At 40.5% G+C, this 55,523-nt stretch carries 68 protein-coding genes, 1 rRNA gene, 1 pseudogene and 3 other annotated features; of the genes and pseudogenes, 69 read left to right on the top strand and 1 reads right to left on the bottom strand.

Annotated features, from left to right (window positions below; translation table 11 throughout):
• Nucleotides 1-107, top strand: a 5S ribosomal RNA gene (rrf, locus tag H0Z31_13345); the annotation flags it as partial.
• A 78-nt stretch (nt 108-185) separates the two neighbouring features.
• Here rrf and H0Z31_13340 read toward each other — a convergent pair.
• Nucleotides 186-731, bottom strand: a pseudogene (locus H0Z31_13340) (group II intron reverse transcriptase/maturase).
• A 258-nt stretch (nt 732-989) separates the two neighbouring features.
• Nucleotides 990-1,237 (top strand) — a binding site (T-box leader).
• Nucleotides 1,238-1,506: 269 nt separating this feature from the next.
• On the opposite strand from H0Z31_13340, the gene H0Z31_13335 reads away from it, so the two are divergent.
• The 68 genes from H0Z31_13335 (at nt 1,507) to truA (ending at nt 55,437) form a co-directional block, all read left to right on the top strand.
• Nucleotides 1,507-2,577, top strand: coding sequence for a branched-chain amino acid aminotransferase (locus H0Z31_13335; GenBank protein ID MBO8178426.1), 1,071 nt, complete (start codon nt 1,507-1,509; stop codon nt 2,575-2,577).
• Nucleotides 2,578-2,749: 172 nt separating this feature from the next.
• A complete protein-coding gene (locus tag H0Z31_13330) occupies nt 2,750-3,613 on the top strand; it encodes a LysM peptidoglycan-binding domain-containing protein (protein MBO8178425.1) in 864 nt (287 codons plus the stop codon).
• A gap of 199 nt (nt 3,614-3,812) precedes the next feature.
• Complete coding sequence (locus H0Z31_13325; GenBank protein ID MBO8178424.1) at nt 3,813-4,277, top strand: CtsR family transcriptional regulator; 465 nt, start codon at nt 3,813-3,815, stop codon at nt 4,275-4,277.
• A gap of 17 nt (nt 4,278-4,294) precedes the next feature.
• Entirely contained in the window at nt 4,295-4,828 is a 534-nt protein-coding gene (locus H0Z31_13320) for a UvrB/UvrC motif-containing protein (GenBank protein ID MBO8178423.1), read from the top strand.
• A gap of 2 nt (nt 4,829-4,830) precedes the next feature.
• Nucleotides 4,831-5,901, top strand: a complete 1,071-nt coding sequence (locus H0Z31_13315) for a protein arginine kinase (protein ID MBO8178422.1) — start codon at nt 4,831-4,833, stop codon at nt 5,899-5,901.
• A 23-nt stretch (nt 5,902-5,924) separates the two neighbouring features.
• Nucleotides 5,925-8,366: an ATP-dependent Clp protease ATP-binding subunit gene (locus H0Z31_13310; protein ID MBO8178421.1), complete on the top strand. Its 2,442-nt coding sequence runs from the start codon at nt 5,925-5,927 to the stop codon at nt 8,364-8,366.
• A gap of 85 nt (nt 8,367-8,451) precedes the next feature.
• Nucleotides 8,452-9,825: a DNA repair protein RadA gene (radA, locus tag H0Z31_13305; protein ID MBO8178420.1), complete on the top strand. Its 1,374-nt coding sequence runs from the start codon at nt 8,452-8,454 to the stop codon at nt 9,823-9,825.
• Between the two features lie 3 nt (nt 9,826-9,828).
• Complete coding sequence (gene disA, locus H0Z31_13300) at nt 9,829-10,896, top strand: DNA integrity scanning protein DisA (protein ID MBO8178419.1); 1,068 nt, start codon at nt 9,829-9,831, stop codon at nt 10,894-10,896.
• A 218-nt stretch (nt 10,897-11,114) separates the two neighbouring features.
• On the top strand, nt 11,115-12,200 hold the full coding sequence (locus H0Z31_13295; protein ID MBO8178418.1) for a PIN/TRAM domain-containing protein: 1,086 nt from the start codon (nt 11,115-11,117) through the stop codon (nt 12,198-12,200).
• Nucleotides 12,201-12,227: 27 nt separating this feature from the next.
• Nucleotides 12,228-12,914 carry a 2-C-methyl-D-erythritol 4-phosphate cytidylyltransferase gene (locus H0Z31_13290; GenBank protein MBO8178417.1) on the top strand — a complete coding sequence of 229 codons (687 nt, stop codon included), beginning with the start codon at nt 12,228-12,230 and terminating at the stop codon, nt 12,912-12,914.
• 57 nt (nt 12,915-12,971) lie between these two features.
• A complete protein-coding gene (locus H0Z31_13285) occupies nt 12,972-13,457 on the top strand; it encodes a 2-C-methyl-D-erythritol 2,4-cyclodiphosphate synthase (protein ID MBO8178416.1) in 486 nt (161 codons plus the stop codon).
• 96 nt (nt 13,458-13,553) lie between these two features.
• Nucleotides 13,554-15,011, top strand: coding sequence for a glutamate--tRNA ligase (locus H0Z31_13280; protein MBO8178415.1), 1,458 nt, complete (start codon nt 13,554-13,556; stop codon nt 15,009-15,011).
• Nucleotides 15,012-15,055: 44 nt separating this feature from the next.
• Nucleotides 15,056-15,280: a binding site (T-box leader), on the top strand.
• A gap of 55 nt (nt 15,281-15,335) precedes the next feature.
• The gene (gene cysE / locus H0Z31_13275) at nt 15,336-16,010 is read left to right on the top strand and encodes a serine O-acetyltransferase (protein ID MBO8178414.1); all 675 of its coding nucleotides are present in this window, start codon (nt 15,336-15,338) and stop codon (nt 16,008-16,010) included.
• On the top strand, nt 15,991-17,388 hold the full coding sequence (cysS, locus tag H0Z31_13270) for a cysteine--tRNA ligase (GenBank protein ID MBO8178413.1): 1,398 nt from the start codon (nt 15,991-15,993) through the stop codon (nt 17,386-17,388). The genes cysE and cysS overlap by 20 nt, the downstream gene beginning before the upstream one ends.
• A 4-nt stretch (nt 17,389-17,392) precedes the next feature.
• Nucleotides 17,393-17,815, top strand: a complete 423-nt coding sequence (locus tag H0Z31_13265) for a Mini-ribonuclease 3 (protein ID MBO8178412.1) — start codon at nt 17,393-17,395, stop codon at nt 17,813-17,815.
• Nucleotides 17,812-18,555: a 23S rRNA (guanosine(2251)-2'-O)-methyltransferase RlmB gene (rlmB, locus tag H0Z31_13260; protein ID MBO8178411.1), complete on the top strand. Its 744-nt coding sequence runs from the start codon at nt 17,812-17,814 to the stop codon at nt 18,553-18,555. Before H0Z31_13265 ends, rlmB begins: the two co-directional genes overlap by 4 nt.
• 2 nt (nt 18,556-18,557) lie before the next feature.
• On the top strand, nt 18,558-19,067 hold the full coding sequence (locus tag H0Z31_13255; protein MBO8178410.1) for an NYN domain-containing protein: 510 nt from the start codon (nt 18,558-18,560) through the stop codon (nt 19,065-19,067).
• A 66-nt stretch (nt 19,068-19,133) separates the two neighbouring features.
• Nucleotides 19,134-19,787: an RNA polymerase sporulation sigma factor SigH gene (gene sigH / locus H0Z31_13250; GenBank protein MBO8178409.1), complete on the top strand. Its 654-nt coding sequence runs from the start codon at nt 19,134-19,136 to the stop codon at nt 19,785-19,787.
• Nucleotides 19,788-19,865: 78 nt separating this feature from the next.
• A complete protein-coding gene (gene rpmG, locus H0Z31_13245; protein MBO8178408.1) occupies nt 19,866-20,015 on the top strand; it encodes a 50S ribosomal protein L33 in 150 nt (49 codons plus the stop codon).
• A gap of 45 nt (nt 20,016-20,060) precedes the next feature.
• Nucleotides 20,061-20,243 (top strand): preprotein translocase subunit SecE, encoded by a 183-nt coding sequence (gene secE, locus H0Z31_13240; GenBank protein ID MBO8178407.1) that lies wholly within the window; start codon nt 20,061-20,063, stop codon nt 20,241-20,243.
• A gap of 134 nt (nt 20,244-20,377) precedes the next feature.
• Nucleotides 20,378-20,911: a transcription termination/antitermination protein NusG gene (gene nusG, locus H0Z31_13235; GenBank protein ID MBO8178406.1), complete on the top strand. Its 534-nt coding sequence runs from the start codon at nt 20,378-20,380 to the stop codon at nt 20,909-20,911.
• Nucleotides 20,912-21,080: 169 nt separating this feature from the next.
• Nucleotides 21,081-21,506 (top strand): 50S ribosomal protein L11, encoded by a 426-nt coding sequence (gene rplK / locus H0Z31_13230; protein MBO8178405.1) that lies wholly within the window; start codon nt 21,081-21,083, stop codon nt 21,504-21,506.
• A gap of 134 nt (nt 21,507-21,640) precedes the next feature.
• Nucleotides 21,641-22,342 carry a 50S ribosomal protein L1 gene (gene rplA, locus H0Z31_13225; GenBank protein MBO8178404.1) on the top strand — a complete coding sequence of 234 codons (702 nt, stop codon included), beginning with the start codon at nt 21,641-21,643 and terminating at the stop codon, nt 22,340-22,342.
• A gap of 45 nt (nt 22,343-22,387) precedes the next feature.
• Nucleotides 22,388-22,539: a sequence feature (ribosomal protein L10 leader region), on the top strand.
• 39 nt (nt 22,540-22,578) lie between these two features.
• Nucleotides 22,579-23,079, top strand: coding sequence for a 50S ribosomal protein L10 (locus tag H0Z31_13220; protein ID MBO8178403.1), 501 nt, complete (start codon nt 22,579-22,581; stop codon nt 23,077-23,079).
• Nucleotides 23,080-23,143: 64 nt separating this feature from the next.
• A complete protein-coding gene (rplL, locus tag H0Z31_13215; protein ID MBO8178402.1) occupies nt 23,144-23,509 on the top strand; it encodes a 50S ribosomal protein L7/L12 in 366 nt (121 codons plus the stop codon).
• A gap of 142 nt (nt 23,510-23,651) precedes the next feature.
• Complete coding sequence (locus H0Z31_13210; protein ID MBO8178401.1) at nt 23,652-24,254, top strand: class I SAM-dependent methyltransferase; 603 nt, start codon at nt 23,652-23,654, stop codon at nt 24,252-24,254.
• Nucleotides 24,255-24,498: 244 nt separating this feature from the next.
• Nucleotides 24,499-28,056: a DNA-directed RNA polymerase subunit beta gene (rpoB, locus tag H0Z31_13205; GenBank protein ID MBO8178400.1), complete on the top strand. Its 3,558-nt coding sequence runs from the start codon at nt 24,499-24,501 to the stop codon at nt 28,054-28,056.
• 54 nt (nt 28,057-28,110) lie between these two features.
• On the top strand, nt 28,111-31,710 hold the full coding sequence (gene rpoC, locus H0Z31_13200; protein ID MBO8178399.1) for a DNA-directed RNA polymerase subunit beta': 3,600 nt from the start codon (nt 28,111-28,113) through the stop codon (nt 31,708-31,710).
• Nucleotides 31,711-31,843: 133 nt separating this feature from the next.
• The gene (locus tag H0Z31_13195; protein MBO8178398.1) at nt 31,844-32,092 is read left to right on the top strand and encodes a 50S ribosomal protein L7ae-like protein; all 249 of its coding nucleotides are present in this window, start codon (nt 31,844-31,846) and stop codon (nt 32,090-32,092) included.
• A 103-nt stretch (nt 32,093-32,195) separates the two neighbouring features.
• Nucleotides 32,196-32,615: a 30S ribosomal protein S12 gene (gene rpsL / locus H0Z31_13190; GenBank protein MBO8178397.1), complete on the top strand. Its 420-nt coding sequence runs from the start codon at nt 32,196-32,198 to the stop codon at nt 32,613-32,615.
• 39 nt (nt 32,616-32,654) lie between these two features.
• Nucleotides 32,655-33,125 (top strand): 30S ribosomal protein S7, encoded by a 471-nt coding sequence (gene rpsG, locus H0Z31_13185; protein MBO8178396.1) that lies wholly within the window; start codon nt 32,655-32,657, stop codon nt 33,123-33,125.
• 52 nt (nt 33,126-33,177) lie between these two features.
• A complete protein-coding gene (gene fusA / locus H0Z31_13180) occupies nt 33,178-35,256 on the top strand; it encodes an elongation factor G (GenBank protein MBO8178395.1) in 2,079 nt (692 codons plus the stop codon).
• Between the two features lie 124 nt (nt 35,257-35,380).
• Nucleotides 35,381-36,571, top strand: a complete 1,191-nt coding sequence (gene tuf, locus H0Z31_13175) for an elongation factor Tu (protein ID MBO8178394.1) — start codon at nt 35,381-35,383, stop codon at nt 36,569-36,571.
• A gap of 395 nt (nt 36,572-36,966) precedes the next feature.
• On the top strand, nt 36,967-37,275 hold the full coding sequence (rpsJ, locus tag H0Z31_13170; GenBank protein ID MBO8178393.1) for a 30S ribosomal protein S10: 309 nt from the start codon (nt 36,967-36,969) through the stop codon (nt 37,273-37,275).
• A 34-nt stretch (nt 37,276-37,309) separates the two neighbouring features.
• The gene (rplC, locus tag H0Z31_13165; GenBank protein ID MBO8178392.1) at nt 37,310-37,939 is read left to right on the top strand and encodes a 50S ribosomal protein L3; all 630 of its coding nucleotides are present in this window, start codon (nt 37,310-37,312) and stop codon (nt 37,937-37,939) included.
• 29 nt (nt 37,940-37,968) lie between these two features.
• Complete coding sequence (rplD, locus tag H0Z31_13160; GenBank protein ID MBO8178391.1) at nt 37,969-38,592, top strand: 50S ribosomal protein L4; 624 nt, start codon at nt 37,969-37,971, stop codon at nt 38,590-38,592.
• Entirely contained in the window at nt 38,589-38,876 is a 288-nt protein-coding gene (rplW, locus tag H0Z31_13155) for a 50S ribosomal protein L23 (GenBank protein ID MBO8178390.1), read from the top strand. The genes rplD and rplW overlap by 4 nt, the downstream gene beginning before the upstream one ends.
• 30 nt (nt 38,877-38,906) lie before the next feature.
• Entirely contained in the window at nt 38,907-39,737 is an 831-nt protein-coding gene (gene rplB / locus H0Z31_13150) for a 50S ribosomal protein L2 (GenBank protein MBO8178389.1), read from the top strand.
• A gap of 60 nt (nt 39,738-39,797) precedes the next feature.
• Complete coding sequence (gene rpsS / locus H0Z31_13145; GenBank protein MBO8178388.1) at nt 39,798-40,076, top strand: 30S ribosomal protein S19; 279 nt, start codon at nt 39,798-39,800, stop codon at nt 40,074-40,076.
• Nucleotides 40,077-40,094: 18 nt separating this feature from the next.
• Nucleotides 40,095-40,436: a 50S ribosomal protein L22 gene (gene rplV, locus H0Z31_13140; GenBank protein ID MBO8178387.1), complete on the top strand. Its 342-nt coding sequence runs from the start codon at nt 40,095-40,097 to the stop codon at nt 40,434-40,436.
• A gap of 3 nt (nt 40,437-40,439) precedes the next feature.
• Nucleotides 40,440-41,096 (top strand): 30S ribosomal protein S3, encoded by a 657-nt coding sequence (gene rpsC / locus H0Z31_13135; protein ID MBO8178386.1) that lies wholly within the window; start codon nt 40,440-40,442, stop codon nt 41,094-41,096.
• 2 nt (nt 41,097-41,098) lie between these two features.
• Nucleotides 41,099-41,533, top strand: coding sequence for a 50S ribosomal protein L16 (gene rplP, locus H0Z31_13130; GenBank protein MBO8178385.1), 435 nt, complete (start codon nt 41,099-41,101; stop codon nt 41,531-41,533).
• Entirely contained in the window at nt 41,523-41,726 is a 204-nt protein-coding gene (gene rpmC, locus H0Z31_13125) for a 50S ribosomal protein L29 (protein ID MBO8178384.1), read from the top strand. Before rplP ends, rpmC begins: the two co-directional genes overlap by 11 nt.
• Nucleotides 41,727-41,745: 19 nt before the next feature.
• The gene (gene rpsQ, locus H0Z31_13120; GenBank protein MBO8178383.1) at nt 41,746-42,009 is read left to right on the top strand and encodes a 30S ribosomal protein S17; all 264 of its coding nucleotides are present in this window, start codon (nt 41,746-41,748) and stop codon (nt 42,007-42,009) included.
• A 40-nt stretch (nt 42,010-42,049) separates the two neighbouring features.
• Complete coding sequence (rplN, locus tag H0Z31_13115) at nt 42,050-42,418, top strand: 50S ribosomal protein L14 (GenBank protein MBO8178382.1); 369 nt, start codon at nt 42,050-42,052, stop codon at nt 42,416-42,418.
• A 41-nt stretch (nt 42,419-42,459) separates the two neighbouring features.
• Nucleotides 42,460-42,771 carry a 50S ribosomal protein L24 gene (gene rplX / locus H0Z31_13110; protein ID MBO8178381.1) on the top strand — a complete coding sequence of 104 codons (312 nt, stop codon included), beginning with the start codon at nt 42,460-42,462 and terminating at the stop codon, nt 42,769-42,771.
• 26 nt (nt 42,772-42,797) lie between these two features.
• Entirely contained in the window at nt 42,798-43,337 is a 540-nt protein-coding gene (gene rplE, locus H0Z31_13105) for a 50S ribosomal protein L5 (GenBank protein ID MBO8178380.1), read from the top strand.
• 22 nt (nt 43,338-43,359) lie between these two features.
• A complete protein-coding gene (locus H0Z31_13100) occupies nt 43,360-43,545 on the top strand; it encodes a type Z 30S ribosomal protein S14 (GenBank protein ID MBO8178379.1) in 186 nt (61 codons plus the stop codon).
• A gap of 31 nt (nt 43,546-43,576) precedes the next feature.
• Complete coding sequence (rpsH, locus tag H0Z31_13095) at nt 43,577-43,975, top strand: 30S ribosomal protein S8 (protein ID MBO8178378.1); 399 nt, start codon at nt 43,577-43,579, stop codon at nt 43,973-43,975.
• 29 nt (nt 43,976-44,004) lie between these two features.
• Nucleotides 44,005-44,541 (top strand): 50S ribosomal protein L6, encoded by a 537-nt coding sequence (gene rplF, locus H0Z31_13090; GenBank protein MBO8178377.1) that lies wholly within the window; start codon nt 44,005-44,007, stop codon nt 44,539-44,541.
• Nucleotides 44,542-44,573: 32 nt separating this feature from the next.
• A complete protein-coding gene (gene rplR, locus H0Z31_13085; protein ID MBO8178376.1) occupies nt 44,574-44,936 on the top strand; it encodes a 50S ribosomal protein L18 in 363 nt (120 codons plus the stop codon).
• A 23-nt stretch (nt 44,937-44,959) separates the two neighbouring features.
• Nucleotides 44,960-45,460 carry a 30S ribosomal protein S5 gene (gene rpsE, locus H0Z31_13080; protein MBO8178375.1) on the top strand — a complete coding sequence of 167 codons (501 nt, stop codon included), beginning with the start codon at nt 44,960-44,962 and terminating at the stop codon, nt 45,458-45,460.
• A 12-nt stretch (nt 45,461-45,472) separates the two neighbouring features.
• Complete coding sequence (rpmD, locus tag H0Z31_13075; protein ID MBO8178374.1) at nt 45,473-45,655, top strand: 50S ribosomal protein L30; 183 nt, start codon at nt 45,473-45,475, stop codon at nt 45,653-45,655.
• 30 nt (nt 45,656-45,685) lie between these two features.
• Nucleotides 45,686-46,126: a 50S ribosomal protein L15 gene (gene rplO, locus H0Z31_13070; GenBank protein MBO8178373.1), complete on the top strand. Its 441-nt coding sequence runs from the start codon at nt 45,686-45,688 to the stop codon at nt 46,124-46,126.
• Nucleotides 46,126-47,418 (top strand): preprotein translocase subunit SecY, encoded by a 1,293-nt coding sequence (secY, locus tag H0Z31_13065; protein ID MBO8178372.1) that lies wholly within the window; start codon nt 46,126-46,128, stop codon nt 47,416-47,418. Before rplO ends, secY begins: the two co-directional genes overlap by 1 nt.
• Nucleotides 47,419-47,479: 61 nt before the next feature.
• Complete coding sequence (locus H0Z31_13060; GenBank protein MBO8178371.1) at nt 47,480-48,130, top strand: adenylate kinase; 651 nt, start codon at nt 47,480-47,482, stop codon at nt 48,128-48,130.
• Nucleotides 48,130-48,876: a type I methionyl aminopeptidase gene (gene map / locus H0Z31_13055; protein ID MBO8178370.1), complete on the top strand. Its 747-nt coding sequence runs from the start codon at nt 48,130-48,132 to the stop codon at nt 48,874-48,876. The genes H0Z31_13060 and map overlap by 1 nt, the downstream gene beginning before the upstream one ends.
• Nucleotides 48,877-48,891: 15 nt before the next feature.
• Nucleotides 48,892-49,245 (top strand): RNA-binding protein, encoded by a 354-nt coding sequence (locus H0Z31_13050; protein MBO8178369.1) that lies wholly within the window; start codon nt 48,892-48,894, stop codon nt 49,243-49,245.
• Nucleotides 49,202-49,420, top strand: coding sequence for a translation initiation factor IF-1 (gene infA / locus H0Z31_13045; protein ID MBO8178368.1), 219 nt, complete (start codon nt 49,202-49,204; stop codon nt 49,418-49,420). Before H0Z31_13050 ends, infA begins: the two co-directional genes overlap by 44 nt.
• Nucleotides 49,421-49,457: 37 nt before the next feature.
• On the top strand, nt 49,458-49,571 hold the full coding sequence (rpmJ, locus tag H0Z31_13040; GenBank protein ID MBO8178367.1) for a 50S ribosomal protein L36: 114 nt from the start codon (nt 49,458-49,460) through the stop codon (nt 49,569-49,571).
• 24 nt (nt 49,572-49,595) lie between these two features.
• Nucleotides 49,596-49,961 carry a 30S ribosomal protein S13 gene (rpsM, locus tag H0Z31_13035; protein ID MBO8178366.1) on the top strand — a complete coding sequence of 122 codons (366 nt, stop codon included), beginning with the start codon at nt 49,596-49,598 and terminating at the stop codon, nt 49,959-49,961.
• 24 nt (nt 49,962-49,985) lie between these two features.
• Nucleotides 49,986-50,375 (top strand): 30S ribosomal protein S11, encoded by a 390-nt coding sequence (gene rpsK, locus H0Z31_13030; GenBank protein ID MBO8178365.1) that lies wholly within the window; start codon nt 49,986-49,988, stop codon nt 50,373-50,375.
• Nucleotides 50,376-50,558: 183 nt separating this feature from the next.
• Complete coding sequence (locus tag H0Z31_13025; protein ID MBO8178364.1) at nt 50,559-51,503, top strand: DNA-directed RNA polymerase subunit alpha; 945 nt, start codon at nt 50,559-50,561, stop codon at nt 51,501-51,503.
• A 63-nt stretch (nt 51,504-51,566) separates the two neighbouring features.
• Nucleotides 51,567-51,929 carry a 50S ribosomal protein L17 gene (rplQ, locus tag H0Z31_13020; protein ID MBO8178363.1) on the top strand — a complete coding sequence of 121 codons (363 nt, stop codon included), beginning with the start codon at nt 51,567-51,569 and terminating at the stop codon, nt 51,927-51,929.
• A 278-nt stretch (nt 51,930-52,207) separates the two neighbouring features.
• Nucleotides 52,208-53,044 (top strand): energy-coupling factor ABC transporter ATP-binding protein, encoded by an 837-nt coding sequence (locus H0Z31_13015; GenBank protein ID MBO8178362.1) that lies wholly within the window; start codon nt 52,208-52,210, stop codon nt 53,042-53,044.
• Nucleotides 53,020-53,886, top strand: coding sequence for an energy-coupling factor ABC transporter ATP-binding protein (locus tag H0Z31_13010; GenBank protein MBO8178361.1), 867 nt, complete (start codon nt 53,020-53,022; stop codon nt 53,884-53,886). Before H0Z31_13015 ends, H0Z31_13010 begins: the two co-directional genes overlap by 25 nt.
• Complete coding sequence (locus tag H0Z31_13005) at nt 53,883-54,680, top strand: energy-coupling factor transporter transmembrane protein EcfT (protein MBO8178360.1); 798 nt, start codon at nt 53,883-53,885, stop codon at nt 54,678-54,680. Before H0Z31_13010 ends, H0Z31_13005 begins: the two co-directional genes overlap by 4 nt.
• 13 nt (nt 54,681-54,693) lie before the next feature.
• Complete coding sequence (truA, locus tag H0Z31_13000; GenBank protein ID MBO8178359.1) at nt 54,694-55,437, top strand: tRNA pseudouridine(38-40) synthase TruA; 744 nt, start codon at nt 54,694-54,696, stop codon at nt 55,435-55,437.
• The last annotated feature ends 86 nt before the right edge of the window (nt 55,438-55,523 follow it).

Below are 55,523 nucleotides of genomic sequence, written 5' to 3'. Positions count from 1 at the left end.
CGATGGCGAGGAGGTCACACCCGTTCCCATACCGAACACGGAAGTTAAGCTCCTCAGCGCCGATGGTAGTTGGGGGTTTCCCCTGCGAGAGTAGGACGCTGCCAGGCAATCGAGTAGGTGAGGGTGACTAGCCCTCGTCCTCTCACACCACCGTACGTACCGTTCGGTATACGGCGGTTCAAATAAGTCTGACATAGAAATTCATATCTTCGATATAGACTTTTCAGCCCTTGGCTTTCCCAATAGGAATTGCCAAGGGTTTTGTGTAGTATTGGACTATTGGCTATTCTCCAGTATTTCTTTCTTGTGTTCCCCCATTCGTATGCCTTATGAGATGGAACTCCTAGACGAATGAGATTCTTCACTCTTGTTTTCGGTAGTTTCCATTCTTTCCATAAGCACATCCGGAGTCTTCGCCTTATCCAGCTATCTAATTCTTTGAAAGAACTAGGGGTATCTGCTAATGCAAAGTATCCACACCATCCTATCATATAACGGTTTAGTTTCACGATTCGTTTCTCCATAAGGATGCGTTTAGACCGGGAGGTGATGTTACGTATCTGGTGTTTAAAACGTTTCATACTCTTTTTGGCCAACAGAATTTGTGGAATTCTGTAATTCGTAAAGCTAAATCCTAGAAATTTTCTTCTCCACGGACGGTCTACTGCTGATTTGTCACGGTTTACTTTTAGTTTAAGTCTCTTCTCAATGAACTCCGTTATCGACTTCATGACTCGTTCGCCTGCTTTCCTTGACTTCACATAGATATTACAGTCGTAAATCGGTTAAAAGGAAGTATTCGTCAGACGAATAAAAAAACTGATTGAACGGCACAAACACTACCAAACCGAACAAAAAATCAACAATTCTCACCCAATTTTCAATAGCACCATAACTTATAAAAAATATTTTTAAAAATCAAAAATATATATTGACTAAACTAGTAAAAGTGGTTACAATCTTCTCAAAATCATCTAATAAATTACATATGATCAGTGATGAAAAGGAGAGTAGCCGAGAGCTCTAACGAGAAAAGAGAGCCATCCCGTAGGCTGAAAGGATGGACGTTATCTCTCGAGCGAAGTCACCTTGGAGCTTTGCTTTAGAAATGACATTGGTCAAAGTATAAAGCAACGGTTCTTCCGTTATCAAGAGAAGTCAGTCATTGACTTCATGAGTCTGCTTTCCGCGAGGATGGCAGAGAAGTTGAGTGGTACCGCGAAGTCTCGCCTCAGCAATTGATGTGCCAAGTATGTGCATCAATCGAGGCGAGTTTTTTGTTTTTGTCCGACACTTAACGGCCAGTAAGATCCCCACCTCTAAAACCTGAGTGAACAAAGAAGATAGGTGGGTGATTATCTACCCGTAAAGGCCCTATTGGTTCAACTAACCATCAGTTGGGATGAAACACGCCCTACTGATGGAAGTTTACTCTATAGGAAAGAGAGTAAATGGAATAGCTCTTTCACCTAAAAAAATCCTAATGAGAATGGAGAGATCAGCATGATGAATCAAGTAATCGAGTTTGTGCAAGCAGAAGTGAAGAAGGAGAAGCCAGAAGCATCTACATTAGGGTTTGGTCAATACTTTACAGACCATATGTTTCGAATGGACTATGATCCAGAGCATGGTTGGCATTCCCCGCGAATTGTCCCATACGAACCGTTAACGCTAGAACCTTCAGCTTTAGTTTTTCATTACGGCCAAGCAATTTTTGAAGGGCTAAAAGCTTATCGGTTAGAAAATGGAAACATTTTATTATTTCGTCCTGAGAAAAATATTCGTCGTCTGAATCAATCGTGTCGACGGATGTGTATCCCGTCGATTGACGAAGAATTGGTCTTAGAAGGTTTGCAGCAATTAATTCAAATTGAAAAGGATTGGGTTCCATCCGAAAAAGGGACATCCTTATACATCAGACCATTAATTTTTGCAACGGAACCTTATTTAGGTGTTCGGCCGTCCAAAACGTATACGTTGTTAATTATTTTATCGCCTGTGGGAGCTTACTATGGAGACCAACTGTCTCCGATAAAAATTTATGTAGAAAGTGAATTTGTTCGTGCCGTTGAAGGGGGAGTCGGTCATGTAAAAACGTCTGGTAACTATGCAGCCAGTCTTCTTGCCCAGCAAAAAGCCGCCCAACTCGGATACAATCAAGTTCTTTGGTTAGATGCGAAAGAGAAGACATACATTGAAGAAGTCGGCAGTATGAATATCTTTTTTAAAATCAATGGAGAAGTTTGGACACCAAAATTAAACGGAAGCATTTTACCAGGTGTAACGAGGGACTCCGTAATTGAATTGTTACACGATTGGGGCGTTCCTGTCAGAGAAGAGCGTATTTCTATGAAACAAATTCGCCAAGCATATCTCAATGGTGAATTGGAGGAAGTATTCGGAACAGGAACGGCGGCGGTTATTTCACCAGTTGGGGAGTTAAATTGGAATAACGAGCGTATGTTGATTAACGATTGTCAAACAGGTGACCTTTCCGAACGAATTTACAAGACCATCACGAATATCCAGTACGGAAAAGAACAGGATCGGTTCGGCTGGACGATGGTTATTGAATAATGAATTATGTTTTAGGATAAAAGTCTATATAAGATCAGCCTTTCGTCTATACAAGGCTCTTTTTTATAGGAAATAGTATTTATTTTTCTCCCTATTACACCTTAAAACTTATGTTCCCCACGAATGTTCTATTTGGTTAGGAATATTGTAGAATTGCGGGGGAACTATGGATATGAAAGAAAAAATTACAAAATCAAGAAAAGAGCGTATCGCCGAAGAGCGTAAAAAGAAGTACAAACAACGAAAACGGGCGATAGTTGGATATGCTCTTGCAACAAGTATTTCTGTTAGCAGCATGTTAGTTAATAACTCATCAGCCGCTGCTCAAACGGATGTATATCGTGTCCAAAAAGGGGATACACTTTATCGACTGTCGAAAAAATTTGATACGACCGTCAAACAATTAAAGGAAATAAACAACTTAACCTCCTATATGATTTATGTCGGTCAACATCTTTATGTACCAAAAGAATCGATCGTCAAATCATTAGCCAAAAACGGTCACGTTTACCAAGTCCAAAAAGGGGACACTCTTTGGAGAATTTTTAAACAGACAGGGATACCGGTAGAAATATTACAAAAGGCGAACGGATTAAAAAATGACCGGATATATCCTGGACAATTACTAGAACTTCCTCTTGAATATCATGATGAAGAAGTTCTGAAAAAAGAAGAACAACTACGGATTCAAGCATGGAATTACGAAGAAGGAACGTATACCGTGGTAGCGGGAGATACGCTATGGGGAATTGCCAAGCGATTTGGTGTAACTGTTGAGCAATTGAAAAAAGATAACAACTTATACCATGACCTTGTCTTAATTGGTCAAAAATTGACCATTAAAAAGAAGGATATCAACGTCATTTCCGCTCGTTGTATCGGTGCAGTTGATTCGTTTACGGTGGAGTTTATGATTGGCGATGAAGCGGTGTCTCTAAAAGTGCCATACGGACAAGCAGAAACGTATCAGTCTCTTTCTGGACAAGAGCTAATTATTAAATTTACGAATGGTGCACTTATTGAATATCATATATAAAATAGAATCCCTTTGGTGTTATCGAAAGAATGATGTACACCAAGGGGATTTTTTTTAGATGTAAAAAATGCGCCCTGAATCCTATGTTTTCATTCGTATATCATTGGAAATAATACTAATGCAAATGATTTGCCATAGGTAGAAACAATCATTATAATTATAGTCAAAGATAGTCAAAGTCAAGGGAAGGAGGGGTTTGGTGAGGAATATTTCTGACATCATTGAAAAATACTTAAAACGCGTTTTAGAAAAAAGCAAAGAAGAAATTGTTGAAATTAAAAGAAGTGAAATTGCAGATAAGTTTCAATGTGTCCCGTCACAAATTAACTATGTCATTAATACGCGTTTTACCATTGAAAAAGGGTATATCGTTGAAAGTAAACGTGGCGGTGGTGGTTATATCCGAATCATTAAAGTGAAAACTCACGACCAAGCCCATCTCATTGACGAATTGCTGTCACTCGTCAAGAATCGAATATCGCAGTCAAGTGCGCTTAATGTGATTGATCGATTGTTGGAAGAAGGGGTTATATCCGAAAGGGAAGCGAAAATTATGTCGAGCATCATGGATCGAACGGTATTATATATTGATTTGCCGCATCGAGATGAGTTACGTGCTCGCATGCTGAAGGCGATGTTAACGACTTTAAAATATAAAACTTAAGTGGAGAGGTGACTTATATGTTATGTCAAGAATGCCATGAAAGACCAGCAACCCTCCATTTTACAAAAATAATTAACGGAGAAAAAACAGAATTTCATCTGTGCGAAACATGTGCCCAAGAAAAAGGGGAAATGTTTATGTTCTCGCCACAAAATTTCTCCTTTAACAATTTGCTTGCTGGGCTTTTTAATGTAGATTCTGTTTTTCAACAAGCTAAGCACGATCCATTTCAACATGAACATGTCATGCAGTGTCCAAGATGTAACATGACAGTTCAGCAATTTTTGAAAATAGGAAAATTTGGTTGTGCTTCGTGCTACGATGCATTTCGCCATCATTTAAATCCATTGTTAAAGCGGGTGCATAGCGGCAATGTTGTCCACCATGGAAAAGTGCCAAAGCGTTCTGGTGGAAACATTCAAATAAAGAAAAAGATTGAGCAACTAAAAGGACAAATGAATGAACTAATTGCAAAGGAAGAATTTGAAAAAGCAGCAATCGTTCGCGATGAAATTCGCTCTCTCGAAAAACAATTAGAGGGAGGAGAATAAAGATGTCTCTAGAAAACTTTATTAACCAAGCCGTAAGTTCATGGATGAGAAAAGAAGGACCCGAATCAGAAATCGTGTTATCGTCGAGAGTTCGTTTAGCCAGAAACTTAAAAGATGTTTCGTTCCCAACTGTTTTTAACAAAGATGAAGCTGAAAAAGTTGTCAATCAAGTGGCGAACATTTTACTCTCTTACGATAAACGTATGATTAAAAATTTTGAACTTTTAAAAATGGAAGAGCTTCAACCGTTACAAAAGCGGGTATTAGTGGAAAAGCATCTCATTAGTCCTAACTTAGCCGAAGAGTCTCCGTATGGGGCGGTTATTTTATCAGAAGATGAAGATATTAGCGTCATGATTAATGAAGAGGATCATATTCGCATACAATGTATTTTACCTGGATTACAGCTTGGTCAAGCATTAAAAAATGCAAATATTATTGACGATTGGCTAGAGGAACAAGTTGATTACTCATATGATGAAGAAAAAGGGTACTTAACGAGCTGTCCAACGAATGTAGGTACAGGCTTACGCGCATCAGTGATGGTCCATTTACCAGGACTAGTAATAACAAGACAAATCAATAAAATTATTCCAGCTCTTAATCAACTAGGATTAGTTGTCCGTGGTATTTATGGCGAAGGAACAGAAGCGTTAGGAAATATTTTTCAAATCTCCAACCAGATTACATTAGGAAAATCTGAAGAAGATATGGTTGAGGACCTAACAGGTATTGTGAAGCAAATTATTGAGCAAGAAAAGGCAGCTAGAGAATCTCTTGTCAAAACTTCGGGGATTCAGTTAGAAGACCGTGTCTTTCGTTCTTATGGAGTTTTAGCTCATAGTCGAATTATCGAATCGAAAGAAGCAGCGAAATGTCTGTCTGATGTACGATTAGGCATTGACTTGGGAATGATAAAAAATGTTTCTAAACATATTTTAAATGAGCTAATGGTGTTAACTCAGCCGAACTTTTTACAACAGTACGCAGGTGGTCCGCTTCGACCAGAAGAACGAGATATACGTAGAGCGGCATTAATACGGGAAAGACTACAATTAGAAATCAATAAATAAATGAGATAGGAGGTCGTTGTCTAATGATGTTTGGTCGATTTACTGAAAGAGCTCAAAAAGTATTAGCATTAGCTCAAGAAGAAGCCATTCGTTTAGGTCATAGCAATATTGGGACTGAACATATTTTGCTCGGGTTAGTTCGTGAAGGAGAAGGTATTGCCGCAAAAGCGTTGTTCGGCTTAGGTCTTAGTCCAGAAAAAATACAAAAAGAAGTCGAAAATTTAATCGGGACAGGACAAAGTTCAGCCCAAACGACTCACTATACCCCTCGAGCAAAGAAAGTTATTGAGTTATCCATGGATGAAGCACGTAAATTAGGTCATTCCTATGTTGGAACGGAGCACATTCTACTCGGATTAATTCGTGAAGGAGAAGGAGTAGCAGCTCGAGTTCTAAGTAACTTAGGGGTAAGTCTGAATAAAGCTCGTCAACAAGTGTTACAATTACTCGGAAGCAATGAGGCAAGCGGTCATCACGGAAATACGACTTCTCATGTGAATACCCCGACACTAGATAGCCTTGCTCGTGACTTAACTGCCATTGCTCGCGAAGGTGGGTTAGACCCGGTTATTGGGCGTAGTAAAGAGATTCAACGTGTCATTGAAGTGCTCAGTCGCCGTACGAAAAACAATCCGGTGTTAATTGGTGAACCTGGTGTCGGTAAAACAGCCATTGCTGAAGGACTCGCCCAACAAATTGTCAATAATGAAGTACCAGAAACGTTACGTGATAAACGGGTTATGGTTCTTGATATGGGTACAGTTGTTGCTGGTACAAAATATCGTGGGGAATTCGAAGATCGCTTAAAGAAAGTGATGGACGAAATTCGTCAAGCGGGAAATATCATTTTATTCATTGATGAGTTGCATACGTTAATTGGAGCTGGTGGTGCGGAAGGAGCCATTGATGCATCTAATATTTTAAAACCAGCCCTAGCACGTGGCGAATTACAATGTATCGGAGCAACAACATTAGATGAATATCGCAAATATATCGAAAAAGACGCTGCTCTTGAACGCCGTTTCCAACCGATTCAAGTGGATGAACCAACTATTGAAGAGTCTATCCAAATTTTAAAAGGCTTACGTGATCGTTATGAAGCACATCATCGCGTATCCATTACCGATGAAGCGATTGAAGCAGCGGTTAAATTGTCCGATCGTTACATTACCGATCGTTTCTTGCCAGACAAAGCGATCGACTTAATTGATGAAGCGGGTTCCAAAGTTCGTTTACGTTCCTTTACAACACCACCAAACTTAAAAGAGCTCGAAGCGAAGTTAGAGGAAATTCGGAAAGAAAAAGACGCAGCCGTTCAAAGTCAAGAATTTGAAAAGGCGGCTTCACTACGAGATGCCGAACAAAAATTACGCGAAGAATTAGAAGAAACGAAAAAATCTTGGAAAGAAAAACAAGGACAAGAAAATAACGAAGTAACCGTTGAAGATATTGCGAACGTTGTCTCTAGCTGGACAGGAGTGCCAGTATCGAAATTAGCTCAAACAGAAACAGAAAAATTATTGAATTTAGAGGAAATTTTACATTCGCGTGTTATTGGTCAAGAGGAGGCTGTAAAAGCAGTAGCGAAAGCTGTTCGCCGGGCACGCGCGGGATTAAAAGATCCAAAGCGACCAATCGGTTCCTTTATCTTCTTGGGGCCAACAGGGGTTGGTAAAACAGAATTAGCTCGTGCATTAGCGGAAGCAATGTTTGGTGATGAAGATGCGATGATTCGGATTGACATGTCCGAGTACATGGAGAAACATTCAACTTCTCGCTTGGTTGGTTCACCTCCTGGTTACGTCGGATATGAAGAAGGCGGTCAGCTAACCGAAAAAGTGCGTAGAAAGCCATATTCTGTTGTCTTACTTGATGAAATCGAGAAAGCTCATCCAGATGTGTTCAATATTTTACTTCAAGTACTAGAAGATGGTCGCCTAACGGATTCAAAAGGTAGAACGGTTGACTTCCGAAATACGATTGTCATTATGACATCCAACGTTGGTGCAGATGCGCTAAAACGAAATAAATATGTTGGCTTCAATATTCAAGATAACAATCAAAAATATAATGATATGAAAGGAAAAGTGATGGAAGAGCTGAAAAAAGCGTTCCGTCCTGAGTTCTTGAACCGGATTGACGAAATTATCGTCTTCCATTCACTTGAGAAAGAACATTTAAAACAAATCGTCACACTGATGGCCAATCAATTAACAAAACGATTAAAAGAGCAAAACATTGAATTAGAAATCACGGATGCGGCGAAAGAAAAATTAGCGGAAGAAGGGTTTGATTTAGAATACGGTGCTCGCCCGCTCCGTCGTGCCATTCAAAAACATGTGGAAGACCGTCTTTCTGAAGAGTTGTTAAAAGGAACGGTGCTTACCGGTCAACATGTGGTAATCGATGTTGAAAATGGGGAATTTGTCGTGAGAACAGCGGAAACAACTGGTTCCGTGTCGTAATGGCATGTAGGGGGTTCACGTCAACAAACGGAACGTGTCCCCCTTTTCTTTTTATTGGTAACAATTTCATAGAGAGGAGAAAACCATGGCAAAGAAAAAAACAAAATTTATGTGTCAATCATGCGGTTATGAATCCCCAAAGTGGATGGGACGTTGCCCTGGATGTGGGGCATGGAACCAAATGGTAGAGGAAGTTGAAATTGTTGGACGGAAAAAAGGCGCTTTTTTACATACTCCTTCTACTTCGACTGCCAAAGCCGTTTCCATTAAAACAATCGAAACAGTAGAAGAACCGCGCATCCAAACCGATTTAAAGGAGCTCAATCGAGTATTAGGGGGCGGTGTTGTTCCAGGTTCCCTTGTTCTAATTGGGGGCGATCCCGGTATTGGAAAATCGACATTGTTGTTACAAGTTTCATCCCAATTGGCAAGTAAACAACAGAAAGTGCTTTACATTTCTGGAGAAGAATCAGTCAAACAAACAAAATTAAGAGCGAATCGATTAAATATTCATGCTGATGAACTTTATGTGTTTTCGGAAACGAATTTAGAAACAATCCTTCATACAATAGAAGAAATGGTACCATCTTTTGTAATTATCGATTCAATTCAAACAATCTATCATCCGGATGTCACCTCTGCACCAGGGAGTGTGTCCCAAGTAAGAGAATGTACAGCCGAGCTTATGCGAATTGCTAAAACGAAAGGAATTGCTATTTTTATTGTTGGACATGTTACTAAAGAGGGATCCATTGCCGGACCGAAGCTTTTAGAACATATGGTTGATACCGTGTTGTATTTTGAAGGAGAACGGCACCATTCGTATCGAATACTTCGGGCTGTTAAAAACAGGTTTGGTTCAACGAATGAGATGGGGATTTTTGAAATGAAAGAGTTTGGTCTTGACGAAGTGGAGAACCCATCGGAAATCTTTTTAGAAGAACGATCCCATGGAGCTGCTGGTTCGACCGTAGTCGCTTCAATGGAAGGAACGCGTCCAGTATTAGTAGAAATACAAGCTTTAATTGCACCAACGAGTTTTCATAACCCGAAGCGAATGGCAACAGGGATTGATCATAACCGAGTGTCCTTAATTATGGCGGTACTTGAGAAGCGGGTTGGAATGCTTCTTCAACAGCAAGATGCGTATTTAAAAGTAGCAGGTGGGTTAAAGTTAGATGAACCAGCCATCGACTTAGCGATTGCCGTAAGCATTGTCTCCAGCTTCCGTGATCAACCGACACGAGCCAAAGATTGTATTATTGGGGAAGTAGGTTTGACTGGTGAGATTCGCCGAGTTTCTCGAATCGAACAACGGGTTCAAGAAGCAGCTAAACTGGGGTTTGATCGTATTATCGTCCCGCAAAATAATTTAGGTGGGTGGACGATACCAAAAGGGGTGCAAGTGATCGGTGTATCCACGATCGTAGAAGCGTTGGAATACACGTTAGGAGGCTAAATTATGGATGAAAAAAGGCTTGGGGATATGTCGGATGTGCTACAGCTAGTCGCACCTGGTACGCCATTACGCGAAGGAATTGACAATGTGTTACGTGCGAATACAGGGGGACTGATTGTACTAGGATATAACGAAAAAGTAACATCCGTCGTTGATGGTGGCTTTCACATTAATTGTCCGTTTTCCCCCAATTTCTTATACGAGTTAGCAAAAATGGATGGCGCCATTATATTAAATGAGACGGGAGATAAAATATTAATTGCTAACGCTCAATTAGTTCCAGATCCGTCAATCCCTTCGACGGAGACGGGGATGAGACATCGCACAGCCGATCGGGTCGCAAAACAAACAAATGCTCTAGTTATTGCAATATCTCAACGACGTAACGTGATAACTTTATATCAAGGAAACTTTCGTTATGCGTTAAGAGAAATAGGTGTCATTTTAACAAAAGCAAACCAAGCCATTCAAACTTTAGAAAAATACAAAGTAGTCCTTGATCAAAGCATTTCTAATTTATCGGTATTAGAATTTGAAGAGTTAGTAACTTATAGCGATTTGTTGCAAGTGTTACACCGCTTTGAGATGGTGTTACGCATTAAAAACGAACTCAATTGCTATTTAAATGAACTAGGAACCGAAGGGCGATTAATACGATTACAGATGAACGAATTGTTAGTTGATTTAGAAGAAGAAGCCATGCATGTGATACGAGATTACGCTTTTGACCGAAATGTACAATCATACAAACTACTAACCCGTTTTCAAGAACTGGCCAAGTCGGAAATGATAGATGATCATGTGTTATTAAAACTACTTGGATATCAAGGCTACGTACCGTTAGACCAATCGATTGCTCCTAGAGGGTATCGGTTGTTAAACAAAATCCCTCGGCTACCAACAATTATTATTGAAAACTTAGTCACCAAATTAAAAAGCTTACCGAACATTTTGCAAGCAACCGTAGAAGAATTAGATGATGTCGAAGGGATTGGAGAAGTTCGAGCACGAAAAATAAAAGAAGGGTTAAAGCTAATTAAAGATCAAACGTTTGCGGACCGTCAACTATGAGATGTGTTGTCAATATAGATGGTTTATGTTAAAATATAAAATTTAAAAATTTGACTTCAGTTCATGGTGGTGGTACTCTAAAATACTACGACTTGAATATAACATTCAAACCTTATATCACAAAAATATTTCTTTTTTATTACATTCATAAAATATTATTGGATTTGAGGTTTCAAATGACAAAAAATGTTTATAATGAATTACAAGGAGGTGAGGGTATGTTAAAACGAATTGTGCAAGCCTGTTTCCTCATTTTAGGTGGGACTCTTGGTATTTTTCTTATTCCAGATTTGTTATTGTTTACACCGTTATACAATGTTTTATTAATTAATAACACATATGTAACGGCCATTTTAGGTGCTATCATTTTTTATCTTCTAACTTTTTGGGCGGTTGATTACGTTGTTGATTTTGTCAAATGGTTTGAAGATTCGTTAGTAAAGGCTCCTGTTACCGATTTATTATTTGGTACGCTCGGTCTTGTATCTGGATTAATTGTTGCCTTTTTATTAGGACTCCCGTTCACTGGAATGCAAATCCCAATTGTGAATACGGTTGTCCCGATTTTATTAACGTTATTACTCGGATATGTTGGATTCCAAGTAGGGTTTAAAAAGCGAGATGAATTAATCAATTTATTCTCCCTCCCTACTCGTAATAAGAAAAAGGAATCTGAAGAGATGGACACTTCTACGAAAAAATATAAAATTTTAGATACAAGTGTGATTATTGATGGTCGTATCGCTGATATTTGCCAGACAGGGTTTCTTGAAGGTGTCATTGTCATCCCTCAATTCGTGCTAGAAGAACTGCAACATATCGCCGATTCCTCAGATGTGTTAAAACGGAACAGAGGTCGTCGAGGGCTGGATATTTTAAATCGCATTCAAAAAGAGCTTTCGATTGAAGTTCAAATATACGAAGGAGACTTTGAAGACCTTCAAGAAGTTGATAGTAAGCTGGTGAAACTCGCGAAGATCATGAATGGTGTTGTCGTGACGAACGATTTTAATTTAAATAAAGTATGTGAGCTACAAAACGTATCCGTATTAAATATTAACGATCTTTCCAATGCGGTCAAACCTGTCGTCCTTCCTGGCGAAGAACTAACGGTGCAAGTGATTAAAGATGGAAAAGAGCACAATCAAGGTGTTGCATATTTAGATGATGGAACAATGATTGTTGTCGAGGAAGGAAAAAATTATATAGGGAAGCATATTGAAGTACTAGTAACAAGTGTGCTTCAAACGTCGGCAGGTCGCATGATATTTGCTAAACCGAAATTGTTAGAAAAAGCATTATAACATCTTGTTGAGAATAGGAGTTTGCTTATGACGTATCGAGTGGTGATTCCAGCGGCAGGTCAAGGCAAACGAATGGGAGCAGGAAAGAACAAATTATTTTTAGAACTGGAAGGGTTGCCAATTATTGTGCATACCTTACGCGTGTTTGAGCAAGATGTATATTGTGAAGGCATCATTTTAGCGATTCATCCAAACGACGAAGTGTATTTCCGTCAGTTATTACAACGGTACAATATTCGTAAAGTAATTCGATTCGTATACGGTGGAAAAGAGCGCCAACATAGTGTGTATGAAGCGTTAAAAGTCGTTGGCGAAGATGGAATTATTCTTGTACACGATGGTGCTCGTCCGTTTATTCAACATAAAACTATTGCTGCACTAGTTCAAGAAGCGGAAGATAAAGGTGCTGCCATCGTGGCCGTTCCTGTCAAAGATACAATCAAAAAAGGAATGGATGGCCAAGTCGTTGAAACGATCGAACGATCTAGCTTGTGGTCGGTGCAAACTCCACAAGCTTTTCGTATGTCTATCTTAATAGAGGCACACCGACGAGCGGAAGAAGAACAATACGTAGGTACAGACGATGCCAGTTTAGTGGAGCGTTTACATTATCCTGTTGCCATTGTTGAAGGAGATTACGATAATATAAAACTGACGACTCCAGAAGATTTGTACTTTGCTAAAGCGATTTTAGAGAAAAGAAAGGAAAAGTAACCTCCTTTCCCCATTCGTTACCTGACGTTTGAACAAAAAGAAAAAGGAGCAAAAAACATGTTTCGGATAGGACAAGGATTTGACGTACATCAACTAGTGGAAGGACGTCCCCTCATTATTGGTGGGATTACGATTCCTTATGAAAAAGGATTATTAGGACATTCTGATGCTGATGTGTTATTACATGCAGTAGCCGACGCTTGTTTAGGTGCAATCGGTGAAGGGGACATTGGTAAGCATTTTCCGGATACGGACGAAAAATACAAAGATGCGGATTCCAGTGTTTTACTTCAACATGTTTGGAATTTAGTTGAGTCCAAAGGGTTTTCATTGGTGAACGTTGATTGTACAATCATCGCTCAAAAACCGAAAATGGCACCTTACATTGAACAAATGCGAGCGCACATCGCCCGTTTATTAAACGGTACGATAGATCAAGTCAATGTGAAAGCAACAACGACTGAAAAGCTTGGGTTTACAGGTCGTGGTGAAGGAATTGCAGCACAAGTAAGTATTTTATTGCAGCAAGTAGGGGAAAAGTAGGAGAGACTTTATTCCATTCGTTGATAGTGATACAATGGTTCAGAAGATGAGCGAACGTAAACTAGTGGTGAGAAATTTGTGAGGAGGCAATCGACTATGGCAAATGAAATTCGTGTCCGTTATGCGCCAAGCCCAACAGGACATTTACATATCGGTAATGCGCGTACGGCGTTATTTAACTATTTGTTTGCGCGTAATCAAGGTGGAAAATTCATTATCCGGATTGAAGATACGGATAAGAAGCGTAACATTGAAGGCGGCGAGCAAAGCCAGTTAAAATACTTAAAATGGCTTGGTATTGATTGGGATGAAAGTATTGATGTAGGTGGCGAATACGGTCCTTATCGTCAATCGGAACGGAATCATATATATAAAGAATATTACGAAGACTTACTTGCAAGAGGACTTGCGTACAAATGTTATTGTACGGAAGAGGAGCTTGAAGCAGAACGGGAAGCGCAACTAGCTCGTGGAGAAATGCCACGTTATTCAGGAAAGTGCCGCCATTTAACACCAGAACAACAAGCGGAGTTAGAAAAAGAAGGTCGTCAACCAAGCATTCGTTTCCGTGTACCAGAAGGAAAAGTATATTCGTTTGATGATATGGTAAAAGGAACCGTTTCGTTTGAATCAGATGGTATCGGCGATTTTGTCATTGTGAAAAAAGATGGTACCCCAACATATAACTTTGCTGTCGCTATCGACGACCATTTAATGAAAATTTCCCACGTTCTTCGCGGGGATGACCATATTTCTAATACACCGAAACAGTTAATGATTTTTGAAGCGTTCGGTTGGGAGCCACCGAAGTATGGTCATATGACGCTAATCGTTAATGAAAATCGTAAAAAGTTAAGTAAGCGTGACGAAACGATTATTCAATTTATCGAACAATATGAAGAGCTTGGCTATTTACCAGATGCGCTCTTTAACTTCATCGCGTTACTTGGTTGGTCTCCAAAAGGCGAAGAAGAGATTTTCAGTAAAGAAGAATTCATTGAAATTTTTGATGCGGATCGTCTGTCTAAATCGCCAGCTGTTTTTGATAAACAGAAGCTAACATGGATGAACAACCAATATATGAAAAAACTTGAACTTGAAGAAGTGGTTAAACTAGCACTTCCACATCTTCAAAAAGCAGGTCGTGTAAGCGAAACACTAACGGACGAAGAAAAAGAATGGGTACGTCAATTAATCGCTCTTTATCAAGAACAAATGAGCTACGGGGCAGAGATTGTAGAGTTATCAAGTATGTTCTTTAAGGACGAGCTTTCCTACGATGAAGAAGCGAAGGCTGTACTAGCAGAAGAGCAAGTTCCTGAAGTTCTTTCAGCGTTTTTACAAGAAGTAGAAGCATTAGAAACATTTGAAGCGACTGAAATTAAAGCAGCGATTAAAAGAGTTCAAAAAGCTACTGGTCATAAAGGGAAAAAACTATTCATGCCAATTCGCGTCGCTGTAACTGGTCAAACACATGGACCGGAATTACCAAACGCGATTGCCCTTTTAGGGAAAGAAAAAGTAACGAAACGTTTACATGGCTTAATTAGTTAACAAAATTGGGTTTTTGTAATATAGTAAGAGTACAAGGGAATATCGGCAAAGTGTTGACGGGGAGAAGTAGGAAAACGACGCTTTCCAGAGAGAACCACCACCGGCTGAAAGTGGTTTAAGCCTCTCGTTTTTTGAAATGCACCCCGGAGCCCTTCATCGAAAGGACATCGAGTAGATGGAGGCGGAATACTCCGTTATCATGACCGAGTTGAGGCACGGTTTTAATTGTGCCTAAACAGAGTGGAACCGCGCATCCAAGCGTCTCTGTCCGTCAGAGGCGCTTTTTTTGTTGAGAAAATCAATGACAAAAAGGAGGGATTGTAGATGTTTAAAATGATGAAAGAAGACATTGAAGCCGTTTTTGAGCAAGACCCAGCAGCACGCAGTTATTTAGAAGTCATACTTACTTATTCCGGCCTCCATGCTATTTGGATGCATCGAATTGCCCATGCGTTTTATAAACGGAAGTTTTTCTTTATTGCCCGTTTAATTTCACAAATTAGTCGTTTCTTTACAGGGATCGAAATCCATCCTGGTGCTAAAATTGGTCGCCGCTTTTTCATTGACCATGGGATGGGGGTTGTCATTGGTGAAACGTGTGAAATCGGTGATAACGTCACCGTTTATCAAGGGGTTACGTTAGGGGGAACAGGAAAAGAAAAAGGAAAACGTCACCCGACGATTAAAGATAACGCGTTAATCGCCGCTGGAGCCAAAGTGCTTGGTTCGATTACGATTGGTGAGAATTCCAAAATTGGGGCAGGATCGGTCGTTTTAAAAGATGTCCCACCCAACTCAACCGTTGTTGGTATACCTGGTCGTGTCGTTGTTCAAGATGGTGTTCGCATTAAGAAAGATTTGAATCATACCGATTTGCCGGATCCGGTGGCAGATCGTTGCAATGAGTTAGAACGTCAAATCGCTCAGTTACGGGAAGAGTTAGAAATGTTAAAACTAGAAAGAGGAGTTGTTAGAGAACATGACCATTCAAATATATAACACACTAACAAGAAGAAAAGAGCCGTTCGTTCCTCTTGAACCTGGAAAGGTAAAAATGTATGTGTGCGGTCCGACTGTTTATAACTATATTCATATTGGGAATGCACGCCCAGCCATTGTGTATGATACCGTCCGTCGCTATTTAACGTTCCGTGGTTATGACGTTCAATATGTTTCTAATTTTACGGATGTCGACGATAAACTGATTCGAGCAGCCAACGAGTTAGGTGAAGATGTTCCGACGATTGCTGAACGCTTTATTCAAGCCTACTTTGATGACGTGACGGCGCTCGGGTGCCAAAAAGCGGACGTACATCCACGGGTAACAGAGAACATGGATACCATTATCGAATTCATTGAAAAACTAATCGAAAAAGGGTATGCCTACGAATCGGAAGGAGATGTGTATTTCCGTACAAGAAAATTCGAAGAATATGGAAAGTTATCCCATCAATCCATTGACGAACTAAAAGTTGGTGCTCGTATTGAAGTAGGAGAAAAAAAAGAAGACGCTCTTGATTTTGCTCTATGGAAAGCAGCAAAAGAAGGGGAAATTTATTGGCAAAGTCCTTGGGGTAAAGGTCGTCCAGGCTGGCACATTGAATGCTCCGCAATGGCGCGAAAATATTTAGGTGATACGATTGATATTCATGCAGGTGGTCAAGACTTAACGTTCCCGCATCACGAAAACGAAATTGCTCAATCAGAAGCGTTAACAGGAAAGCAATTTGCGAAATATTGGATGCACAATGGTTATATTAATATCGACAACGAAAAAATGTCGAAGTCGCTCGGTAATTTTGTCCTTGTTCACGATATTATTCAAAAGCATGACCCTCAAGTGCTTCGTTTCTTCATGTTATCGGTTCATTACCGTAATCCAATCAACTATAGTGAAGAACTATTGGAACATTCGAAATCGGCGCTTGAACGATTAAGAACTTCTTATGAAAACTTAAAACATCGAAAACAATCTAGTACAAACCTAGCTGATCATGAACAACAATGGTTAGAGAAAATTCAGCAGTTAAGAAAGCAATTTATTCAAGAAATGGACGATGATTTTAATACAGCTAATGCGATATCTGTTCTTTTTGAGCTTTCCAAACAAGCGAACTACTATCTAATGGAGAAAAATACGATGGAATCGGTTATCGATGCCTTTATGAATGAATTTGAAACACTCTTCCATGTTCTCGGTTTAACTTTAGAGCAAGAACAACTATTGGATGAAGAGATTGAACAACTTATCGAGAAGCGGAATCAAGCAAGAAAAGAGCGCAATTTCGCCTTAGCGGATCAAATTCGTGATCAGTTGAAAGAAATGAATATTATTCTAGAGGATACACCGCAAGGAACACGCTGGAAACGGGGTTAAACCAATGTTACAGAATATGACCTTAGACTACAAGCAATTAAACAGTTTAGCCCTTGCTTATATGGGTGATGCTGTATACGAAACGTATGTTCGGCATCACCTTCTCCATCAAGGAAAGACCAAACCGAACCATTTGCATAAAGAAGCAACGAGATACGTATCCGCTAAAGCGCAAGCTGCAATTTTGTTTTATTTATTGGAACAAGAAATTCTTACGGAAGAAGAAAGAGCAATTGTGAAAAGAGGGCGTAACGCAAAAAGTGGGACCGTTCCAAAAAATACGGATGTCCAAACTTACCGGTATAGTACGGCCTTTGAAGCGCTAATCGGCTATTTGTACGCTAAACATGATCGTGCTCGTCTAGAAGAACTAGTAGCTGCTGCTTTTGAATATGTCAAAATGAAAGAAGGAGGAGGAAGGGTATGAGCAATGATTTGATTGCCGGAAAAAATCCGGTCATCGAAGCACTAAAATCGAATCGAGAGATCAACAAAATTTGGATTGCTGAAGGTTCCCAACGTGGTCAAATGCAACAAGTGTTAAAATTAGCGAAACAAGCGAACGTCCTAGTTCAATTTGTGCCGAAACAAAAAATTGATCAAATGTTTTCTGGAAACCATCAAGGAGTCGTTGCCCAAGTAGCTGCTTATCAATATGCCGAGTTAGATGATTTGTTTCAACGGGCTGAAGAAAAAGGAGAGGCACCGTTTTTTATTCTTCTAGATGAGTTAGAAGATCCTCATAACCTAGGATCCATTTTACGAACAGCGGATGCTGTTGGAGCCCATGGAATTATTATCCCTAAACGTCGATCGGTTGGCTTAACGACGACAGTAGCTAAAGCCTCCACCGGAGCGATTGAATATGTACCTGTTACGCGAGTGACAAATATGGCACGTACGATTGATGAATTGAAAGAACTAGGCGTATGGATTGTAGGAACAGATGCTAAAGGAACTAAAGATTATCGACAATTGGATGGAACGCTTCCTCTCGCATTAGTAATCGGCAGCGAAGGAAAAGGAATCGGACGTTTAGTAAAGGAAAAATGCGACTTCTTAGTCCATTTACCTATGAGCGGCCATGTAACTTCGTTAAATGCATCGGTGGCAGCGAGTCTACTTATGTATGAGGTTTATCGAAAACGGCATCCGATAGGGGAGTAAGCATGGATATATTGCTCGTCGATGGGTATAACATCATCGGTGCATGGCCTGAATTAAGAGAATTAAAAAATCATGATTTAGCGGCTGCAAGGGATCGGTTAGTCGAGCAAATGGCTGAGTATCAAGCATATACCGGTTTTAAAGTGATTATTGTATTTGATGCTCATTACGTCCAAGGAATTGAGCGGAAATATAAAAATAGCAAAGTAGACATTATTTTTACTAGAGAAAACGAAACAGCAGATGAACGCATAGAAAGATTAGCCATTGAATTAAGTAATATTAAAACTCAAGTTTACGTAGCAACGTCAGATTATACGGAACAATGGGCGATATTTGGACAAGGGGCACTGCGAAAGTCTGCTAGAGAGTTATATACTGAAATGAAAATAATTGAACAACGGATAACACGGAAAGTAAAGAAATTTAGTGAGCAACGACCGATATCCAAAATTCCACTCAAAAAAGAAGTGGCAGAAATTTTTGAAAAATGGCGTCGCGGAGAGTCGTGAGCGGTTGACGTCAAAAAATTCTCTACTGTATAATATTTCTATCTATTGTTTTGCGCGGTCGGAGGGATGTATGTGAGTATAAAACACGGGGGCGAGATGGCGAGGTTTGACGTGATGGAGGATGAGGCTATCGTTGAGCGTGTTCATAACGGAGATAGTGAAGCGTTAGATTATTTAATTCATAAGTACCGCAATTTTGTTCGTGCTAAGGCAAGATCGTATTTTTTAATTGGAGCGGACAAGGAAGATATTATTCAAGAAGGTATGATTGGTTTATATAAGGCGATTCGAGATTACAAAGGGGACAAGTTAACATCGTTTAAAGCTTTTGCCGAACTTTGTATTACTCGCCAAATCATTACCGCTATTAAGACGGCAACGCGGCAAAAACATATTCCGTTAAATTCCTATGTGTCGTTGGACAAGCCTATCTATGATGAAGAATCCGATCGCACGTTAATGGATGTTATCTCTGGAGCGAAGGTTATGGATCCCGAGGAATTAATCATTAATCGGGAAGAATTTGATAATATTGAAGAAAAGATGACTGAGCTGTTAAGTGATTTAGAACGAAAAGTATTAGCCCTTTATTTAGATGGACAGTCGTATCAAGAAATTTCGGAAGAACTTAATCGTCATGTCAAATCAATCGATAATGCACTGCAGCGTGTGAAACGAAAATTAGAACGATATTTAGAAGTTCGAGAAATTTATAACTAGTCTATTTTCCTCATGTTGACACAATTGTTAAGACCGTGATAAATTCGTAGAGATGTAAAAAACTTAAGGGTGTAGACAATGAAAAAAAAGATAATCCTTGCTTGTAGGGAATGTGGTTCCCGTAATTATTCAACTTCTAATAATAAATCGTCCCATTCAGAGCGATTAACGATAAAGAAATATTGCAAAACTTGCAATTCACACACCGTTCATCAGGAAACAAAGTAATGCTTGGGCTATGAAAATTATTTCAACGAATTGTGGAGGTTCATCATGTCACGCATTGTTCAATTTTTAAGAAACGTATCAACTGAAATGAAAAAAGTAAGCTGGCCGAGAAAAAAAGAGCTTACAAGATACACGATTACTGTTATTACTACTGTTCTCTTTTTATCTGTTTTCTTTGCGATTGTCGATCTTGGTATTTCGGAATTAATCAATTTAATTATTGAATAACGATCGCCGTTCCATGGTATAATGGAGAATAAATGGAGAATAATTGATGTAGAAGGCCCGGTAACGGGTTTTTTCATTTGTTTGAAAAGTGTACTACTAAACTGTGGGGAGGGAAGGACGTATAGTCCCTATAGATGGAGAAGAACTGGTATGTTGTTCATACGTATTCAGGTTATGAAAATAAAGTGAAAGCGAATTTAGAAAAGCGTGTGGAATCTATGGGAATGCAGGACAAAATTTTCCGTGTAGTCGTTCCTGAAGAAGAAGAAACGGATACAAAAAACGGCACAAAAAAAGTAACAAAACGTAAAGTGTTTCCTGGTTACGTATTAGTTGAACTTATAATGACAGATGACTCATGGTACGTCGTTCGTAATACACCGGGCGTGACAGGTTTCGTTGGTTCTAGTGGTTCAGGTTCAAAACCGACACCGCTGCTTCCAGAAGAAGTAAACGTCATTTTAAAACGAATGGGTATGGAAGATAAGCAGGTGGATTTTGATTTTGATTTAGGTGAAACAGTAAAAGTAAAAGAAGGACCGTTTGCGAATTTTGAAGGTGTCATTGAAGAAATTGACTTTGATAAAAACAAAGTGAAAGTTCTCGTCAATATGTTCGGTCGTGAAACACCGGTTGAACTTGGTTTTACACAAATTGATAAAATATAATGGGAAAGAACTTGAAATTTCCTTTAATTGATGATAATATTTCATAAGTCAGTATGTCTCACAAGAGAGACTGAACTAATTGTTAAGTTCTTTATTTTGATAAAGACATTTTTATGAGTGGGAGGGTTAAAACCCTATTACCACATCACGGACTAAGGAGGTGTGTCTCGTGGCTAAAAAAGTAATTAAAGTTGTTAAACTTCAAATTCCAGCTGGTAAAGCGAACCCTGCGCCACCAGTAGGTCCAGCGTTAGGTCAAGCTGGTGTTAACATCATGGGATTCTGTAAAGAATTCAACGCTCGCACAGCAGATCAAGCTGGTCTAATTATTCCAGTTGAAATTACGGTATTTGAAGACCGTTCATTTACATTCATCACTAAAACTCCGCCAGCTGCTGTCCTTCTTAAGAAAGCAGCAGGTATCGAGTCTGGTTCTGGTGAGCCGAACCGCAATAAGGTTGCGACTATCAAGCGTGACAAAGTTCGCGAAATTGCTGAAACTAAGATGCCTGACTTAAACGCAGCTAGCATCGAAGCAGCGATGCGAATGGTTGAAGGTACTGCACGCAGCATGGGTATCGTAATCGAAGACTAATTCATTAGTCCGGTTCGTTTTGGAAGACAAACGGTTTCTGTTGGACGAGGTTGCGAAGTTGAATGTCTTTTCACTCGCAACCTTTATTAGTGGGAGGTTATTCCGTTAAAACCACAATTGAGGAGGAAAAAAGAATGGCTAAAAAAGGTAAAAAATATTTAGAAGCTGTAAAATTAATTGATCGTTCGAAAGCTTACTCTGTAGAAGAAGCAATTGAATTAGTGAAAAAGACAAACTTTGCGAAATTCGACGCAACTGTTGAGGTTGCCTTCCGTCTTGGTGTTGATCCAAAGAAAGCTGACCAACAAATTCGTGGTGCAGTTGTTCTTCCAAACGGAACTGGTAAAACTCAACGCGTATTAGTTTTCGCGAAAGGTGAAAAAGCGAAAGAAGCAGAAGCTGCAGGTGCAGACTACGTAGGAGATGCTGATTACATCAACAAAATCCAACAAGGTTGGTTTGAATTTGATGTAATCGTAGCAACACCTGATATGATGGGTGAAGTAGGTAAACTTGGTCGTATCTTAGGTCCTAAAGGTTTAATGCCAAACCCTAAAACAGGTACAGTTACATTTGATGTAGAAAAAGCAGTGAAAGAAATTAAAGCTGGTAAAGTAGAGTACCGTGTGGATAAAGCTGGTAACATCCATGTACCAATTGGTAAAGTTTCTTTTGAAAACGAAAAGCTTGTTGAGAACTTTACAACAATCTACGAAACAATGCTTAAAGTAAAACCAGCTGCTGCAAAAGGTACGTACATCAAAAACGTCACTGTAACTTCTACAATGGGACCTGGTATTAAAGTAGATCCATCTTCTTTTGCTGTGAAAAATTAATTTGACATCCACCTTTCTTTGTAGTAATATACAAGATGTTGTGATAATTGAATAACATTTGTACCGTAGACAGTAGGTGCTTCATCTGAAGCTTAATTTCCTACCGAGGTAATGACGATATAGATTGAAAAGCTTATGAATAGGCTTTGATTTATACTACCTCCATGTCTACGGCATGGAGGTTTTTTTATGGACGGTATAAATGTTTGGTGATTAATTCTACAGGAGGTGTAAGAATGAGCAGCGCTATCGAACAAAAGAAACAAATCGTAGAAGAAATCGCTGAAAAATTTAAAAACAGCGTTTCTACAATTATTGTTGACTACCGTGGTCTGAACGTTGCAGAAGTAACTGAACTTCGTAAGCAACTTCGTGAAGCGGGAATTGAATTCAAAGTTTACAAAAACACATTAACTCGTCGTGCTGCTGAAGCGGCTGGGTTAGAAGGTTTAAACGACGTTTTAACTGGTCCAAACGCAATCGCGTTCAGCAACGAAGATGTAGTTGCTCCAGCGAAAATTTTAAATAACTTCGCGAAAGAACACAACGCACTTGAAATTAAAGCAGGTGTAATTGAAGGTAACATCGCGACACTTGAAGAAGTTAAAGCTCTTGCTGAACTTCCATCTCGCGAAGGCTTACTTTCTATGCTTCTCAGCGTGCTTCAAGCACCAATGCGCAACTTCGCTCTTGCTGTCAAAGCGGTTGCCGAGCAAAAAGAAGAGCAAGGCGCGTAAGTTAAAGAAAGTTAGTTAAGTGACGATATATGAAAAACTATATTATTAAGGGAGGAAATTGAACATGACTAAAGAACAAATTATCGAAGCGATTAAAGAAATGACAGTTCTTGAATTAAACGATCTTGTTAAAGCAATCGAAGAAGAATTTGGTGTAACTGCTGCTGCTCCTGTAGCTGTTATGGGTGGCGCTGCTGCTGGTGACGCTGCTGCTGAGAAAACTGAATTCGACGTTGTACTTGCTGATGCAGGTGCTCAAAAAATCAAAGTTATCAAAGTTGTTCGTGAAATCACTGGTCTTGGACTTAAAGAAGCAAAAGAACTTGTTGACAACACTCCAAAACCACTTAAAGAAGGCGTTTCTAAAGAAGAAGCTGAAGAAATCAAAGCGAAACTTGAAGAAGTTGGAGCTAACGTTGAAGTTAAGTAATGATGTTACAGAAAAAAAGCTCGCTGCATAGCGAGCTTTTTTGCCTACTATGAATTTTGTTCTCCTGATATCAGTTCCCGGCATTTTAGAAACTCCTTCAACCCCAATATCCTACATGAATTCTCCGATGGAGGCGAGAACTTTGACAAATCATTATTACTCCCGAACACCAGATGTTGAAAGCAAGCCATTTCAATGGGAATTTACTTTGCGAAATCACCGCTTTCTTTTTAAAGCCGATCAAGGAGTCTTTTCGAAGAAAGAGGTCGACTTTGGTTCCCGTTTGCTCATTGAAATGTTCGAATTGCCAGAAGTCGAGGGTCCGATTTTAGATGTAGGTTGTGGGTACGGTCCTATCGGGTTATCACTTGCTAAATCATATCGTGATCGTACCGTCCATATGGTGGATGTCAACCTTCGAGCACTCCAGTTAGCTGAAGAAAATGCTCGTTTAAACCACATCACAAACGTAAAAGTATATGAAAGTGACCGTTTGGATGGTGTAAAAGATGGGATATTTGCAGCGATCGTCACAAACCCACCGATTCGTGCCGGTAAAAAAGTGGTACACGACATTTTTGAGCAAAGCTTTGAGCACTTAGCAAAAGGTGGCGAGTTGTGGGTAGTCATACAGAAGAAGCAAGGAGCTCCATCTGCCATGGAAAAAATTGAACAACTTTTTGGTACAGTTGAGATCGTAGAAAAGAAAAAAGGGTACTACATTCTAAAAGCGAAAAAACGTTGACGTTCAAAAATGCCTATGTTAATATTATAAAATGCCAACATATTATTTTTCGGTGTTGCGTTAGAAATTTATACACGTTGTATAAATAATGGATAAAAAGGAAATAATAGAAAAATAATAGTTCGTCATGTGAAAATGTGGTTTTTTTAAAACCCTTTTTCTTTTTGTCTTATGGTAGGATGGCTGTCCTTATATAAGACATGATAGACGCAATTAAAACGCTTGAATTTGAGGGGTGAATCAGTTGACAGGTCAACTAGTTCAATATGGACGACACCGCCAACGCAGAAGTTTTGCACGAATTAGTGAAGTATTAGAATTGCCAAACTTAATTGAAATTCAAACCTCTTCTTATCAATGGTTTCTTGATGAGGGTCTGAGAGAAATGTTTCAAGACATTTCTCCTATCGAGGACTTCACAGGAAATCTCTCTTTAGAGTTTATTGATTACAGTTTAGGTGAACCTAAGTATTCTGTAGAAGAGGCGAAAGAACGAGATGTTACGTATTCTGCACCTCTTCGTGTAAAAGTTCGTCTTGTCAATAAAGAGACTGGTGAAGTCAAAGACCAAGAAGTGTTTATGGGCGACTTCCCGTTAATGACGGAGACAGGAACGTTCATTATTAACGGGGCGGAACGCGTTATTGTATCCCAGCTCGTTCGTTCACCAAGCGTTTATTATAGCGGAAAAATTGACAAAAACGGTAAAAAAGGCTTTTCGGCAACCGTTATTCCAAACCGCGGTGCTTGGCTCGAGTACGAAACTGATGCAAAAGATGTAGTATATGTACGTATTGACCGTACACGGAAACTGCCTGTAACGGTTCTTTTGCGTGCTCTTGGTTTTGGCTCTGATCAAGAAATCATCGATTTGATTGGGGATAATGAATACATTCGGAATACATTAGAAAAAGACAATACAGAAAGTACAGAAAAAGCGTTATTAGAAATTTATGAGCGTCTTCGTCCAGGAGAGCCACCTACAGTAGAAAATGCGAAAAACTTACTTATTTCCCGTTTCTTTGATCCGAAACGTTATGATTTAGCAAGTGTTGGACGTTATAAAATTAATAAAAAGCTTCATATTAAAAACCGTTTGTTTAATCAGCGTCTTGCAGAACCGTTAGTGGATCCTGAAACAGGGGAAATTGTTGTTGAAAAAGGAACGCTAATCGACCGTCGTACGTTAGACACAAAAATTTTACCTTTACTTGAAAAAGGTGTAGGTCTACGCACGTTCCATCAGTCTGGTGGCGTAGTAGAAGATGAGATTGTATTACAGTCTATTAAAATTTACGCTCCAAACGAAGATGGAGAAAAAGTTATTAATGTGATTGGGAATGCCAACGTCGATGAGCATGTAAAAAATATTACACCTGCTGATATTATTGCTTCTATTAGTTACTTCTTCAACCTACTTTATGATGTAGGGGATACAGACGATATCGACCATCTAGGAAACCGTCGTCTTCGTTCAGTTGGTGAATTGTTACAAAACCAATTCCGTATTGGTTTATCCCGTATGGAACGTGTTGTCCGTGAACGGATGTCCATTCAGGATACGAATACAATTACACCACAACAATTAATTAATATTCGTCCTGTTATTGCATCGATTAAGGAGTTTTTCGGAAGCTCCCAGTTATCTCAATTCATGGACCAAACAAACCCGTTAGCAGAATTAACACATAAACGTCGTTTATCTGCATTAGGACCTGGTGGTTTAACTCGCGAACGTGCAGGTTTCGAAGTTCGTGACGTTCACTACTCTCACTATGGTCGTATGTGTCCGATTGAGACTCCAGAGGGTCCAAACATCGGTTTGATTAACTCATTATCCACATACGCAAAAGTAAACCGTTTTGGATTTATCGAAACTCCTTATCGTCGTGTCGATCCTGAAACAGGAAAAGTAACCGATCAAATTGACTACTTAACTGCTGACGAAGAAGACAACTACGTAGTTGCTCAAGCAAATGCTCGCTTAGCGGAGGACGGTTCTTTCTTAGATGAAGAAGTAGTTGCGCGTTTCCGTGGTGAAAACACAGTTGTGAAGAGCGATCGTGTTGATTACATGGACGTTTCACCAAAACAAGTAGTTTCCGCTGCAACAGCATGTATCCCGTTCTTAGAAAACGACGACTCTAACCGTGCGTTGATGGGTGCAAACATGCAACGTCAAGCAGTGCCGTTATTGCAACCAGAAGCTCCAATCGTAGGTACAGGTATGGAATATGTATCTGCTAAAGACTCTGGAGCAGCGGTTATTTGTAAGCATGACGGTATCGTAGAGCATGTGGAAGCCCGCGAAATTTGGGTGCGTCGTGTGACAGAAGTAGATGGTAAAGAAGTTAAAGGAGATTTAGATAAATATCGCTTACAAAAATTTGTCCGCTCTAACCAAGGGACATGCTATAACCAACGTCCAATCGTGAGAGTAGGTGACCGCGTCTCTAAAGGCGAAATTTTAGCAGACGGACCATCAATGGATAAGGGGGAACTTGCGTTAGGTCGTAACGTACTAGTTGCCTTCATGACATGGGATGGTTACAACTATGAGGACGCGATCATTATGAGCGAGCGTCTCGTAAAAGACGATGTATATACGTCCATCCATATCGAAGAATATGAGTCTGAATCTCGTGATACGAAGCTTGGTCCAGAAGAAATTACTCGCGACATTCCAAACGTTGGTGAAGATGCATTACGTAATCTTGATGAGCGTGGAATTGTTCGCATTGGTGCGGAAGTAAAAGACGGAGACTTACTAGTAGGTAAAGTCACACCTAAAGGAGTTACTGAACTAACAGCAGAAGAACGCTTATTACACGCCATTTTTGGAGAGAAAGCTCGTGAAGTGCGCGATACTTCCCTACGTGTACCACATGGTGGTGGAGGTATTGTCCTTGACGTTAAAGTGTTCAACCGTGAAGATGGTGACGAATTACCACCTGGCGTTAACCAATTAGTACGAGTATACATTGTTCAAAAACGTAAAATTTCCGAAGGTGACAAAATGGCAGGTCGCCACGGTAACAAAGGTGTTATCTCACGTATCCTACCGGAAGAGGATATGCCATTCCTACCGGATGGAACTCCGATTGATATCATGTTAAACCCATTAGGGGTACCTTCTCGTATGAATATCGGTCAGGTGTTAGAGCTTCATTTAGGTATGGCGGCTAAGCGTCTCGGTATCCATGTGGCGTCCCCTGTATTTGATGGTGCCCGTGAAGAAGATGTTTGGGCAACGATCGAAGAAGCAGGAATGGCGCGCGATGCAAAAACAGTTCTTTACGATGGACGTACAGGTGAACCGTTCGATAACCGGGTATCCGTTGGTATCATGTACATGATCAAACTCGCTCACATGGTTGATGATAAGCTTCACGCACGTTCAACTGGTCCGTACTCACTTGTTACGCAACAGCCTCTTGGTGGTAAAGCTCAGTTTGGTGGTCAGCGTTTCGGTGAGATGGAGGTTTGGGCACTTGAAGCGTATGGTGCTGCATATACACTACAAGAAATCCTTACGGTGAAATCGGACGATGTAGTTGGTCGTGTGAAAACGTATGAAGCCATTGTAAAAGGTGAAAACGTACCAGAACCTGGTGTACCTGAATCGTTCAAAGTATTAATAAAAGAACTTCAAAGCTTAGGTATGGACGTAAAAATCCTATCTAGCAATGATGAAGAAATTGAAATGCGTGACTTAGAAGATGATGACGATACTCATCAAGCAGATACGTTAAATATCGCCCCTGAAGCAAAACAAACTGAACCAGTAGGGACGAAAGAATAATTTATATAGGAGCAATTAGGGTAAAACCTGTAGATCAAAAGGGAGGTAGGCCCCTTGCTAGATGTAAATAACTTTGAATATATGAAAATTGGTCTAGCATCACCAGATAAAATCCGTTCATGGTCATACGGTGAAGTAAAAAAACCTGAAACGATTAACTATCGTACGCTGAAACCAGAAAAAGATGGTTTATTCTGTGAACGTATTTTCGGTCCAACAAAAGACTGGGAATGTCACTGCGGTAAATATAAGCGTGTTCGCTATAAAGGTGTCGTTTGCGACCGATGCGGTGTAGAAGTTACTCGTGCAAAAGTACGACGTGAACGTATGGGTCACATCGAGCTAGCTGCTCCAGTCTCTCACATTTGGTACTTTAAAGGTATTCCGAGCCGAATGGGACTTGTCTTAGACATGTCCCCTCGGGCTCTGGAAGAAGTTATTTACTTTGCTTCTTACGTCGTAACAGATCCAGGAGATACACCGTTAGAGAAGAAGCAGCTTCTTTCTGAAAAAGAATACCGTGCATATCGCGAAAAATATGGTCAAAAATTTCAAGCTTCGATGGGGGCTGAAGCGATTAAAAAGCTCCTTCAAGAAATTGACCTTGATAAAGAAGTAGAATACTTAAAAGAAGAGTTAAAAACATCCCAAGGCCAACGTCGTACACGCGCCATCAAACGTTTAGAAGTATTAGAAGCATTTCGTAATTCAGGAAACCGTCCGGAATGGATGATTTTAGACGTTCTTCCGGTTATTCCACCGGAACTACGTCCAATGGTTCAACTAGATGGTGGTCGTTTTGCGACATCTGACTTAAACGACTTATATCGTCGCGTAATTAACCGTAACAACCGTTTAAAACGTTTATTAGATCTTGGGGCTCCTAGCATTATCGTTCAAAACGAAAAGCGTATGCTTCAAGAAGCGGTAGACGCATTAATCGATAACGGTCGTCGCGGTCGTCCGGTTACTGGACCAGGCAATCGTCCGCTTAAATCACTTTCACATATGTTGAAAGGTAAGCAAGGTCGTTTCCGTCAAAACCTATTAGGTAAACGTGTTGACTATTCTGGCCGTTCGGTAATCGTCGTTGGTCCAAACTTAAAAATGTACCAGTGTGGTCTTCCAAAAGAAATGGCGCTTGAGCTATTTAAGCCGTTCGTTATGAAAGAGCTTGTAGAAAAAGGACTTGCGCACAACATTAAGAGTGCGAAACGGAAAATCGAGCGTGTTCAACCAGAAGTGTGGGATGTATTAGAGGAAGTTATTAAAGAACATCCGGTTCTATTAAACCGTGCACCAACACTACACCGCCTCGGTATTCAAGCGTTCGAACCAACTCTTGTTGAAGGTCGTGCGATTCGCTTACACCCACTTGTATGTACAGCGTATAACGCCGACTTTGACGGAGACCAAATGGCGGTACACGTACCGTTATCTGCTGAAGCACAAGCTGAGGCACGCTTACTCATGCTTGCTGCTCAAAACATCTTGAATCCGAAAGATGGTAAACCGGTTGTAACTCCTTCACAAGACATGGTATTAGGTAACTATTATTTAACAATGGAACGTGAAGGGGCAATTGGTGAAGGTAAAGTCTTTAAAGATACAAATGAAGCACTGATTGCTTATCAAAACGGATATGTACACTTACATTCTCGTATTGCGATTCACGCCGGCTCGTTAAATAATGAGACATTTACGGAAGAGCAAAACAAAAAATTATTAATCACAACAGTCGGAAAGCTCATCTTTAATGAAATTTTACCAAACTCTTTCCCATACATTAACGAGCCAACGAAAGAAAACTTAGAAGAGCGAACACCAGATAAATATTTTGTAGATACAACAACTAATGTAAAAGAACATATTAAAAACCAACCGCTCGTACCACCGTTTAAGAAGAAAATTCTTGGTAACATCATTGCGGAAGTATTCAAGCGTTTCAAGATTACGGAAACATCCAAAATGCTTGACCGCATGAAAGACCTTGGATTTAAATACTCGACAAAAGCGGGTATTACGATTGGTATCGCTGACATTGTCGTATTAGGTGAAAAAGAACAAATCTTAAAAGAAGCTCAAGCAAAAGTAGACAATGTCATGAAACAATTCAGACGTGGTCTCATCACAGAAGACGAACGTTACGATCGAGTTATTTCTATTTGGAGTGCGGCTAAAGACACCATCCAAGGCAAGTTAATGGAAACGCTCGATAAGTTAAACCCAATCTTCATGATGAGTGATTCCGGTGCCCGTGGTAATGCATCAAACTTCACACAGCTAGCAGGTATGCGCGGTCTTATGGCCAACCCTGCTGGACGAATTATCGAATTACCAATCAAATCAAGTTTCCGCGAAGGTTTAACAGTATTAGAGTACTTCATTTCTACACACGGTGCTCGTAAAGGTCTTGCGGACACAGCATTAAAAACAGCAGACTCTGGTTACTTAACTCGTCGTCTCGTAGACGTAGCACAAGACGTCATTGTACGTGAAGACGACTGTGGAACTGACCGAGGATTGCTTGTTCGCGCATTAAAAGATGGAACAGAAGTTATTGAATCGTTAGAAGAACGTCTCATCGGTCGATATGCGCGGAAAACTGTAAAGCATCCAGAGACAGGTGAAGTACTAGTTAAAGAAAATGAAATGATTAATGAAGATATCGCCCGTACTATTGTTAGTGCCGGAATTGAAGAAGTGTGGATTCGTTCTGCCTTCACATGTAATACACGTCACGGAGTATGTAAAAAATGTTACGGTCGCAACTTAGCAACAGGACAGGACGTCGAGGTTGGCGAAGCAGTTGGTATTATTGCTGCTCAATCCATTGGTGAGCCTGGTACACAGTTAACGATGCGTACATTCCACACAGGTGGGGTTGCAGGAGACGACATCACACAAGGTCTTCCACGTGTTCAAGAGCTATTTGAAGCACGTAACCCGAAAGGTCAAGCGGTCATTTCGGAAATTGATGGTGTAGTTATCGCCATTAACGAAGGTCGTGACCGACAACACGAAATTGTTGTTCAAGGTGAAGTCGAAACACGTACGTACTCTGCACCGTACACTGCTCGCTTGAAAGTATCGGTAAACGATAAAGTTGAACGCGGACAAGAACTAACAGAAGGTTCTATCGATCCGAAGGAACTTCTAAAAGTGCGTGATGTAGCAGCTGTTCAAGAGTACTTGTTACGCGAAGTTCAAAAAGTTTACCGTATGCAAGGGGTAGAAATCGGTGACAAACATATCGAGGTTATGGTTCGTCAAATGCTTCGTAAAGTTCGTGTCATCGATGCAGGAGACACTGATGTACTACCAGGTACATTACTTGATATTCACCAGTTTACTGACGCAAACGAAAAGGCGTTAAAAGAAGGGAAAATTCCGGCGACTGGACGTCCAGTATTGCTTGGTATTACAAAAGCGTCTCTTGAAACAGACTCCTTCTTATCAGCGGCATCCTTCCAAGAAACTACTCGTGTGTTAACGGATGCAGCTATTAAAGGAAAACGTGACGAATTACTCGGATTAAAAGAAAACGTCATTATCGGTAAACTAGTTCCAGCTGGAACAGGTATGCAGCGTTATCGTAAAGCCGAGGCTGTCATTGTGAAGGAAGAAGATTCTTCAGCTGTAACAGTTGAATAATAATTTTGGCATACCGCTTAGGGCGGTATGCCATTAAATAAATTTATTGTAAACAATATTGACATACCATTTTATTGATGATAATATATTCAAGGTTGCTCCTAAAAACCTGTCACTTTGGAGGATATGAGACATGTCTTATGAAAAAGTAGCACAGGCTGACAATTTAATTGTTGGTACAAAACAAACCGTTAAAGCTTTAAAAGCTGGAAATGTCCTAGAAGTGATTATTGCTGAAGACGCTGATCCAAAAGTAGTTAACAAAGTAATTGAGATCGCGAAGGACATGAATGTACCACTTACCAAAGTGGACTCGATGAAAAAGCTTGGAAAAGCTTGTGGAATAGATGTTGGGGCAGCAACTGTAGCTATAACACGTTAAACTTGTTTTTGTAGATATTGCATCTGCAAAAACTTTGTTTTTGTCAAAAAATGAACCACCTGGATGTGTGGGCTTAAGAAAATTATGAAGGGAGGAAATTTTAATGCCTACAATTAACCAATTAGTGCGCAAACCACGTAAATCTAAAGTTACTAAATCAAAATCTCCTGCGCTTAATAAAGGCTACAACAGCTTCAAGAAGGTACACACAAACGTATCTTCACCACAAAAGCGCGGTGTATGTACTCGTGTTGGTACAATGACACCGAAAAAACCAAACTCAGCGTTACGTAAATATGCTCGTGTACGCTTAACAAACGGTATCGAGGTAACAGCATACATCCCTGGTATCGGTCACAACTTACAAGAACACAGCGTAGTATTAATCCGCGGTGGACGTGTAAAAGACTTACCGGGTGTACGTTACCATATCGTTCGTGGTGCTTTAGATACAGCTGGTGTTGAAAACCGTAAACAAGGCCGTTCTAAGTACGGTACTAAAAAACCTAAAGAGAAAAAATAATAAAAAAACTTGATAGTCTTACCGAAAGGAGGAATTTTCATGCCACGTAAAGGACCTGTAGCAAAAAGAGATGTATTACCAGATCCAATTTACAACTCTAAATTAGTTACTCGTCTAATCAACAAAATTATGGTTGACGGTAAAAAAGGAAAAGCACAAAAAATTCTTTATTCTGCATTTGATATCATTCGTGAGCGTACAGGTAAAGATCCAATGGAAGTATTTGATCAAGCGCTTAAAAACGTTATGCCTGTACTAGAAGTACGCGCTCGCCGTGTTGGTGGTGCGAACTACCAAGTACCAGTTGAGGTACGTCCAGATCGTCGTACTACATTAGGTCTTCGTTGGTTAGTAAACTACGCTCGTCTTCGTGGAGAGAAGACAATGGAAGAGCGTCTAGCAAACGAAATCCTAGATGCGGCAAACAATACTGGTGCAGCTGTTAAGAAACGTGAGGACACTCACAAAATGGCGGAAGCAAACAAAGCGTTTGCTCATTATCGTTGGTAATTTTGTTTTTAATATAAATACTAAACTCACTTAAGGAAGGAGAAATTACGACATGTCAAGAGAGTTCTCCTTAGAAAAGACTCGTAATATCGGTATCATGGCTCATATCGATGCCGGTAAAACAACAACTACAGAGCGTATCCTTTTCTACACAGGACGCATCCACAAAATCGGTGAAACTCACGAAGGTGCGTCCCAAATGGACTGGATGGAACAGGAGCAAGAACGCGGTATTACGATTACTTCCGCTGCAACAACTGCACAGTGGAAAGGTCATCGTATTAACATCATCGATACTCCGGGACACGTAGACTTCACAGTTGAGGTTGAACGTTCCCTTCGTGTACTTGATGGTGCTGTAGCCGTTCTTGACGCTCAATCTGGTGTTGAGCCACAAACTGAAACAGTTTGGCGCCAAGCAACAACTTACGGAGTACCACGTATCGTTTTTGTTAACAAAATGGACAAAATCGGTGCGGACTTCCTTTACTCTGTAAAAACGTTGCACGATCGTTTGCAAGCAAATGCTCATCCAATCCAATTACCAATTGGTGCGGAAGATCAATTCGAAGGTATCATTGACCTAATCGAAATGAAAGCTTACTTCTATTTAGATGATCTAGGTACTCGTACTGAAGCTCGTGACATTCCAGACGAGTATAAAGATCAAGCAGAGGAATACCGTGCAAAATTAATCGAAGCGGTAGCTGAGCTTGATGAAGAATTAATGATGAAGTACCTAGAAGGTGAAGAAATCACTAACGAAGAACTTAAAGCAGCGATCCGTAAAGGTACTGTAAACGTTGAATTCTTCCCTGTACTTTGTGGTTCTGCTTTCAAAAACAAAGGTGTTCAGTTAATGCTAGATGCAGTATTAGATTATCTTCCATCTCCAGTGGATGTACCTGCTATTAAAGGTGTAAATCCTGACACTGAAGAAGAAGATATTCGCCCATCTAGCGACGATGAGCCATTCGCAGCACTTGCGTTCAAAGTTATGACTGACCCTTATGTTGGTAAATTAACGTTCTTCCGTGTGTACTCTGGTACGTTAGATTCTGGTTCTTACGTACTTAACTCTACAAAAGGAAAACGTGAACGTATCGGTCGTATCCTACAAATGCATGCGAACCACCGTGAAGAAATTTCTCGCGTATACTCCGGTGACATCGCAGCTGCTGTAGGTCTAAAAGATACAACAACTGGTGACACTCTATGTGACGAAAAGAACCCTATTATTCTTGAGTCTATGGAGTTCCCTGAACCAGTTATCTCTGTAGCTATTGAGCCGAAGTCAAAGGCTGACCAAGATAAAATGTCTACTGCTCTACAAAAATTACAAGAAGAGGACCCAACGTTTAAAGCTCATACAGATCCAGAAACTGGTCAAACAATTATCGCAGGTATGGGTGAGCTTCACTTAGATATCATCGTTGACCGTATGAAACGTGAGTTTAAAGTTGAAGCGAACGTTGGTGCTCCACAAGTATCTTACCGTGAAACATTCCGTAAGTCCGCTCAGGTTGAAGGTAAATTCGTACGTCAATCTGGTGGTCGCGGTCAATACGGTCACGTTTGGATCGAATTCTCTCCTAACGAAGAGGGTAAAGGATTCGAATTCGAAAACGCGATTGTTGGTGGTGTAGTACCACGCGAATATATCCCTGCGGTTCAAGCTGGTCTTGAAGACGCAATGCAAAACGGTGTACTTGCTGGTTACCCACTTATCGATATTAAAGCAAAACTATTTGACGGATCATACCACGATGTTGACTCAAGTGAAATGGCATTCAAGATTGCAGCTTCTATGGCATTAAAGAATGCAGCAGCCAAATGTGACCCTGTACTTCTTGAGCCAATTATGAAAGTAGAAGTTGTAATCCCTGAAGAATACCTTGGTGACATCATGGGTGACATCACTTCTCGTCGTGGTCGTGTAGAAGGTATGGAAGCTCGCGGTAACGCACAAGTAGTAAAAGCTTTTGTTCCGCTTGCTGAGATGTTTGGTTATGCAACATCTCTACGTTCTAATACTCAAGGACGTGGAACATACACTATGCACTTCGATCACTACGAAGAAGTTCCTAAAAATATCGCCGATGAAATTATTAAGAAAAATAAAGGCGAATAATTGATTTTACATCTTTAATCAAGTATAACTACTATTGTAAGCTATGGAAGCTTTGGAGGTGGACAACCACCTCCAGGCACCATATATATACTTAACTAATTAAAATTAAAAGGAGGATTTCCTAATGGCTAAAGAAAAATTTGACCGTTCAAAACCACACTGTAATATTGGTACAATCGGTCACGTTGACCATGGTAAAACTACTTTAACAGCTGCGATTACTACAGTTCTTGCTAAGCGTTCTGGTAAAGGTACAGCTATGGCTTACGACCAAATCGACGCTGCTCCAGAAGAGCGTGAACGCGGTATCACAATCTCAACTGCACACGTTGAGTACGAAACTGACAACCGTCACTATGCACACGTTGACTGCCCAGGACACGCTGACTATGTTAAAAACATGATCACTGGTGCAGCTCAAATGGACGGTGCAATCCTTGTAGTATCTGCTGCTGACGGTCCAATGCCACAAACTCGTGAGCATATCCTTCTTTCTCGCCAAGTAGGTGTACCATACATCGTAGTATTCTTAAACAAATGCGATATGGTAGACGACGAAGAGCTTCTTGAACTTGTAGAAATGGAAGTTCGTGACCTTCTTTCTGAATACGACTTCCCAGGTGATGAAGTACCAGTAATTAAAGGTTCTGCTCTTAAAGCGCTTGAAGGCGACGCTGAGTGGGAAGAAAAAATCATCGAGCTTATGAACGCTGTTGACGAGTACATCCCAACTCCAGAACGCGACACTGACAAACCATTCATGATGCCAGTTGAGGACGTATTCTCTATCACTGGTCGTGGTACAGTTGCAACAGGTCGTGTTGAGCGCGGTATCTTAAAAGTTGGTGACGAAGTAGAAATCATCGGTCTTCAAGAGGAACCAACTAAAACAACTGTTACTGGTGTAGAAATGTTCCGTAAGCTTCTTGACCAAGCTGAAGCTGGTGACAACATCGGTGCTCTTCTTCGTGGTGTAGCTCGCGACGAAGTACAACGTGGTCAAGTATTAGCTAAACCAGGTTCTATCACTCCACACACTAAATTCAAAGCTGAGGTTTACGTTCTTTCTAAAGAAGAAGGTGGACGTCATACTCCATTCTTCTCTAACTATCGTCCTCAGTTCTACTTCCGTACAACTGACGTAACTGGTATCATTACTCTTCCAGAAGGCGTAGAAATGGTTATGCCTGGAGATAACGTTGAAATGACTGTAGAACTTATCGCTCCTATCGCGATCGAAGAAGGTACTAAATTCTCTATCCGTGAGGGTGGACGTACAGTAGGAGCAGGCGTTGTTTCTTCTATTATCGAGTAATAACGTCTAATCGGAAAGCAGGTGGCGTTTGCCGCCTGCTTTTTTTGTTCCTTAACGTATTTTAACTAAAATATATGATTGTTTTTTGTCTTCATTCGATCTATAACGTAAAGGATTTACTTTTAAGAAAGATTTTGAATCAAGAAGAAAGATAAAAGTCAGGTTGAAAAACATTTAGAAACTAAGTATAATAGTTGAAGTGTATGGAAGTAGGAAAAACTTCTAAATACATGTTGAAACCATTTAGGTTTTTAGGTATAATAGACAATGTTGGTCTTTGACTGCGATGAAGTGGAAGGTTGCTGACACACCCGGCCGCTTTGCCATGGCGAGTGTGTGGGAAATTTCCATGGAGAATGTCTATTTATAAAATAGGCGATAAAGGAGGGAAAATAATGGCAAAACAAAAAATTCGCATTCGTTTAAAAGCGTATGATCACAGAATCCTTGATCAATCTGCAGAAAAAATTGTGGAAACAGCAAAACGTTCTGGTGCAAGCGTGTCTGGTCCGATTCCGCTTCCAACAGAAAAATCTGTTTACACAATTCTTCGTGCGGTTCACAAATATAAAGATTCTCGTGAACAATTCGAAATGCGCACACACAAACGCTTAATCGATATCATCAACCCAACTCCACAAACGGTTGATTCTCTAATGCGATTAGACTTACCGTCTGGTGTTGACATTGAAATCAAACTTTAATGAATAAAAAGCAAACATTTAGGAGGTGTGACTCATGACCAAAGGAATCTTAGGAAGAAAGATCGGAATGACGCAAGTATTCACTGAAAACGGTGACCTTATTCCTGTAACGGTTATCGAAGCTACTCCAAACGTTGTTCTTCAAAAGAAAACAATTGAGAACGACGGTTATGAAGCGATCCAACTTGGCTTCGAAGACAAGCGTGAAAAGCTTGCGAACAAACCTGAAAAAGGTCACGTAGCAAAAGCGAATACTGCTCCTAAGCGCTTCATTCGTGAAATTCGTGGTGTAAACTTAGATGAGTATGAAGTTGGTCAAGAGGTTAAAGTAGATATTTTCGCTGAAGGCGATATCGTAGATGTAACAGGTATTTCTAAAGGTAAAGGTTTCCAAGGTGCAATTAAACGCCATGGACAATCTCGTGGACCTATGTCACACGGTTCTCGTTATCATCGTCGTCCTGGTTCAATGGGACCTATTGCTCCAAACCGTGTATTCAAGTCTAAAGAATTGCCTGGACGTATGGGTGGAGAAAAAGTTACTATTCAAAACCTTCAAATCGTAAAAGTAGATGCTGAACGCAACCTACTTTTAGTAAAAGGGAATGTTCCAGGTCCGAAAAAGGCATTACTTAAAATTAAAAGTGCGGTAAAAGCAAAATAAAGACTTCTTAGGAAAGGAGGAACAAAGGAATGCCAAAAGTAGCTTTATATAACCAAAGTGGATCTCAAGTTGGTGAAATCGAACTGAAAGATTCCGTATTTGGTATCGAGCCAAATAAACATGTACTATTTGAAGCAGTAGTTATGCAACGTGCTTCCTTACGTCAAGGAACACATAAAGTTAAAAATCGTGCTGAAGTAAGCGGCGGCGGACGCAAACCATGGCGTCAAAAAGGTACTGGTCGCGCACGTCACGGATCTATCCGTTCTCCACAATGGCGTGGTGGTGGTACTGTATTCGGTCCAGTTCCTCGTAGCTACAGCTACAAGTTACCTAAAAAAGTACGCCGTTTAGCAATTAAATCAGCGCTTTCTACAAAAGTATTAGAAGAGAACATTTTAGTTCTTGAAGCACTTTCTTTCGATGCACCAAAAACGAAAGAATTTGCTAACATGTTAAAGAACTTATCTGTGAACACTAAAGCGCTAGTAGTTATGGATGGATTAGATGAAAACGTAGCACTTTCTGCACGTAACATCCCTGGTGTAACAGTAGTAGAAGCTAGCGGAATTAACGTACTTGATGTTTTAGGTCATGATAAACTAATCATGACGAAAGCAGCGGTCGAAAAAGTAGAGGAGGTGCTTGGATAATGGATGCACGAGATATCATTAAGCGCCCCGTCATCACTGAACGTTCTATGGAATTAACTGCTGAGAAAAAATATACGTTCGAAGTTGACGTAAAAGCTAACAAAACACAGGTGAAAGACGCTGTTGAAGAAATTTTCGGTGTAAAAGTTGCCAAAGTAAACATCATGAACTACAAAGGTAAGTTCAAGCGTATGGGACGTTACGCTGGTTACACTAACAAGCGTCGTAAAGCAATTGTTACTTTAACTCCAGATAGCAAAGAAATCGAATTCTTTGAAGTATAATGATTTAATTAGAAGAGGAGGGAAAAAGAAATGGCGATCAAAAAATACAAACCTACCTCTAATGGTCGTCGCGGCATGACAGTTTCTGATTTCGCTGAAATTACTACTGATAAGCCAGAGAAATCATTACTTGCGCCTCTTAAAAAGAAAGGCGGCCGCAACAACCAAGGTAAGTTAACTGTTCGTCATCAAGGTGGCGGTCATAAGCGTCAATACCGTATCATCGACTTCAAGCGTGATAAAGATGGTATACCAGGACGCGTTGCCACAATCGAGTACGATCCAAACCGTTCAGCAAACATTGCGTTAATTAACTATGTTGATGGTGAAAAACGTTACATCATCGCTCCAAAAGGTTTAAAAGTTGGTATGGAAGTAATGTCTGGTCCAGATGCAGACATTAAAGTAGGTAACGCATTACCACTTGCAAACATTCCTGTAGGTACAGTAATTCACAACATTGAGTTAAAACCAGGTAAAGGTGGACAACTAGTACGTTCTGCAGGTGCGTCTGCACAAGTCCTTGGTAAAGAAGGTAAATATGTACTTGTTCGCTTAACTTCTGGTGAAGTTCGTATGATTCTTGCTACTTGCCGTGCGACAGTAGGTCAAGTAGGTAACGAGCAACACGAACTTATCACAATTGGTAAAGCAGGACGTGCTCGTTGGTTAGGTAAACGTCCTACAGTTCGTGGTTCTGTTATGAACCCTGTCGATCACCCTCACGGTGGTGGTGAAGGACGTGCTCCTATCGGACGTAAGTCACCAATGACTCCATGGGGTAAACCAACTCTTGGATTCAAAACTCGTAAGAAGAATAACAAGTCTGATAAATTTATCGTACGTCGTCGTAAAAAATAACGGGATTGTACTACGGTTCAGTAAGCGAACCGTAGAGCAATCACGAAGGGAGGTTCAATTATGGGTCGCAGCTTGAAAAAAGGACCTTTTGTTGATGAACATTTAATGAAAAAGATCGAAAAGTTAAACGAAACTGGCAGCAAACAAGTAATTAAAACTTGGTCTCGTCGTTCTACGATCTTTCCACAGTTCATCGGTCATACTATTGCTGTGTACGATGGACGTAAACATGTTCCTGTGTACATTACTGAAGATATGGTAGGTCACAAACTTGGTGAATTCGCGCCTACTCGTACTTACAAAGGTCACGCTAGTGACGACAAGAAAACAAAACGCTAATGAGGGGAGGGCATCCTAATGCAAGCTAAAGCTGTTGCTAGAACAGTTCGTATTGCTCCTCGTAAAGCTCGTTTAGTTGTAGATTTAATTCGAGGAAAGCAAGTAGGTGAAGCAGTTGCTATCTTACGTCACACTCCAAAAGCTGCTTCTCCAATTGTAGAAAAAGTACTTAAATCTGCAGTTGCGAACGCAGAGCATAACTACGATATGGACGTAAACAACTTAGTAATTACTGAAGCTTATGTAAACGAAGGTCCAACTTTAAAACGCTTCCGCCCACGTGCAATGGGTCGTGCGAGCCAAATCAACAAGCGCACAAGCCACATCACTATCGTGGTATCAGAAAAGAAGGAGGGATAATTCGTGGGTCAAAAAGTACATCCAATCGGTCTGCGTATCGGTATTATCCGTGATTGGGAATCTAAATGGTACGCTGAGAAAGATTTCGCAGATCTTTTACACGAAGACCTTAAAATTCGTGAATATATCGCGAAACGCTTAGCTGACGCTTCTGTATCTCGTGTAGAAATCGAACGTGCGGCAAATCGTATTAACATCACTATTCATACTGCTAAGCCTGGTATGGTTATTGGTAAAGGTGGTACAGAAGTTGAAGCACTTCGTAAAGCACTTAACCAATTAACAGGCAAACGTGTTCATATTAACATCGTTGAAATTAAAAAAGCTGATTTAGATGCTAAATTAGTTGCAGAAAACATTGCTCGTCAATTAGAAAACCGTGTATCTTTCCGTCGCGCACAAAAACAAGCGATCCAACGTGCAATGCGCGCAGGTGCGAAAGGTATTAAGACAATGGTATCTGGTCGTCTTGGTGGTGCAGATATCGCTCGTTCTGAACACTATAGTGAAGGAACGGTTCCACTTCATACTCTTCGCGCTGACATCGACTACGCTCATGCTGAAGCGGACACAACTTACGGTAAACTTGGCGTGAAAGTATGGATTTATCGTGGAGAAGTCCTTCCTACTAAGAAGAAAACTGAGGAAGGAGGCAAATAATTATGTTAATGCCTAAACGCGTGAAATATCGTCGTCAACACCGCGCAAAATTAAGCGGTCGTGCAAAAGGTGACACTAACGTTACATTCGGCGAATTCGGATTACAAGCTCTTGATGCAGCTTGGGTAACAAACCGCCAAATCGAGGCAGCTCGTCGTGCGATGACTCGTTATATGAAACGTGGCGGTAAAGTGTGGATCAAAATTTTCCCACACAAACCATTCACTGCTAAACCGCTTGAAGTACGCATGGGTTCCGGTAAAGGTGCTCCAGAAGGTTGGGTAGCAGTTGTTAAGCCTGGTAAAGTAATGTTCGAAGTAGCAGGCGTTTCTGAAGAAGTAGCTCGTGAAGCACTTCGTCTTGCATCCCACAAACTTCCTGTAAAGTGTAAGTTTGTAAAACGAGAAGAAATTGGTGGTGAATCAAATGAAAGCTAAAGAAATTCGTGAACTAACCACTGCCGAAATTGAACAAAAAGTTAAAGCGTTAAAAGAAGAGCTATTCAACCTTCGCTTTCAATTAGCGACTGGTCAGCTTGAAAATACAGCTCGTATTCGCGAAGTGCGCAAAGCGATTGCACGTATGAAAACTGTTATTCGTGAAAGAGAGATCGGCGTAAACAATCGATAATTGAGAGGAGGTTCGCACAATGAGTGAACGCAACCAACGTAAAGTTTACACAGGACGTGTCGTTTCCGATAAAATGGACAAAACGATTACAGTTCTTGTTGAAACTTACAAAAAGCATCCAATTTACGGAAAACGCGTAAAATACTCAAAAAAATTCAAAGCTCATGACGAGCTAAACCAAGCAAAAGTAGGCGATATTGTACGTATCATGGAAACTCGCCCACTTTCTGCAACAAAACGTTTCCGTCTAGTTGAAATCGTAGAAAAAGCTGTTATTATCTAATGGATCGGATATAGGTTGATTCCGAAGGGAGGTAACGTCAATGATTCAACAAGAATCACGTTTAAAAGTTGCTGATAACTCTGGTGCGCGTGAAGTGTTAACAATTAAAGTTCTTGGTGGCTCTGGCCGCAAAACTGCAAACATCGGTGACATCATCGTTGCTACAGTAAAACAAGCAACACCAGGTGGCGTTGTTAAAAAAGGTGACGTTGTTAAAGCCGTTGTGGTTCGTACTAAACGTGGTGTTCGTCGTTCTGACGGCTCTTACATCCGTTTCGATGAAAACGCATGTGTGATCATCCGTGACGATAAGAGCCCACGCGGAACTCGTATTTTCGGACCAGTTGCTCGTGAACTTCGTGAAAAAGATTTCATGAAAATTGTATCTTTAGCTCCAGAAGTTCTTTAATTGAATAAAAGGTAAGGACCATTCAAGGAGGTGCGAACGAAATGCATGTTAAAAAAGGCGACAAAGTAATGGTCATCTCAGGTAAAGATAAAGGGAAAACGGGCGTAATTTTAAAAGCTTTCCCTAAAAAAGATCGCGTATTAGTTGAAGGTGTAAACATCGTTAAAAAGCATGCAAAACCTTCTCAAGCAAATCCACAAGGTGGCATCATTAGCCAAGAAGCGCCGATTCATGTTTCTAACGTAATGCCACTTGATCCGAAAACAGGTGAACCAACTCGTGTTGGTTACAAAGTAGTGGACGGTAAAAAAGTACGCGTAGCGAAAAAATCAGGTGAAGTTCTAGATAAATAAGTCTGTTGATGAAGGGAGGTATTCTAATGAACCGCCTTAAAGAAAAATATCTTAAAGAAATTACTCCAGCTCTTATGAGCAAGTTTAACTATAAATCTGTAATGGAAGTACCAAAAATCGAAAAAATTGTTGTAAACATGGGTGTAGGTGACGCTGTTCAAAACGCTAAAGCGTTAGACATGGCTGTGGAGGAGCTTTCTCTTATCACAGGTCAAAAACCAGTAGTTACTCGCGCGAAAAAATCTATTGCAGGTTTCCGCCTTCGTGAAGGTATGCCAATCGGTGCGAAAGTAACTCTTCGTGGAGAGCGTATGTACGAATTCTTGGACAAACTTATTTCTGTTTCTCTTCCACGTGTTCGTGACTTCCGTGGTGTATCTAAAAAAGCGTTTGACGGACGCGGTAACTACACTTTAGGTATTAAAGAACAGCTAATCTTCCCAGAAATCGATTACGATAAAGTAAGCAAAGTACGTGGTATGGACATCGTAATCGTTACTACTGCTAAAACTGACGAAGAAGCTCGTGAGTTATTAACTCTATTAGGAATGCCATTCCAAAAGTAATCGATATAAGGGAGGCGAAAACGTGGCTAAAAAATCAATGATTGCGAAACAAAAACGTACGCCAAAGTTTAAAGTACGTGCATATACACGCTGCGAACGCTGCGGTCGTCCACATGCTGTAATGCGTAAATTTAAACTTTGCCGTATTTGTTTCCGCGAACTTGCATATAAAGGACAAATTCCTGGCGTGAAAAAAGCTAGCTGGTAAAACCCAAGTTTGGGAAGGAGGTAAATTAAATATGGTAATGACAGATCCAATCGCAGATATGCTTACTCGTATCCGCAATGCGAACATGGTTCGTCACGAGTCATTAGAGGTTCCTGCTTCTAATATCAAAAAACAAATCGCAGAAATCCTTAAACGTGAAGGGTTCATCCGTGACGTTGAATATATTGAAGACAACAAGCAAGGTATCATTCGTATTTTCCTAAAATACGGTCCAAACAACGAGCGTGTAATTACTGGATTAAAACGTATTAGTAAACCAGGTTTACGTGTATACGCGAAATCAAACGAAATTCCAAAAGTACTTAACGGTCTTGGAATTGCAATCGTGTCTACTTCTCAAGGTGTTTTAACTGACAAAGAAGCACGTGCGAAGCAAGTAGGCGGCGAAGTTTTAGCTTACGTTTGGTAATATTTTAGACATGAATGGAGGTGCAAGGAATGTCTCGCGTAGGTAAAAAACCTATTGAAATTCCTTCTGGCGTAACAGTTACAGTTGAAGGTGCCACTGTAACTGTTAAAGGCCCTAAAGGTGAACTAACTCGTACATTTAACCGTGACATGAAAATTGAAGTACAAGATAACATCGTAACAGTTTCTCGTCCATCTGACGTTAAGGAACATCGTGCACTACACGGAACAACTCGTGCGATAATCGCAAACATGATCGAGGGTGTTTCTAAAGGCTTCGAAAAATCCCTTGAGCTAATCGGGGTTGGTTACCGTGCTCAAAAGCAAGGTAAGAAACTTGTATTGAACGTAGGTTACTCTCATCCAGTTGAAATCGAGCCTGAAGAAGGTCTTGAAATCGAAGTACCTTCTAACACAAAAGTAGTTGTTAAAGGTGTAGACAAAGAACGTGTTGGTGCTTTAGCAGCTAACATTCGTGACGTTCGTCCGCCAGAGCCTTACAAAGGTAAAGGTATTCGTTACGAAGGTGAATATGTACGTCGTAAAGAAGGTAAAACAGGTAAATAATGCCGCATAGGTAGAAGAAAGGAGTGACCCAAATGATTATCAAGCCAGATAAAAACAAAGTTCGCAAAAAAAGACATGCTCGTGTTCGTGCGAAGTTAAGCGGAACGGCTACTCGTCCTCGTCTAAACGTTTTCCGTTCTAACAAACACATTTACGCGCAGTTAATTGACGATGTAAACGGTGTAACATTAGTTAGCGCATCTACTTTAGATAAAGAGTTTGATTTAGAATCTACTGGTAACGTGGAAGCAGCGAAAAAAGTTGGTGAGCTTGTTGCTAAACGTGCGGTAGAAAAAGGTTTCACAAGTGTTGTATTTGACCGCGGCGGATATTTATATCATGGTCGTGTAAAAGCATTAGCTGAAGCTGCTCGTGAGAACGGTCTACAATTTTAATGGATAAAGGAGGGACAACAAAGATGCGTCGCATTGATCCTAGCAAACTTGAATTAGAAGAACGCGTAGTTACTGTTAACCGTGTTGCAAAGGTAGTTAAAGGTGGACGTCGTTTCCGTTTCTCTGCGCTAGTAGTTGTAGGTGACAAAAACGGTCACGTAGGTTTCGGTACTGGTAAAGCGCAAGAGGTACCTGATGCAATTCGTAAAGCTATTGAAGATGCTAAGAAAAATTTAATCGAAGTACCTATCGTAGGTACAACAATTCCACACGAAGTAATCGGTCACTTTGGTGCAGGTGAAATCTTCATGAAACCTGCTTCTGCCGGTACTGGAGTTATCGCAGGTGGTCCTGTACGTGCGGTGCTTGAATTAGCGGGTGTTCAAGATATCCTTTCTAAATCTTTAGGATCTAATACACCTATTAACATGGTTCGTGCAACTATGGACGGATTAAAACAATTAAAACGTGCTGAGGACGTAGCGAAATTACGTGGTAAATCCGTGGAAGAACTGTTAGGATAAGGAGGGATAACAATGGCGAAAAAATTAGCAATTACCCTCACTCGTAGCGTAATTGGTCGTCCGAAAGACCAACGTGAAACAGTTAAAGCTCTTGGCTTACGTAAATTGCATCAAACGGTTGAGCACAATGATAACGCGGCAATCCGTGGTATGATCAACAAAGTGTCTCACTTAGTTACTGTAAAAGAAATCTAATTTTATTTTCTTCAATAAGGAGGTGCCGACATGAAACTTCATGAACTAAAACCTGCTGAAGGTTCTCGTAAAAAACGTAATCGTGTAGGTCGTGGTATCGGTTCTGGTAACGGTAAAACTTCAGGCCGTGGTCAAAAAGGACAAAACGCTCGTTCTGGCGGCGGTGTTCGTCCTGGTTTTGAAGGTGGTCAAACTCCTTTATTCCGTCGTTTACCAAAACGTGGTTTCACAAACATCAACCGTAAAGAATATGCGATCGTTAACCTTGATGCATTAAATCGCTTTGAGGACGGAACAGAAGTTACTCCAGAACTTCTAATTGAAACTGGCGTAGTAAGCAAAGAAAAAGCAGGAATTAAAATTCTTGCAAAAGGTAACATCGAGAAGAAGCTTACTGTAAAAGCTCATAAATTCTCTTCTGCTGCAAAAGAGGCAATTGAAGCTGCTGGCGGTACAACTGAGGTGATTTAATGTTCCAGACGATCTCCAATTTTATGCGCGTGGGCGACATAAGAAAAAAAATTATCTTCACCTTATTAATGCTCGTTGTATTTCGTATCGGAGCATTCATTCCGGTTCCAAACGTAAATGCGGATATTTTAAAAATGCAAGATGACGCTGGCCTCTTTGGATTCTTAAATATTTTTGGAGGCGGCGCCCTATTCAACTTCTCCATCTTCGCGATGGGAATTATGCCTTACATTACAGCATCCATTATTGTTCAATTACTTCAAATGGATGTTGTACCGAAATTTACGGAATGGTCGAAACAAGGTGAAGTTGGAAGAAGAAAGTTAGCTCAGTTTACCCGCTATTTCACCATTATTTTAGGCTTCATTCAAGCTTTAGCCATGTCATATGGTTTCAACCGCTTTGCTGGTGGATTATTAATTAAGGATCCAGGCTTCGATACGTACCTTTTAATTGCGCTTGTTCTAACTGCAGGTACGGCTTTTCTTATGTGGTTAGGTGAGCAAATTACAGCTAATGGTGTTGGAAACGGCATTTCCATCATTATCTTCGCTGGTATCGTTGCCGGAATTCCACAAGCGGTGAACCAAATTTATGCACAGCAAATTGAAGGGGCAGGCGAACAATTATTTATGCGCATTGTTTTCTTAGCCCTGATTGTACTTGCTGTGATTGCCATTACTGTTGGAGTTATATTTGTCCAGCAAGCTTTACGTAAAATTCCGATTCAGTATGCGAAACGTTTAGTGAATCGCAACCCTGTTGGTGGTCAATCGACTCACCTTCCGTTAAAAGTTAACGCAGCAGGAGTTATTCCAGTCATCTTTGCGATTTCATTTATCATTACTCCACAAACGATTGCATCGTTTTTCGGACAAAATGAGGTTACAGACTTTATCCTGTATGTGTTTGACTACACCAAACCAGTTGGGATGATTCTTTACATTGCTTTAATTATTGCATTCACCTATTTCTATGCATTTATTCAGGTAAATCCGGAACAAATGGCGGAAAACTTGAAGAAGCAAGGTGGATATATTCCAGGTATCCGACCTGGTAAAAACACTCAAGAGTATTTAACTCGCGTGTTATATCGTTTAACGTTTGTAGGTTCGATTTTCTTAGCAGTTGTTTCCGTGCTTCCTGTTTTCTTTATTACATTTGCGAAATTACCACCAGCTGCTCAAATTGGTGGAACGAGCTTACTCATCGTTGTCGGGGTAGCTCTAGAAACAATGAAGCAATTGGAAGCACAGCTTGTGAAACGCCACTATAAAGGGTTCATTAAGTAATAACGGTTTTGGGAACAATTTATGTTCCTAAAACCTACTTTCAGACTGAGGGGGAATACGAGTGAATTTAGTATTAATGGGGCTTCCTGGTGCAGGAAAAGGCACCCAAGCTGAAAAAATCGTAGAAGAATACGGGATCCCTCATATTTCAACTGGTGATATGTTTCGTGCAGCTATTAAAGAGGGCACGGAGTTAGGATTAAAGGCAAAATCGTTCATGGATAAAGGTGAACTTGTCCCAGACGAAGTAACAATTGGCATCGTTCGTGAGCGCTTAAGCAAAGACGACTGTCAAAAAGGTTTCTTGCTTGACGGCTTTCCAAGAACGGTAGCACAAGCAGAAGCTTTAGAAAACATGTTACAAGAACTGAACAAATCGATTGATTATGTTCTTCACATCGACGTGGACAAAGAGATTTTAATGGAACGTCTAACAGGTCGTCGCATTTGTAAAGAATGTGGTGCTACGTACCATCTCGTATTTAATCCACCGACAAAAGAAGGCATTTGCGATCGTTGTGGCGGTGAGCTTTATCAACGTGCAGATGATAATGAAGAAACTGTTCAAAACCGCTTAGACGTAAACATCAAGCAAATGCAACCATTGTTAGATTTCTATCAAGAAAAAGGTTATTTACGTACAATTAATGGTCAGCAAGAAATTGACAAAGTGTTTGCCGACGTTAACGAATTGCTTGGGGGATTAAAATAATGATCATTTGCAAAACCCCTCGAGAAATTGACATTATGCGCGAAGCAGGTCGGATTGTAGCCTTAACCCATAAGGAATTGCAAAAGTATATCCAACCGGGTATTACAACAAAAGAACTCGATGCAATTGCTGAGAAATTTATTCGACAACATGGTGCAATTCCTTCTTTTAAAGGGTATAATGGTTTTCGTGGCAGCATTTGTGCTTCTGTGAACAATGAACTTGTCCACGGAATTCCTGGAGATCGCGTATTGAAAGAGGGAGATATCATCTCCATTGATATCGGCGCAAAATACAACGGGTACCATGGCGATTCTGCTTGGACGTACCCAGTTGGTCAAATAGATGAAGAAACACAAAGACTACTTGAGGTGACCGAAGAATCCCTCTATCGTGGTCTGAAAGAAGCAAAACCGGGCGCGCGCCTTTCGAACATCTCCCATGCGATTCAAACGTATGTGGAAGCAAACGGCTTTTCAATTGTCCGTGAGTATGTTGGTCACGGAATTGGTCAAGACTTACATGAGGATCCACAAATTCCTCATTACGGTCCTCCAAATAAAGGACCACGTTTAAAGCCCGGAATGGTACTCGCTATTGAACCGATGGTGAATGCAGGAAGCCGTTATGTCCGTACACTTCCTGATAACTGGACTGTAGTAACGGTTGATGGAAAAATGTGTGCTCATTTTGAGCATACGGTAGCCATTACGGATGATGGTTACGAAATTTTAACCCAAGCCTAAGTGAAGGTGATATATTTGAACGAAGATCCACGTCCTCAAATAGGTCAATTTGTGTTGATCAAAAAAGGACGCGATGCTGGGCAATATGGTGTAGTCGTTGGTCATCTTGATGAACGGTTTGTTCTGATTGCCGATGGTGACAAACGAAAGTTTGATCGCCCGAAAAAGAAAAACATTCAACATCTTGAATGTATTGACTATGTTTCTCCTGAAGTTCAGAGCAGTATTCAAGAAACTGGGCGAGTCACTAATGGGAAGCTCAGATTTGCTTTAGCAAAGTTTTTGAATGAAGTCTTGGAAGATGTGAAGAAGGGAGACGAGTTCGATGGCGAAAGACGATGTTATCGAAGTGGAAGGCACAGTAGTTGAAACTTTGCCAAACGCTATGTTTAAGGTAGAATTAGAAAATGGTCATACAGTTCTTGCTCACGTATCTGGTAAAATCCGCATGCACTTTATTCGCATTTTACCAGGAGACAAAGTTACTGTTGAGCTTTCTCCGTATGATTTAACACGCGGAAGAATTACGTACCGTTATAAATAATATTAGCACTCCGTACTACTAAGGAGGTTAGAACAAGATGAAAGTAAGACCATCAGTAAAACCAATCTGCGAGAAATGTAAAGTTATTCGTAGAAAAGGTAAAGTAATGGTTATCTGTGAAAATCCTAAACACAAACAAAAACAAGGTTAATTTTGAAGGAGGTGCGTTTTTACAATGGCTCGTATTGCAGGTGTTGATATCCCACGTGACAAACGTGTTGTAATTTCTTTAACTTACATCTATGGTATTGGTCGTCCAACGGCGAAAAAAATCTTAGCTGAAGCAGGTGTATCTGAGGATACTCGTGTTCGTGATTTAACAGAAGAGGAACTTGGTAAAATCCGTGATATCGTTGACAAGCTTAAAGTAGAAGGTGACCTTCGTCGTGAAGTGTCTCTAAACATCAAGCGTCTAATGGAGATCGGATGCTATCGTGGTATTCGTCACCGTCGTGGTTTACCAGTACGCGGTCAAAATACGAAAAACAACGCTCGTACACGCAAAGGTCCTCGTAAGACTGTAGCGAACAAGAAAAAATAATCGGTAAAGGAGGTTGCTTAAAGAATGGCACGTAAAACAAACACTCGTAAGCGCCGTGTGAAAAAGAATATTGAAACAGGTATTGCACACATTCGTTCAACTTTCAACAATACAATCGTTACTATTACAGACGTTCATGGAAATGCGATTGCTTGGTCTAGTGCTGGTGCGCTTGGTTTCAAAGGTTCTCGTAAATCTACTCCTTTCGCAGCGCAAATGGCAGCAGAAGCAGCAGCAAAAGCATCTATGGAGCATGGTATGAAGTCTCTTGAAGTAACTGTAAAAGGTCCTGGTGCAGGACGTGAAGCAGCAATTCGTGCGCTTCAAGCTGCTGGTCTTGAAGTGACTTCAATCAAAGACGTAACACCAGTTCCACACAATGGATGCCGTCCACCAAAACGTCGCCGTGTTTAATTTTTCTGTATAAAGATTCATATCCGTGGCGATAATGGGATATGATGGTAAACTTTATACAGAAGAAGTTTTAATCCAGTTGTTGTGCACAAACGGGAACGTAAACATGGGGGAATTTCGGTTAGGCGAAGCCTGAGAACGGTCTAGCCGGGGTTTCGACGTTTTGAAGGAGGGTAAATTTGAATGATCGAAATTGAAAAACCAAAAATTGAAACGGTTGAGATCAGCGATGATGCCACTTACGGGAAATTCGTCGTAGAACCACTTGAGCGTGGATATGGTACAACTTTGGGTAACTCCTTACGTCGTATCCTATTATCCTCACTCCCAGGTGCCGCTGTCACATCTATTCAAATAGATGGAGTACTGCATGAGTTCTCAACAATTGAAGGCGTCGTAGAAGATGTAACGTCTATTATTTTAAATATTAAAAAACTAGCATTAAAAATATATTCTGATGAAGAGAAGACGCTTGAAATTGATGTGCAGGGTGAAGGAGTTGTAACTGCTGCTGATATTACGCATGATAGCGATGTGGAAATTTTAAATCCTGATTTACACATTGCGACTCTTGCGTCAAATGGCCATTTACGTATGCGATTAACTGCGAAGCGAGGACGTGGCTACACTCCAGCAGATCAAAATAAACGAGAGGATCATCCGATCGGCGTTATCCCAATCGACTCCATTTTCACACCAGTCTCTCGAGTAAACTATCAAGTTGAAAATACTCGTGTAGGCCAAATGACCAACTATGATAAGCTATCATTAGACGTGTGGACAGATGGTAGCATCGGTCCAAAAGAAGCTGTTGCCTTAGGTGCGAAAATTTTAACAGAGCACTTAAACATCTTCGTTGGACTAACTGATGAAGCACAAAATGCTGAAATTATGGTCGAAAAAGAAGAAGACCAAAAAGAAAAAGTTCTTGAAATGACGATCGAAGAACTTGATCTTTCTGTACGTTCTTATAACTGCTTGAAGCGTGCTGGTATTAATACGGTTCAAGAATTAGCGAACAAAACAGAAGAAGATATGATGAAAGTACGTAACTTAGGACGTAAATCATTAGAGGAAGTTAAATCAAAACTAGAAGAACTTGGATTAAGCTTACGTAAAGAAGACTAATTATCTTTCCGCGTAAGGCCCGAAAAGTTCGTAACAATGATTTCAACAAAGGAGGGAACCTTCATGTCTTACAGAAAGTTAGGACGTACAAGCGCTCAACGTAAAGCGTTATTACGTGACTTAACAACTGACCTTATCATCAATGAGCGCATTGAAACGACTGAAGCTCGTGCGAAAGAATTACGCTCAGTTGTTGAAAAAATGATTACTCTTGGTAAACGTGGAGACCTACATGCTCGTCGTCAAGCAGCTGCTTTCATCCGTAAAGAAGTAGCGAACGAAGAGAATGGACAAGATGCACTTCAAAAATTATTTAGTGAAATCGCTCCACGCTACGCTGAGCGTCAAGGTGGTTACACTCGCATTATGAAACTTGGTCCACGCCGCGGTGACGGTGCGCCAATGGTTATCATTGAATTAGTGTAATGATACATCTTTAGATCAACAACAAGGGCGGGACAGTTATTTATAACTGATTCTATGCCCTTTTTCTCTATCGTCTTAAAAGTTAGAGCGTTATGATGAGCATGACTACATGACTCGTCTAGCTCCATGCACCTCTTTTCCGTCCCATACATTGGGAGTCGATGATAAGAAAAGTATACGCTTTTCTTAGAAAAGGGGTGCAGGCTTTTTTTATATGTACACCTTTTTTCAAGAGTGGAGTAGAGAAGAGAGGATTGAGTTGAGAGGAGGAACTTCAAGTGGAGAAGCTCATATCTGTAAAAAACGTTTATTTTCAATATCCCGGTCAAGAAGGCTATGCGTTAGAAAATGTTACGTTTGATGTATTTGCCGGAGAGTGGGTAGCATTGGTCGGTCATAACGGTTCAGGTAAATCGACGTTAGCGAAAATGCTGAACGGCCTTCACTTTCCGCAAAAAGGTTCGGTAGAAGTTTGTGGATATGAGTTGAATGAACAAAATATATGGGAAATAAGAAAACATATTGGGATGGTGTTTCAAAATCCAGATAATCAATTTGTTGGAACAACCGTAGAAGATGATGTGGCTTTTGGTTTGGAAAATCAGGGAATTCCCCGTGAAGAAATGGTCAATCGTGTAATAGAAGCACTTAAACATGTGAAAATGGAACAATTTCTTAATCAAGAGCCACACCATCTGTCAGGCGGACAAAAGCAGCGTGTTGCAATTGCAAGTGTTCTAGCATTACGCCCCTCTATCATTTTATTGGATGAAGCGACTTCCATGTTAGATCCAAAGGGAAGGGCAGAAGTGATTGAAACGGTAAAAACATTAAAAGAGCGCTATCAATTAACCGTCATTTCCATCACTCATGATTTAGAAGAAGCTGTAAAAGCGGATCGAGTAATTGTGATGAATGGTGGAAAAGTCTTTTCAGAAGGGGGACCAAAAGAGATTTTTGGGCTCGATGAACAATTAGTAGAGTTAGGGTTGGATATTCCGTTTGCCGTGAAACTTAGAAAAGCGCTCCAAGAAAAAGGAATTTCTGTTTCATCACAATTGATGAACGAAGAAGAGTTGGTGAATGAGTTATGGACATTACATTGCAGCAAGTAGAGTATCGCTATCAAGTGGGAACACCGTTCGAACGACGAGCCATCTACGATATTGATTTGGACATCCCTCATGGAACGTATTTAGCGGTAATCGGGCATACAGGATCTGGCAAATCAACGCTCATTCAACATTTAAACGCCTTATTGCAACCGACAAAAGGAACGGTCACCATAGGAGATACGAACATTCAAGCAGGAAAAAAAGAACGCCAAATCCGTCAAGTTCGTCAAAAAGTCGGGATTGTGTTTCAGTTTCCTGAACACCAACTTTTTGAAGAAACCGTAGAAAAAGATATTTGTTTTGGCCCGATGAACTTTGGGGTATCGGAAGACGAAGCGAGAAAGCGAGCTCGAAAAGCTATTGAACTTGTTGGTTTATCGGAAGATTTGTTGTCTAAATCCCCTTTTGAGTTATCCGGTGGTCAAATGAGACGGGTGGCTATTGCTGGTGTGTTAGCAATGAAACCGAACGTCCTCGTTCTTGATGAACCGACAGCTGGACTGGACCCAAAAGGTCGAAAAGACATTATGGACATGTTTTACCGGTTACATCAAGAGGAACGTTTGTCAACTGTTTTAGTCACTCATAGTATGGAGGATGCGGCGAAGTATGCCGATGAAATTATTATTATGCACAAGGGAACCATTCATAAGCGGGGAACTCCAACGGAAATCTTCCATTCGCCAGAAGAACTTCTCCAGCTTGGATTAGACGTACCTGATGTCGTTCGGTTCCAATATCAATTAGAGAAGAAGCTGGGAATCCAATTGAATACCCGGTGCCTTTCCATCGAACAACTAGCGGAAGAAATTCAACGTTGGATGGGGGGGAACGGACGATGATGGACAAAATGATTTTTGGACGTTATGTACCTTCTGATTCGATTGTGCATCGGTTGGATCCTCGCTCGAAATTACTGTTTGTGTTTTTCTATATTGCCGTCGTTTTTTTAGCGAACAATGTTGTAACCTATGGTTTGTTAACATTCTATACGTTTTTGCTATTATTTTTATCTAATATACCGGTCAAATTCATTTTAAATGGGCTTAAGCCAATATTATGGTTAATTTTATTTACGTTTATTCTTCATTTGTTTTTTACAAAACAAGGGGAAGTTGTTTTTCAATGGGGCTGGTTAACGTTTTACGAAGAAGGAATCAGACAAGGGATCTTTATTTCATTACGATTTTTATTACTTATTCTCGTCACTTCTTTACTTACGTTAACCACGTCACCGATTTCCATCACGGATGGCTTAGAGAGCTTGTTAGGCTATTTCAAACGATGGAAATTTCCTGTTCATGAATTAGCATTAATGATGTCCATTTCTCTCCGGTTCATTCCAACGCTTATGCAAGAAACGGAAAAAATTATGAAAGCACAAGTCGCAAGAGGGGCGGATTTTACACACGGCTCGATCAAAGACCGATTGAAGGCCATAGTTCCATTGCTTATTCCCCTTTTCGTCAGTTCGTTTAAACGAGCGGAAGAGTTAGCCGTTGCGATGGAAGCACGCGGTTATCGAGGGGGAGAAGGACGGACCAAATATCGGCAATTACAGTGGAAATGGACAGATTCGGTAGCACTCATCACGTTAGCCGTTTTAGCCTTCATTCTTTTTATGTTACGGACGTAATGGAGTGGACAATATGTATCGATACAAAGCCATTATATCCTACGACGGGTCCCGTTTTAGCGGGTATCAAATCCAGCCAACTGGTCGAACGGTTCAAGGAGAATTAGAAAAGGCCCTTTCCACTCTCCATAAGGGCGAGCCTATTTCTGTTGTCGGCTCTGGTCGGACAGATGCTGGCGTCCATGCGAAAGGGCAAGTCATTCATTTTGATTCACCACTTCCCATTCCTTTAGAAAAATGGCCAAAAGTATTAAACGGTCTCTTACCAACGGATATTGCTGTACAGTCCGTCCAACAAGTATCCATGGACTTCCATGCTCGTTTTTCTGCAATGGGAAAGGAATATCGTTATTTGGTGTATCAACAGAAAGAGCGTGACCCTTTTAAACACCATTACGAATATCATTATCCTTATCCTCTTAACCTCAATGCGATGGTCGAAGCAAGTACGTATTTAATCGGTACACACGATTTTACGAGCTTCTGTTCAGCGAAAACGGAAATCGAAGACAAAGTAAGAACGATCGAACAAATTCGCATTTGGGAAGAGGAAAAAGGTTTGGTGTTTCAATTTATCGGTAACGGCTTTTTATATAATATGGTACGAATTATTGTTGGGACATTGCTCGAAGTAGGAAGTGGAAAAAAATACGCAAGTGATATTCCGAGAATTTTAGAAGGGAAAAATAGAGAGCTTGCCGGGAAGACCGCGCCAGCCTGTGGTTTATATTTATGGCAAGTGTTTTATGACAACTAATCCAGGTGTAAGTATGAGTAAAATTATTGTGGGCAAAATTTAACCCCCTCATTTGTTGAGGGAACGTTAGAACGCTCAACAAATGA

This window comes from Bacillus sp. (in: firmicutes), from assembly GCA_017656295.1.
Lineage (GTDB): Bacteria > Bacillota > Bacilli > Bacillales > JACDOC01 > JACDOC01.
Note: the sequence above shows the minus strand (reverse complement) of the source record. Positions and strands in the feature narration are given on the sequence as shown.

What these genes read in the sequence shown, in the direction of transcription:
- rpsG (MBO8178396.1), top strand. Translation starts at nt 32,655, where the DNA reads ATGCCACGTAAAGGACCTGTAGCAAAAAGAGATGTATTACCAGATCCA.
- H0Z31_13320 (MBO8178423.1), top strand. Translation starts at nt 4,295, where the DNA reads ATGTTATGTCAAGAATGCCATGAAAGACCAGCAACCCTCCATTTTACA.
- rplV (MBO8178387.1), top strand. Translation starts at nt 40,095, where the DNA reads ATGCAAGCTAAAGCTGTTGCTAGAACAGTTCGTATTGCTCCTCGTAAA.
- rpsK (MBO8178365.1), top strand. Translation starts at nt 49,986, where the DNA reads ATGGCACGTAAAACAAACACTCGTAAGCGCCGTGTGAAAAAGAATATT.
- rplA (MBO8178404.1), top strand. Translation starts at nt 21,641, where the DNA reads ATGGCTAAAAAAGGTAAAAAATATTTAGAAGCTGTAAAATTAATTGAT.
- H0Z31_13025 (MBO8178364.1), top strand. Translation starts at nt 50,559, where the DNA reads ATGATCGAAATTGAAAAACCAAAAATTGAAACGGTTGAGATCAGCGAT.
- rpmJ (MBO8178367.1), top strand. Translation starts at nt 49,458, where the DNA reads ATGAAAGTAAGACCATCAGTAAAACCAATCTGCGAGAAATGTAAAGTT.
- H0Z31_13310 (MBO8178421.1), top strand. Translation starts at nt 5,925, where the DNA reads ATGATGTTTGGTCGATTTACTGAAAGAGCTCAAAAAGTATTAGCATTA.
- rplE (MBO8178380.1), top strand. Translation starts at nt 42,798, where the DNA reads ATGAACCGCCTTAAAGAAAAATATCTTAAAGAAATTACTCCAGCTCTT.
- H0Z31_13280 (MBO8178415.1), top strand. Translation starts at nt 13,554, where the DNA reads ATGGCAAATGAAATTCGTGTCCGTTATGCGCCAAGCCCAACAGGACAT.
- infA (MBO8178368.1), top strand. Translation starts at nt 49,202, where the DNA reads ATGGCGAAAGACGATGTTATCGAAGTGGAAGGCACAGTAGTTGAAACT.
- sigH (MBO8178409.1), top strand. Translation starts at nt 19,134, where the DNA reads ATGTATGTGAGTATAAAACACGGGGGCGAGATGGCGAGGTTTGACGTG.
- rplC (MBO8178392.1), top strand. Translation starts at nt 37,310, where the DNA reads ATGACCAAAGGAATCTTAGGAAGAAAGATCGGAATGACGCAAGTATTC.
- rpsJ (MBO8178393.1), top strand. Translation starts at nt 36,967, where the DNA reads ATGGCAAAACAAAAAATTCGCATTCGTTTAAAAGCGTATGATCACAGA.
- H0Z31_13220 (MBO8178403.1), top strand. Translation starts at nt 22,579, where the DNA reads ATGAGCAGCGCTATCGAACAAAAGAAACAAATCGTAGAAGAAATCGCT.
- H0Z31_13335 (MBO8178426.1), top strand. Translation starts at nt 1,507, where the DNA reads ATGAATCAAGTAATCGAGTTTGTGCAAGCAGAAGTGAAGAAGGAGAAG.
- rplD (MBO8178391.1), top strand. Translation starts at nt 37,969, where the DNA reads ATGCCAAAAGTAGCTTTATATAACCAAAGTGGATCTCAAGTTGGTGAA.
- H0Z31_13285 (MBO8178416.1), top strand. Translation starts at nt 12,972, where the DNA reads ATGTTTCGGATAGGACAAGGATTTGACGTACATCAACTAGTGGAAGGA.
- rlmB (MBO8178411.1), top strand. Translation starts at nt 17,812, where the DNA reads ATGAGCAATGATTTGATTGCCGGAAAAAATCCGGTCATCGAAGCACTA.
- fusA (MBO8178395.1), top strand. Translation starts at nt 33,178, where the DNA reads ATGTCAAGAGAGTTCTCCTTAGAAAAGACTCGTAATATCGGTATCATG.
- disA (MBO8178419.1), top strand. Translation starts at nt 9,829, where the DNA reads ATGGATGAAAAAAGGCTTGGGGATATGTCGGATGTGCTACAGCTAGTC.
- rpsH (MBO8178378.1), top strand. Translation starts at nt 43,577, where the DNA reads ATGGTAATGACAGATCCAATCGCAGATATGCTTACTCGTATCCGCAAT.
- rpsE (MBO8178375.1), top strand. Translation starts at nt 44,960, where the DNA reads ATGCGTCGCATTGATCCTAGCAAACTTGAATTAGAAGAACGCGTAGTT.
- H0Z31_13330 (MBO8178425.1), top strand. Translation starts at nt 2,750, where the DNA reads ATGAAAGAAAAAATTACAAAATCAAGAAAAGAGCGTATCGCCGAAGAG.
- rpsS (MBO8178388.1), top strand. Translation starts at nt 39,798, where the DNA reads ATGGGTCGCAGCTTGAAAAAAGGACCTTTTGTTGATGAACATTTAATG.
- secY (MBO8178372.1), top strand. Translation starts at nt 46,126, where the DNA reads ATGTTCCAGACGATCTCCAATTTTATGCGCGTGGGCGACATAAGAAAA.
- rplQ (MBO8178363.1), top strand. Translation starts at nt 51,567, where the DNA reads ATGTCTTACAGAAAGTTAGGACGTACAAGCGCTCAACGTAAAGCGTTA.
- H0Z31_13265 (MBO8178412.1), top strand. Translation starts at nt 17,393, where the DNA reads ATGTTACAGAATATGACCTTAGACTACAAGCAATTAAACAGTTTAGCC.
- rpsQ (MBO8178383.1), top strand. Translation starts at nt 41,746, where the DNA reads ATGAGTGAACGCAACCAACGTAAAGTTTACACAGGACGTGTCGTTTCC.
- H0Z31_13195 (MBO8178398.1), top strand. Translation starts at nt 31,844, where the DNA reads ATGTCTTATGAAAAAGTAGCACAGGCTGACAATTTAATTGTTGGTACA.
- rpmD (MBO8178374.1), top strand. Translation starts at nt 45,473, where the DNA reads ATGGCGAAAAAATTAGCAATTACCCTCACTCGTAGCGTAATTGGTCGT.
- rpsM (MBO8178366.1), top strand. Translation starts at nt 49,596, where the DNA reads ATGGCTCGTATTGCAGGTGTTGATATCCCACGTGACAAACGTGTTGTA.
- H0Z31_13255 (MBO8178410.1), top strand. Translation starts at nt 18,558, where the DNA reads ATGGATATATTGCTCGTCGATGGGTATAACATCATCGGTGCATGGCCT.
- secE (MBO8178407.1), top strand. Translation starts at nt 20,061, where the DNA reads ATGTCACGCATTGTTCAATTTTTAAGAAACGTATCAACTGAAATGAAA.
- rpsL (MBO8178397.1), top strand. Translation starts at nt 32,196, where the DNA reads ATGCCTACAATTAACCAATTAGTGCGCAAACCACGTAAATCTAAAGTT.
- H0Z31_13010 (MBO8178361.1), top strand. Translation starts at nt 53,020, where the DNA reads ATGGACATTACATTGCAGCAAGTAGAGTATCGCTATCAAGTGGGAACA.
- rplP (MBO8178385.1), top strand. Translation starts at nt 41,099, where the DNA reads ATGTTAATGCCTAAACGCGTGAAATATCGTCGTCAACACCGCGCAAAA.
- rplN (MBO8178382.1), top strand. Translation starts at nt 42,050, where the DNA reads ATGATTCAACAAGAATCACGTTTAAAAGTTGCTGATAACTCTGGTGCG.
- H0Z31_13005 (MBO8178360.1), top strand. Translation starts at nt 53,883, where the DNA reads ATGATGGACAAAATGATTTTTGGACGTTATGTACCTTCTGATTCGATT.
- rplF (MBO8178377.1), top strand. Translation starts at nt 44,005, where the DNA reads ATGTCTCGCGTAGGTAAAAAACCTATTGAAATTCCTTCTGGCGTAACA.
- H0Z31_13315 (MBO8178422.1), top strand. Translation starts at nt 4,831, where the DNA reads ATGTCTCTAGAAAACTTTATTAACCAAGCCGTAAGTTCATGGATGAGA.
- cysS (MBO8178413.1), top strand. Translation starts at nt 15,991, where the DNA reads ATGACCATTCAAATATATAACACACTAACAAGAAGAAAAGAGCCGTTC.
- map (MBO8178370.1), top strand. Translation starts at nt 48,130, where the DNA reads ATGATCATTTGCAAAACCCCTCGAGAAATTGACATTATGCGCGAAGCA.
- rplB (MBO8178389.1), top strand. Translation starts at nt 38,907, where the DNA reads ATGGCGATCAAAAAATACAAACCTACCTCTAATGGTCGTCGCGGCATG.
- H0Z31_13290 (MBO8178417.1), top strand. Translation starts at nt 12,228, where the DNA reads ATGACGTATCGAGTGGTGATTCCAGCGGCAGGTCAAGGCAAACGAATG.
- rplO (MBO8178373.1), top strand. Translation starts at nt 45,686, where the DNA reads ATGAAACTTCATGAACTAAAACCTGCTGAAGGTTCTCGTAAAAAACGT.
- rplR (MBO8178376.1), top strand. Translation starts at nt 44,574, where the DNA reads ATGATTATCAAGCCAGATAAAAACAAAGTTCGCAAAAAAAGACATGCT.
- H0Z31_13295 (MBO8178418.1), top strand. Translation starts at nt 11,115, where the DNA reads ATGTTAAAACGAATTGTGCAAGCCTGTTTCCTCATTTTAGGTGGGACT.
- nusG (MBO8178406.1), top strand. Translation starts at nt 20,378, where the DNA reads ATGGAGAAGAACTGGTATGTTGTTCATACGTATTCAGGTTATGAAAAT.
- rpmC (MBO8178384.1), top strand. Translation starts at nt 41,523, where the DNA reads ATGAAAGCTAAAGAAATTCGTGAACTAACCACTGCCGAAATTGAACAA.
- rpmG (MBO8178408.1), top strand. Translation starts at nt 19,866, where the DNA reads ATGAAAAAAAAGATAATCCTTGCTTGTAGGGAATGTGGTTCCCGTAAT.
- tuf (MBO8178394.1), top strand. Translation starts at nt 35,381, where the DNA reads ATGGCTAAAGAAAAATTTGACCGTTCAAAACCACACTGTAATATTGGT.
- truA (MBO8178359.1), top strand. Translation starts at nt 54,694, where the DNA reads ATGTATCGATACAAAGCCATTATATCCTACGACGGGTCCCGTTTTAGC.
- radA (MBO8178420.1), top strand. Translation starts at nt 8,452, where the DNA reads ATGGCAAAGAAAAAAACAAAATTTATGTGTCAATCATGCGGTTATGAA.
- cysE (MBO8178414.1), top strand. Translation starts at nt 15,336, where the DNA reads ATGTTTAAAATGATGAAAGAAGACATTGAAGCCGTTTTTGAGCAAGAC.
- rplL (MBO8178402.1), top strand. Translation starts at nt 23,144, where the DNA reads ATGACTAAAGAACAAATTATCGAAGCGATTAAAGAAATGACAGTTCTT.
- rplX (MBO8178381.1), top strand. Translation starts at nt 42,460, where the DNA reads ATGCATGTTAAAAAAGGCGACAAAGTAATGGTCATCTCAGGTAAAGAT.